We start from the raw sequence: 46,107 nt of genomic DNA on the forward strand, positions 1-46,107 counted from the left end.
ATGGTGAGGCGAGGCTGGGGCCGCATCATCAGCATATCCTCCATCATCGGCTCCAAAGGCGGCTTCGGCCAAACCAACTACGCTGCAGCCAAAGCCGGAATGCATGGCTTTACGAAGTCATTGGCACTCGAAGTTGCGAAGAGCGGTGTGACGGTCAACACCGTTTCGCCTGGCTTCATTGGCACCAAGATGGTGACCGCCGTGCCACAGGAGATTCTCGATACCAAAATCATCCCGCAAATTCCTGTCGGCCGTCTTGGGAAGCCGGAAGAGGTGGCGGCATTGATTGTGTACCTATGCTCGGAGGACGCCGCTTTCGTGACGGGGGCGAATATTGCCATCAACGGTGGGCAGCACATGCAGTGAGGTCTGATGAACTGTCCAGCGCCCCACACAGGCCGGAGCGCTGAACATAGTATGCTTTGACCGGAAGGAAACAGTGCGGCCTTACTGCAGACAGCCAGGCGTGGTGGGTATCCCTGTCCTGTGTCGAGCCAATGACGGAGGCGTCTGAGCAACACAATAGTTAACCCTGATATTAGGGTTATCTAATTCGCCTTTAAATTGAGCGCTGTAGGATCCCACTACCACCCGCGCTACCATCCTCGGTAACGCGGGTTCTTTTTTTGTAGGCGGTCGGCCCTGTTCAACCCTCGCGCGCCGGCGATCTTCGCTCGCTCTTCGAAGAGTTGGCTTGTTTCATAAATGAAGCGCTTTTCAGGGTTACCACTGGCTCCTTGTCTTTAGATCCACGTCCAGCGCCGGCGTGGCATAGGGCGGCACGACCCTGGCGTTGCACACATATTCGGCTCGAATCTGAAGCCAACCCTGGAGCGAGAACGCCTTTGGCCCCGCTATCAGACGTCGTACCGTCCGAGACCGCCGCCGGTTCGACAGATCCCATAGCGATACACCTGTTGGAAGCTTGGGCCGAGCGCTGGCAGGTAGTGCATGAGTGAAAGGAACTGAGAATTAAAAAGCTCCTGCGCCAGCGCGAGTCCATCATCCATCCCACGGAATTGTGCGGTGGCAAACAATGCGCGTCAGGCCACTCGGAATTGTGGGTGATGCGGTGCTTATACTCTTTAAGCATAAGTTAAGACGTGCGGTCCGGCGATTCTGCTGTGGCTACCCACGCCTCAATCTCGAACTCATAGAACTAGATCCTGTCACAGGCAACCATGTGGCTTTGGCCAGGGGCTGCTTGCGCTTTCAGGAGTTGAAATCATCATGCCTGTTAGCACCGTTGCACTCGTCAACGTACAACCACATGTAACACTTGAGCGCTGGAGAGTCCGCGAAACAAGGCTGGGCCAACGTCATTTCGTGGGGTATTGCGTAGAGAACCACGAGGGTCGTGTGAGCAGCGCTATCCAGTCCTTCGATACTGTCACGGGGGTCGGAGTAACTTCCAGCGGCCGGCGGTACTTGTTATCAGGCTGGCCCTGTTTTGATGGTGACGCTGAGCGTATCTGGGAGCGTCTGGCCGAACGGTATGACATCAGCGAGACCAAGGACGTCAGCATTGAATTTATGGCGCCACAAAAACCTTGAGCGGCTTCCTTCGACGTAGGCGGCTCGCGTTCCTCATCCATGGACAACGCGCAGGTCAATATGTACCTATATTGCGCCGCATTTTCAGGCAGACCAGGGTTCAAGCATTCAACGACTGGGAAATGTCGCCTTTAATCCGGCTCATCTTAGCTGCCACCCTGGCGTTGGGCCTAACGGGCTGCGACCTCGACCCCACTCACAAGATTTACTTCGCCCCGGTCGTCGCCGGTGCAGTTGACGTGCAGGGAGGCGAGGGGCATTGGTGCACCGTGCCTTTGACCCTGGAGCAGGCCCTGCTGTTATCGCGCTGGCTGGAAGCTCATCGCGATGGGTGGCACGGCTTGATGCAAACGCCCCCCTTTCCCTCTTTCAGTTTTGGCTTTGAATCCGCTGACGGCCGAAGGTACTCGCTAGAGGTGACTGTTGATCCTAACGGCAATGGGGGCGCTGTTGTCAACTTTCGCGGGCCGAAGCGAGCCCCTCTCTCGAGGCACTTGTCGTTGGAGGAAGTACGTACCTTGCGCGCGGCAGTTGGAATGGATGTGCCGAAGCGGCCAGCAACATGCCAATCCGCAAACAGCAAGAACGAGCAGTTTGGGGGCGGCGCTCGCATACATCAAACCGACTCTCGCTACCCATTCCGCAAGGGTGCTTGTAGCGCACACCGGCGGGTGTTGTTCCGTGCGTAGATTGGACGCCGCTTTATCCGTTGGAGCTGAGTTTTCGGTAGGCGAGAGCGGTGGTTAGGGAAATTTGGAAACCGCCTTCGCTCTTCAGTGAGAACCTGCCACGTGCAGCGCAACCGAAAATGTTGTCGAGATGTCTGCGCGAAATATAAAGAATGACGCGAACTTTACGCATTGGCAGTTCCTCAATTTGGCAATTGGCTTCGGATTCATCGTTGACGTCGTCTGCCGTCAGTCCAGGTTTGCCGACAATTGCTTTGGTCACAATATTATTCCTCCTCATCATGCGCCGCCGAGGGTACTTCAATACAAACTGTTAGCGGTTATGACTCGGCATGTGTCGGTCTTCTCTCTGAACGGCTCAGCGGTGTTGTAGCGGGATAGCTCACTGTGCTGCGTAGCTAGAGCTCAGCCGTCAATAGGGGCGTTTCATTGATACTGATGCTAGCGAATTCACCTGAAGCCAGCAATTCCGGAGGGATGGTAGCAGGGTCAATGGGCGTGAAGCCAAGGCGGGAGAAATAGTCAGCTGCCGCTCTAGTTCCGACGACCAGGGTATCGACGCCACGCAGGCGGGCATCAGCGACCATAATTTTCTCCTTTTTCTCTTGCAGAGACTCTAGGTCAGCATTGTTCGACGGTGTATTAGCGGATTCGCACAGCGGTGACTTTCTGTAACGCCACGTCGAGGCGCTAGCTGTCCAGCTGGACTTTGGGGTCTGCAACACAACCGAGCGGCTTCTGCGTGGACAGGGGTCGGAGTACTTCCGAATGGACAAAGACTCGTGCGGGGGGAGGCGCATCCAGCTGTATTCGCGACTTGAGCTTGCCTGTTTCAGAACTTACGGATTGTCACGAGTTATGAGTCAACTCGGCTCGGGACAGTGCCGTTCTTGGCGGTAAGGCCGAGGCGCAGCCCGAAGGCGCGAAGGCCGCAGCCAGCGTGGACAAGACGAAGAAGCAATAAGCTGCTCCCATTGGGCGAACCGAGGGGGCGTTGCCGGGGCCAAGGCCGCTGCAACGTAGCCTGAGTGCAGGAGCTTTGCGGAGGGTCCAGGTTGGCTGGAAAGCCAGCCTGTCCTCTCCGCGTTTGTTCAAGATAAGGGAAGCGCCATGAAAGCCTTTGCCGCATCTACGCTGCTCGGCGGTTGCGTCGTGGTGCCGTATGATGGCGGGTACTATGGTGGTGGATACTACGGTCCGTACGGGTATTAGGGCCCCCGGCACCACGGATACCATGGACATCATGGAGATGGCGACTAACGCGGAATTTGAATCTTTGGTTGCGACCGAAATTCTAGCCATTCAGTTTCGACATCCGGCAGAACGACATCGGACCGCGCGTGGCGCCAAGCCAAAGCTTCTGAATCGTAGGCGGCGCCGACCACTGTGATCAGTCGCGCTATGCGGTCGCGAGGGTCAGCGGCAAGGCGCACGGCGATTTCACCACTCATGCTGATGCCAACGACAGCGCGCGGCTCGGCTTCATCAAGGTACTGCAACGCTGCAAGTGCCTCGCGGTCACGCTTACTCAGGGAGTTGGCTGTTCGTGCCGAGCTCTCTCCGTGCCTGGAGAAATCCACGGCAACCGACCCAATCCCACGGCTCGACAGATTCTGGCGGAGCACAGACCAGTGGGACCGTTCGCTCGTGCTTGCGCCACCATGCAGCACGAGGCAACTGGCGCGGCCTGTGAACAGACCCTAGGCACATAGTTCTTGCAGCTGCCGGCGGCAACAAGCGCGTAGCACGATCATTCCTGCTACCCGCACCGCCTTACCGGCCGCCATTCAGTTCCACGCGTGGGCCTTTCCTTCCCGAGCGTGCCCAATCGCCGCCACCCGTCGCGCCGCCGGGAGACGCGACGGGTGGCGGCACACGCTTAGCGCGACGGGAAGTAACCTTGCACGCAAATCGAATAGAAGAGGCCAGTCGGCTCGAGCGGACGGAGGTCCGCCTGCTCCCGTTGAAATATGTTCTAAGGCGCCAGCTTTACCAGCTCACGGTGCGCATGGCTGAACTGTTCGCGTGCCGTCGGTGTGGGGCGGAAGCCGACCTCGAGCGGCGAGATGGTGATGTGCCCGGCAAGGAAGGCAGGCGTCTCGGCGATCCGCGCCAGCTCGGGCGGCTCGGTGTCCGGGGCGCCAACGCCGATCGCTACCGTGTGGTCGGGATTGCGCTTGTAGACGGTCGTGAATGAATCCACTGTGCCAGCGACCGTCAGACGTACGCCCGCTGGGGCTTTCCAGCCGGTGACGACGGGGTAGTTGATGCTCAACGGGTGGGCCGCCGGCAGTAGCGGCTGGCCGGGAACGCGCCTGGCTTCCAGGCTGGCGATCACGCGGGCCAGGAAGGCTCCGGCCCTGGGAATCGTTGCCAGGGTGCTCGCAAAGCCGGTGCGTGCCTCGGTAAAGTCCACGCCGACACTCAGCGCGATGGCGGGCACGCCACGGCGCGCGGCGAACAGCACGTTCATCACCGTGCCCGAGTGCGGGATGGAATCCGACAGGTTCTCGCCGAAATTGGCCCCGGAGACGACCAGGTCCGGCGCGAAGCCGTTCTCCGGTCCGATGATCCTGAGGCCCATCGCGGTGGCGTCCACCGGCGTGCCGCTGCCCAGGTAGTCCGGGTTGGTGGCATTGAGCACGCTGCCTGCAACGAAGCCCGGCCTGACCCGGTGCACGCAGAACGTTTCCGCGCTGCCGGCGAGTGGTTCGATCACCAGCCGGGTGCTGCCGTCGGGCACGGCATAGGCGCCGCCGGAGCCGCTCTGGTTGGTGGCGGGGCCTACCGTGATCACGCGGTGGCCGGCCTCCTGCAGGGCCTTGCGAACGGCAGTGATGCCGGGCGCGGCGCAGCCGTCGTCATTGGTCAGCAGCACATTGAGTGCGTGGGCGGGGCTGGCCGCGGCGGCTGTTGCCGCGGCGGCGATACCGAGGATGCCGGGCCGCAGGCGGGCGGAAAGGCGAAGCATCGGAACCTGTCTCCTTTGTCTGTGCGTGGGAATGCAGTGCCCGGCAGCGCGGAGGCGGCGCCGGACTTGTTCTGATCCGGCGCGGCCGGCCGCTACGACACCGGCAGCCCGCGCTCGCGCGCAAGCGTGATCGCCGTATCCTCGATCATGTCCTCCTGCCCGCCCACCAGCCGCTGCCGGCCGAGCTCGACCAGGATCTCGCGCGCGGGGATGCGGTACTTGGCCTCGGCGCGCTTGGCGAACAGCAGGAAGGACGAATACACGCCGGCGTAGCCGAGCGTGAGCGCGTCGCGGTCGATGCGGATCGGGTGGTCCATGATCGGGACCACGAGGTCTTCGGCCACGTCGGCAATGCGGAACACGTCGACGCCGGTCTCGATGCCCATGCGCTCGCACACGGCCACCAGCACTTCCATCGGCGTATTGCCGGCACCGGCGCCCAGTCCCGCGGCGGCGGCATCGATGCGGGTGGCACCGCAGGCAATCGCGGCGAGCGAGTTGGCCACGCCCATGGCCAGGTTGTGGTGGCCATGGAAGCCGAGCTCGGTCTCGGGGCGCAGCGCCTGCCGCACGGCGGTCAGCTTTTCGGTGACATCGTGGGGCAGCATATGGCCGGCCGAGTCGGTGATGTACAGGCAGTCGGCGCCGTAGCTTTCCATCATCAGGGCCTGCTCCACCAGCGTCTGCGCCGGTGCCATGTGCGCCATCATGAGGAAGCCGACGGTGTCCATGCCGAGCTTGCGCGCCATGCCGATATGCTGCTCGGAGACGTCGGCCTCGGTGCAATGGGTGGCGACGCGGATGGTATGCACGCCGATCTCGTGCGCCATGCGCAGGTGGTCCACGGTGCCGATGCCGGGCAGCAGCAGCGCGGAGACGCGCGCCTGCTTCAGCTCGCCCAGCACCGCGCGCAGGTATTCCTCGTCGCTGTGCGCCGGAAAGCCGTAGTTGACTGACGCGCCGCCGAGGCCGTCGCCGTGGGTGACTTCGATCAGCGGCACGCCGGCGGCGTCCAGCCCGCGTGCGATGCCTTTCATCTGTTCCAGCGAGATCTGGTGGCGCTTCGGGTGCATGCCGTCGCGCAGGGTCATGTCGTGCAGGGTGATGCGTTGGCCCATGGCTCGGCTCCTCAGGCGGTGGCGGTTTCAGGATTGCCGGCGCGCATGGCGGCGGCGATGCACTCGGCGGTGCGGGCGGCGGAGGCAGTCATGATGTCCAGGTTGCCGGCGTACTTCGGCAGGTAGTCGCCAAGGCCTTCCACCTCCAGGAAGATCGAGACGCGCTTGCCGTCGAACACTGGCCCGTTCTTCAGGGTGTAGCCGGGCACGTACTTGCGGACTTCGGCAATCATGTCGTGCACCGAGGCGGTAATCGCGGCAACGTCGGGCGCGTCGTCGGTCAGGCAGTGGATGGTGTCGCGCATGATCAGCGGCGGCTCGGCCGGGTTGATCACGATGATGGCCTTGCCCTGGCGGGCACCGCCCACGGCCTGGATCGCGCCCGCGGTGGTACGGGTGAACTCGTCGATATTGCGGCGCGTGCCTGGCCCGACCGAGCGCGACGACACCGTCGCCACGATCTCGCCATACGCCACCGGCTGCACGCGCGACACGGCGTACACCATCGGGATGGTTGCCTGGCCGCCGCACGTCACCATGTTGACGTTCATCTCGTTGCTGCCGATATGGGCCTCGAGGTTGACCGGTGGCACGCAGAACGGCCCTATCGCCGCCGGCGTGAGGTCGATCACGCGCACGCCGCGCGCGGTCAGTTTCGCCGAGTGTTCAGCGTGGACATAAGCAGAGGTGGCATCGAAGGCGATGCGGATATCGTCGGCTTCCAGGTGCGGCAGCAGGCCGTCGATGCCGTCGCTGGTGGTCTTCAGCCCGAGCTCGCGCGCACGGGCCAGGCCTTCGGAGCCTGGCTCCACGCCGACCATCCAGACCGGTTCCAGGATTTGGCTGCGGCGCAGCTTGTAGAGCAGGTCGGTGCCGATATTGCCGGGCCCGATCAGGGCACATCGGATCTTGTTCATGATGTCTCGCGTCGCAAAGTCAGGAAGTCAGGAAGTCAGGAGAACACGGCGGTGCAGCCGCCAATGCCGGTGATGTGCATGGACAGCCGGTCGCCGGCCTGCACGGGAATCAGCGCCGCCAGCGAGCCCGACAGGATGGTCTCGCCGGCAAGCAGGGGAATGCCGAAGCTGCCGAGCGTGTTCGCCAGCCACGCCACCGCGTCGGCGGGGTGGCCCAGCGCGGCGCTGCCGAGTCCGGTGGCCACGCACTCGCCGTTCTTCTTGAGCGTCATCGCGCACGCGCCCAGGTCCAGCGCATGCGGGCTGACGCGCGCTTCGCCCAGCACATAGACGCCGCAGGAGGCGTTGTCGGCGACGGTGTCTTCAATGCGGATGCGCCAGTCCCGGATGCGCGAATCCACGATCTCGAAGCAGGCCGCCACCGCTTCGGTGGCGTCGAGCACCTCGTCGCGCGTGACACCCGGTCCGCGCAGATCGCGCCGCAGGAAGAAGGCGATCTCGCCCTCGGCGCGCGGCTGGATCAGGGTGTCGGCGGGAATGGGCTGGCCGGCGGCGTATTGCATGCTTTGCAGCAGAATGCCGAAGTCCGGCTGATGCACATCCAGCATCTGCTGCACGGCCTCGCTGGTCACGCCGATCTTCTTGCCGGTGACGCGGTCGCCGGCCGCCAGCCGGTGGGCAATAAAGCCTTGCTGGATGCGATAGGCATCGCGCACGTCGAGCCCCAGTCCGCGGCCACTGAGTGGCGGCACCGGCGAGCGCGTAAGCAGCGCATGGTGGAGTTCGTTGCTGAGCGTTGTGATCAGGTCGGCGGTCATAACGGGAAGGTCGGAAATCACTGCCGCAGCGGCAGCGCGCCGCGGCAGTTCGGATCGGAACTGGCCTCAGAACGAGTACTTGGCGTTGAAGGCCACGTAGTCGCGGTCAGCCAGCGGGCGGTTGGTAATGCTCGGCCCGCCAAGGAACGCGGAATAGGTCAGGTTGAGCTCCAGGTTGTTCAGGTACTTGAAGGTCAGCCCCACGCTGGCGCGCTTGTCGCCATAGCCCATCAGCGTGCCGAAGGCGCCCGCCACGGCAGACCTGCCGCTGAACTGCTGCGCATAGGTGAGCGGCACCGTCAGGTCCCAGCCATCGAATACGTTGTTGTAGGTCAGCGACCAGCCCAGCTGGAATGCCGCCGAATTGCGAGTGTTGGTCAGCTCGCTGAAGCCCATCACCGAATCCACGCCCAGCACGTGCAGGTAGGCGATTTCGCCAACCAGCGACTGTGAGTTGGCCAGGAAGGTGGGACCCACCGAGTAGATGGCGGAGAGCTGCCCCTGCAGCGCCCTGCCGGGCGAGGCAGTCGGTGAGCCTGCCACGTTCACCAGCATCGGTATGCCGTCCTTGTAGCTGACTTCACCGGCGACGTTGGCGCCCAGCACTTGCGTGGAGAAGCTGGCGCCGGTCAGGTTGATGCCGCCGAAGAACTTCTGCTGGTACTGCAGCGTAGGGAAGAGCGAGGTGACGACGCTCGGGTTCTTGTCGTGGTAGCGCAGCTGGTAAAGCCCGATCTCGGTGCCTTCGAATACGCGGAAGCGCGTGCCGATGCCCCACTGTCCCCAGTCGGAGGGGCGGATGTCCGGGCCGCGCGGGATGCGGAAGCCCGGCCCGATGATGAACTCCGCGCCCGGTCCGACCAGGTCGCTGGTGCTGAAGTAGCTGCCGGGCGCGGAGAGCTGGTTCGGCTTGTAGGTGAACTGGTAGTAGCCCATCACACTGAATGCGGGCGTGACCTGCAGCTGCAGCGAAGCCTGCGGGACCGGCAGCAGGATGTCCTTGACCTCGGCGCCCGGCACGAATGCCTTGGTCGCGTCGGCAGGCCCTTGCGCGCCGGCGATATTGGCGAAGAACAGGCTCTCGCCCCATGCCACCACCTGGTTGCCGAGCTTGAAGCTCAGCTGCGTGCTGCCGACGGGGACCGCACCATAGACATAGGCATCCAGCAGCTGCGCGCGGGACTCGTGATAGTCGCGCGCCGATTCGGTGAACTGGTTGAACGGGCCGCTGTGGTTGACCGTGAAGGGCGCGTTGTTGGAGTTGGTGCCGCTGTAGGCCCAGTCATAGAACACGCTGCCGCGCACCAGTGCGCCGAAGGCGTCGTGCTGCACATGCGCTTCGCCAAGCAGGGAAGTGCGGTTGGCGATCATGTCGCCCTGCCTGAAGTTGCGGTTGCCGTCGTCGCCGTTGATATTGGCCGGGCTCAGCAGCGTATTGCTCTGGTGGCTGGTGCGCACCGCCGCCCCGTAGCTTGCGGTGATGCTGTAGTCGAGCGTCGTGTCGTGGCCGAGGTCAACGGTGTCGCCCGCGCGCGCGGGCGGCGCCAGCAGTGCGGCCAGTGCCGCCGCGGCGGCGATTGGCCTCAGCCGGTTGCGGCGTTTCAGTGGGCCGAGTGGTGGATTGTGCATGGTGGTCTCCCCTTGGTTTCGGTGGTGGTTCTCATTGCCTGGCACTTCGATTGGCGCTCGTCTGGCCGCAAGCGTAGAGAGGGGGAGCCATGCACAAATCGGCAGAACGGACTAGGCGGTTTCCCTACGGGCGCAGCCGGTCAGCCACGATTGAGCGAGGCCGCGTCGAGAAAGCCCGGGCGTTCGCCGCCACCGTCGATCACGAGATTGGCCCCCGATACGTAAGACGCCTGCGGCGATGCGAGGAACAGGCACGCGTCGGCGATGTCGCCCGGCTGTGCAAGGCGGCCCAGCGGCACCGTTGCGGCCATGGCGCGCAGTGCTTCAGGGTCGCCGTAGTGCTGCTGCTGCGAGGTATCGGTCAGCACCATGCCGGGGCTGACCGCGGCGACGCGTACCCTGGGCGCCCATTCCACCGCGAGCGTGCGCACGGCATTGAGGATGCCGGCTTTCGCGGCGCCGTAGGCGGCCGTGCCCGGCGAAGGACGCAGCGCGCTGACGCTGCCGACGAACAGCTGCGTGCCGCCGCCTGCCTGCTGCTGCATCCGCGCGTTGGCGCGCTGCGCGAGCTGCAGGGGCGCTACCAGATTGAGCCGGATGACCGATTCCAGCAGTCGTGGCGAAGCCTCCGCAACCAGCGCGAACGGTGACCCGCCGGCGTTGTGAACCACCACGTCGAGCGAGGCGCTGGCCTGCGCGATCCGGGCGAGCATGGCATCGAGCTGCTCGATGTCACGAATGTCCGCCGCGATGAAGCGGGCGGTGCGGCCATCCGCGTTCGGCAGTTCGCCGTCATGGGCGGGTGCGGTGCGGCCGCATACGAAGACCTGCGCGCCGGCACGCAGGAAGGCCTCGCTGATGGCACGGCCGATGCCGCGCATGCCGCCGGTCACCAGTACGGTCTGGCCGGTGTAGTCAAATCCTCTCATGGGTCCCCCCTGATGCATGGAGCGCCCATCGTAGGAGAAGTGGCCGTGCCGCTCGTAGTCCGAATGAACGATGCCCGGGGTGCCAGGGCTGCGCAAACTGCTCGGCAAAACCACGGGAGACGCCCTCATGTCCGTTACGTCACAGCACACGCCCTTGTCCCCGCACCCGAACCTGCCGGTCGGGCGCTTCATCACCACGTCCACGGGGCTGCGCCTGCACTGTCTGGACTCGGGCAGCGGCGAGCCGGTGGTCTTTATCCACGGCAGCGGGCCGGGCGCGAGCGGGCACAGCAACTTCCGCCACAACGTGCCGGCCTTTGCCGGGGCGGGCTTTCGCACCGTGGTGGTGGACCTGCCCGGGTATGGCCTGTCGGCCAAGCCGGACGATGTCGAATACACGCTGGACTTCTTCGTCGCCGCGCTGCGTGAGCAACTGCTGGCACTGGAGTTGCCGCGCTGCGTGCTGGTAGGCAATTCGCTTGGCGGGGCCATCGCGCTGCAGTACGCGCTGGACTTCCCGGAGCATGTCAGCCGCCTGGTGATGATGGCGCCCGGCGGCGTGGAAGAACGCGAGACCTATTTCCAGATGGAGGGCATCCAGCGCATGGTGTCGCTGTTCACCGGCGGGCACATGAACCCGGACACCATGCACCAGCTGCTGCAGCTGCTGGTGCACGACGCCAGCCTGGTGACCGACGCGCTGGTCGACGAGCGCATGGCGGTGTGCCGCGAGCAGCCGCGCGAGGTGCTGGCCACCATGAAGGTGCCCAACCTGACGGCGCGGCTGGGCGAGCTCCGGTGTCCGGTGCTTGGCTTCTGGGGCACGGAGGACCGGTTCAATCCCGCGTCGGGCGCCATGAAATTCCTGGACGGCTGCGCCGACGCGCGCTTTGTCATGATCAACCGTTGTGGCCACTGGGTGATGGTTGAGCACGCGGCCTATTTCAACCGCGAATGTCTCGGCTTCCTGGCCGACACGGCGCCGGGCGCCGCGGCATAATTGGCGCCCACATAACGAGACAGAGGAGACACCATGGAATACCCGTATAGCCTGTTCGACTTGCGCGGCAAGGTCGCCGCCATTACCGGTGCCGCGCGCGGCATCGGCGCGGAAACTGCTCGTGTGCTGGCAGCCGCGGGCGCGAAGGTCGCCGTGCTCGATGTGCTGGAAGCCGACGGCAAGGCCACGGCCGAGCGCATCTGCGCCGACGGCGGCGAGGCTGCATTCTGGAAGCTCGATGTCACCAGCGAAAGCGAGGTGTCGCGCGTGTTCGATGAGATCGCGGCCCGCTTCGGCGGCCTTGGCATCGTGGTGAACAACGCCGGCATCGAAGGGCCCAACGAACCGACCCACCAGGTGACGCTGGAGCAATGGCAACAGGTGATGGCGGTGAACGTGACGGGCACATTCCTGTGCACCAAGCACGCCATTGCGCACATGGAGCGCGCCGGCGGCGGTGCCATTGTCAATGTGTCGTCGATGTACGGCATCGCTGCGGGCCCGGACGTGCCGCCCTACCATGCGTCCAAGGCGGCGGTGCGGATGATGGCCAAGACCGATGCCATGCTCTACGCCGGCAAGGGGATCCGCGCCAATTCGATCCATCCCGGCTATATCCGCACGCCGATGCTCGAACACGTGGCCCAGGTCTCGGGGCAGGGCGAGGCGCTGTTCGACTATCTCGGCGGCCAGACTCCCATGGGCAAGGTGGGCCAGCCGCGTGACATCGCGGCGGGCATCCTTTACCTTGTGTCCGATGCCGGACGCTACGTCACCGGCGCAGAGCTGGTGATCGACGGTGGCTACACCGCACGCTGAATGACCCGACCAGGAGAACCCGATGCCCGATAGCGCCGTGATGAAAGCCACGCTGCTCGACTATGTCGAGCGCTTCAACGCAGGCGACGCCCAGGGCGTTGCCGAGCTCTATGCGGACGATGCCACGGTGGAGGACCCGGTCGGCGCGCAGCCGATCGCCGGCAAGCCGGCCATCCTCGCCTTCTACCAGCACACCACGGCGCTGGGCGCGCGCCTCGAGGTGGTGGCGCCACCACGCGGGTCGCACGGCGACGCCGCGGCGCTGACCTTCGCGGTGCACGCCCGCCTGGAAGGGCGGCCGGCCCGCATCGACGTGACCGACATCATGACGTTCGGCGCAGACGGCCGCATCCGGAGCATGCGTGCCCACTGGGGGCCGGACGACGTGCATTTCCTGTAGGACCATCGCGCCGATGGCCCGGCGTACCCGCGAGGATGCCGCTGTCACGCGAGCGCGCATCCTGGCCAGCGCGCAGCAACTGATCCGGGAGCGCGGGCTGCATTGCGTCACCCTTGACGATGTGGCCCGCGCCATCGGCATGACGCGCGGGGCGGTCTACGCACATTTCCGCTCCCGTGCAGAACTGCTGGGCGCGCTGCTGTCCTGCGCCGAAGCCGACTTCGCCGCACGGCTTGCGCCGCTGTCGCGGGGCGCTTGCGGCACCGGCCCGCGCGCGCTGCAGCAGGCACTGGCAGCCTTGCTCCATGGCGACGACATCGCGCGCCATGTCAGCCTGCTGGCGTTCCTGTTGCAACACAAGTGCGGCGACGCCTGCGAGCTCTGTCCGCTGCGCGCCCGCGTGCTGCAGAGCATCGAGGCGGCTCGCGAAACCCTGGCGGTGTTGCTGCCGGCGCCCGGCCTGGCCAGCCTGCTGGTCGCGCACCTGTGGGGCTTGCTGAGCGCGCAGGCGCTGCACTTCGCGCCGTCCGGCCATTCCGGATGCGCTGCTTCCCTGGCGCGGCTGTACCTGGGTCATGACGGGTTGCCCGATGGGCTTCCATCAGCGACCCAAGGCATTCTGGCCAATGCCATTTGCGACCCGGCGCTCGTCCGGGATACTCCTTAGTCTGCTCGGACGAAGAACTTCGGGTGTGCGCTGACTACGATGCTGTCAGAAGCCTTGAAACCCGGCACGGGTGCGTAGGAGACAGCCATGAATCGGCTCGGTGTTCGTTGGGCGGCAGGCCTGGTCGGGGCCGGGGCCGCAGTGGGAGCAGCCTGGGCGATTGCCATGGGCGGCGACATTGCCGCGGCGCATGGCAGCCAGGACGAGATGCCTGCAGTCAGCATGATTGCCGCCGATGCGATGCAGGACAACTGCGACGACGCCTGCGTGCGCGGCCGCGGCGCCGCGGCGCTGGTGGTGCTGAGCCAGCGGCCACCGCAATGACCGGACCACCGGCCTGCATGTCCAGGCCGGTCTGGTATCAATCCGGAGGCCTGTCAGGTAGCCTGCCGTTGCGCGTTGAGCGCTTCCGCACGCGCCTTCACGTCGCGGGCCACCTGGTCAAAGCCCCGTTTCACCCAGGCACCGTGCTCGCGCATGATGACATCCGCGTTCAGGCCGAGGAACAGGTCGGTGGTGACGTAGCGCGTGCGCCCGGGCCCGATCGCTTCGACGTACTGGTCGCGCCGGGCAGCATCCTTGTTGTCGTCGGCAGGACGTTGCTCCCACGAGAGCAGGCGTTCGGGCTCCCAGGCCACCAGGGTCTCGTTGACCGGAATGACCTGGCCGGTGCCCGGGATGCGTACCTGCATGTACACCATGTCGCCGAGCCGCCCGGTGGTCTCCAGGCCCGGGCAAAACGTATTCCATTCCGCGTAGCGCGCGAAGTCGGTCAGCACTTCCCATACCAGCGACGCTGGCGCTTCGATCTCCACCTCGATCGACGTCACGAGATTCTCGGCCTTGGCCATCGGTTCCTCCTACATTCATGTCATGGGGAATGAGAACACTAGAGCCGCGTGCCATGCATGCGCATACTCCGAACGGACGAGTCCACGCGGACGAAGCCGGTGCTGGCGGGAAGGTTCAGATTGGCGTAATGCAGCTAGAGTCTCCATCTGCTGTGAGCTTGGTGCTGGCCATCGGGGATGGCTGGCATTTTTTTGTTCTTCGCTGATATGTGGGGGGATTTGGAGGGGGGTGTTGCTGACGGGCCTGAGGCTAGTGGCTGCGGTTGGGCGTTGTCGAAGGTCGACGGCCGCAGGTTTCGCCCTGAAGGGCGAGTCACTTTCTGTCCGAGCGACAGAAAGTAACCAAAGAACGCGTTAACTGTCCTCGGCGGACGGCCAGTCTTATCGTAGTGTTCGACGGTTCTTGTACGGGTATTGGCTTCAGGGCATAGCTACGATGCCTGCCGCGTTGTGACGAGACGGCGCGAGGCATTGACAGGCCGTCCTCCCGACCTCGTGAGAGCGGAGTGGCACGCAGCTTGACGCTCGTCGGTATGCGCAGCCGAATCGCGCACCACCGTCATGGTCCAAAAACTCTTGCCGTAGGCATGTCGCTCGATCACCGTGCCACTCCGCTCTCACGAGGTCGGGAGGACAGCGCCGTTCCCGGCGTTGCCCCTGGCGATCTGCGCGGCAGGCAGTCCAGCTATGCCCTGAAGCGAATACCCGTACAAAAACGCCGGCAGACTACGGTAAGACTCCCGCCCGGCGGGCAAGAAGGCGCTTTTTGCTTCCTTTTTGGCGCAGTCAAAAAGGGAGTCGCCGGCTACGCCGGCGAAACAGCCACGCCAGCCAAGAACCAATCTCGCAATCCAGCGAAGAACCCATTTCTTCAGGCTGTGCCGGAGAGACCGCGAGGCGTCCCGACCGAGCCATATCGGCCCCTTGGGAACCTGAGCGCCCGGGATTGTGTGTACCGGGCCCGCCGTTGCAGCGTACCCGGCATGCTGGCGCTTTACTCGACCGCGATGCCTCTGTCGCGGATCACCTTGCCCCACTTGGCATAGTCTTGCCGGATGCGCTGGCTCATCTGCGCCGGCGCCTGGAAGTTGGCGATGGCACCGGCCTTCAGCAGCTGGTCCTGGACATCCTTGTCGGCCAGGATCTTGCCGACCTCGCCGGCGACGCGATCCACCACCTCCTTGGGCGTGCCCGGCGGCGCCAGCAGGCCGCCCCAGGACACGGCGTCGTAGCCCTTGAAGCCTTGCTCGGCAATGGTCTTGACGTCGGGCAGCATGCTGACGCGCTGCGGCGAGCCGACCGCGATGGCGCGCAGCTTGCCTGCCTGGATGTGCGGCAGCGCGGCGACGAGGTCGGCGTACATGATCGGGACCTGGCCGCCGAGGGTGTCGCTGATCGCGGGCACGCCGCCCTTGTAGGGCACGTGCTGCATCTCGAAGCCGCCCATCTGCTTGAGCAGTTCCATGCTCAGGTGGCCGAAGCTGCCGGCGCCGGAGCTGGTGTAGTTGAGTTTGCCCGGCTGTGCCTTGGCCTGTGCGATCAGCTTGGGCAGGTCGGTCACGTTGGGCAGCAGCGTGGGGTTGACCACCACCACGATCGGCAGGTCATAGACGGTGGCAACGGGCGTGAAGTCCTTGGTGGTGTCGTAGCCCGCCTTCTTGTACAGGTGCGGCGCCAGCAGCGTGGGCGTGGCCAGCATCATCAGCGTGTAGCCGTCGGGCGCGCTCTTGGCCACCTGGGCGGCAGCGATGGAGCCGGATGCGCCGGCGCGGTTCTCCACCACCACCGGCTGCCCGAGGCGCGCGCCCAGCTTCTGGCCGACGATGCGCGACGCCGTATCCGTGGGGCCGCCCGGCGGGAACGGCACCACGAGCCTGATCGGCTTGCTCGGCCAGGATTGCGCGAAAGCGCTGCCGACGAGCAGCGGCGCTGCGGCCAGTGCCAGGATGGCACGGCGCCAGGAGTGGACCATATGGGTGAAATTTCGAGTGCGCACGTTTGTTGTTCCAGGTTGAGTCATTGCAGGGCGCGAATGCTTACGCGGGCTTCGGTGCCTCGGGCAGCGTCAGCACGCCGCGGGCCTGCAGTTCCTGCAGCTGGTCATCGCTCATCCGCAGCAGGTTCTGCAGTACCGCACGCGTGCCCTCGCCCAGCGTAGGCGGCGCGTTGCGGATCGGCAGGCGCTGGCCATCCAGTCGGTAAGGGGGCGCGAACACGTGCGTACTGCCAGCAACGGGATGCGGCATCTCGCGCAGCAGTCCACCCTCGCGGGTCCGCTCGCTGGTCAATGCCTCGTGCAGTCCCGCCACCTTGCCGCAGGGAATGCCGCAGGCCGTCATGCGCTCAAGCAGCAGTTCGCGCGCAAAGCCGCGAATCAGGCCGGTAATCAGCGGGGTCAACGTCTCGCGGTTCTTGGCGCGCTCCACATTGGTGGCATAGCGCGGGTCCTCGACGATGTCCGGGCGCTCGATGACCTGGCGGCAGAACTTGTCGAACTGGCTGTTGTTGCCGACGGCGATGATCAGCGGGCCATCGGCGGCCTCGAACATGCCATAGGGCACGATGGACGGATGGGCATTGCCATAGCGCGCGGGGTCGCGCCCGAGCAGCATGGCGTCCAGGCCGTAATAGCCGGTGACCATCAGGCCGCAGTCGTACAGCGCCATCTCGATCAGTTGGCCCTTGCCCTTGCGCTCACGGCGGAACAGGGCCGCCAGCACCGCCTGCGCGGCGTACATGCCGGTCATCAGGTCCACCACCGCCACGCCGAACTTCAGCGGCGGCGTGTTCGCTTCCCCGTTCAGCGCCATGAGCCCGGCCTCGCCCTGGATCACCAGATCGTAGCCGGGGCGCTTGGCCTCGGGGCCGCTGGTGTTGTAGCCGGAAACCGCGCAGTAGATCAGGTCGGGCCTGATCGCCTTGAGCTGTTCGTAGCCGAGGCCAAGCTTTTCGGCCCCGCCGGTCTTGAAATTGTGGATGACCACGTCGAACTGCGGCAGCAGGTCGTAGACAATCTGCACGCCTTCCTTGCTCTGCAGATCCAGCGTGATGGACCGCTTGTTGCGGTTCATGCTGTTGTAGTAAGTCGTCTCGGTCTTGCCGATGCGCATGCCCCAGTCGCGCGTGTCGTCGCCGCGGGCGGGGTGTTCCACCTTGACCACCTCTGCGCCGAAATCGGCCAGCACCTGGCCGCACAACGGTCCCGCAAACACACGCGACAGGTCAAGTACGCGCACGCCCTCAAGCGGGAAGTCGATGCCCTGGGATTGGTCAGGCGTCTGCATTATTTGTCTCCTTGGACTGTATCGAGGCATGACCCGTCTCTGGAACATCGCAGCAAATGTCGGGTCGACGCCATGCGAAAGATTCCTTGGGCGCTGCCCGGTCCCTTCGCGTTTAACCTGCCATTCTTGCTTGGATAAATGGGCAATACAATACTCACCCACGTTGACAGAATGTTCAACAAAATTTGACGATGCCATCGCTGCATGAGCGCGCTTGCGCTTATGAGGACCGCATGCGATATCAATGGCTTGCTGGTGAACGTGCGATCTGCCGTTTCACCAGAGAGGAAAGCGGACTGACCACGTCATCGAGGCGGCCCTCGGCTTCACCCTTGCGCACGCATCCCAGCGGGGCGGGGATGCCGATGCCGGTGGTCGCCAGCAGGCTGCCGCCGGCCTGCTCCAGCACAATGATGCGATCCAGGTGAAAAGCGCGCTCATGTATTGCTTCTCAAAGCGGACCGCGGCCTATGTCGAAGGCGTCTGGCAGCACGCTTCCGGTGACGGCCCGGCAACAGGGGCATGGATCAATGGACTGTCCGGGCCTGCTGCGGCTTCAAGCGGGCGTACGCAGGTGCTTGGGCGCATTGTGGTGACGACTGCGTTTTAGCGATCCGCCTGGTCAGGCCTTCGGCCTATGCTCCGGGCAAGCGACCTACGTTCGCCCGTCACCCGATCGTCGCATCCCGACCTACCTTAGGGCCTCGGGTTCGTGGCAAACCACTTCGATGTTGTGTCCGTCCGGACCAATGACGAACGCTGCATAGTAGTTCGCGTGGTAGTGCGGGCGCAGACCAGGCGCACCATTGTCTTTGCCACCCGCCTCCAGAGCCGCGCGATAGAAAGCTTCGACCTGCTGGCGATTCTCGGCCGTGAACGCCAAGTGAAGATGCGACGGCTTCTCCTCGGTGTGGTACAGGCACAATGAGGCCTTACCCTTTGGGCTAAGCTCGACACCATACGCAGGCGGCCCCTCCGAGGCAACAGCTACGCCGAGCGGTTCCAGTGCCTTGAGGAAGAACGCTTTGCTCGCTGCATAGTCGCTGACTCCGAATTTGACGTGGTCAAACATGAGTTCTCCTGAAGTGTGTGGGCCTGCGCGAGGATCCTAACCCTTCCATCAAGGGGACGTCCATAAGCGGGCTTCGCCCACTAGCGGCCGCCCCTCGTGTCAAACGTTGGGCGTCCGGTCTTGAAATTGGGCAATGGCAGCTCCTGGCCCCATGGCAGCTCGCCAGGCTATTCCAAACCAGGCGTCTCAGGCAGGCGGGCATCACGCCGGGGCAGGCGCCGTCGGCAATGAAAACGGGCAGCCCGAAGGCTGCCCGTTTCGCTTTGTAAATCGCCCGTGCCTAGCGCAGCCCGGCTTCCGCGCTGAGGTAGGTCTTCAGCAGTGCCGCCCCGCGCTCGCCCACGCGCGATTGCCAGATCGCCACCGCGCTCAGGCCCGCGTCGCGCAGCGCCTGCTGCACGGCAGGCGCCGGATTGTCCTGGATCGTTACCCCGTTGGCGCGCATGCGGGCAGTGTTCTCGGCCAGCCGCGTATTCAGCCGCGCCCACTGCTTGTCTTCCGTCGCGCTGGCCGCCGCGGTCACGGCATCTCGCTGGGCCGGCGTCAGGGCCTGCCATGTGGTGGCGTTGACGGTCGTGAACGACAACGGCATGGCATAGCCGATGGCCGTGAAGTTGGGCAGGTAGTCCCACAGCTTGCGGCCGGCTCCGCCATCGCCCGATGACAGCACGGCGTTCACCGAGCCGTCCTTCAGGCGCGGCATGGCGTCGGCAAACGACAGGTTCTGCGCCTTCGCCCCCGCCGCGCGCATGACCTCGGCGGAGGTCTCGTCATAGGCGCGCACCGACAGCGCGCGCAGATCGTCGAGCGTGCCCACGGGATGGCGCGACCACAGGCCTGTGGGCGGCCAGGGCGTGACGTAGAGCAGATGCTGGCCCTGCTTCTCGAAGGCGCGCGCGTAGTCCGCGCGGGTCAGGTCGGCCAGCCGGCGCGCCTTGTCGACCGACGTCGCCACAAACGGCAGCGACGACAGCAGGAAAATCGGATCGACCTCGCCCAGCGCACCGCCGAATGCGTCGCCGGCCTGCAGCCTGCCGTCGCGGATCGCGGCCGGCATCTGCGCGGACTTGAAGCCCGCGCTGGCATCGAAGGTCGGCTGCGGGGCCATCGCGCCCTGCGTGCGGGCTGAAACCTCTTGCGCAAACGTGGTCAGTCCCTCGCCCGGCATCGACGTCGCCGGGTATTCGGTGCCCATCTGCCAGACCACCGGCGCGGGTTGCGCATGGGCGACGGGCGCGAGCAGGGCAGCGGTGGCGACGGCAAGGCCCGCGGTCATCGCGAACGATAGCGTGGCGTGGGCAAGGCGAGGGCGAAGAAGGCGCATGGAAGGGTGGATGGAAGAGTGGGGGAGGTTTCGGCGGGCCGGGCTCCGCCATCGCGGGCGGTGCCGGCCGGTGTGCATTATAGGCATCCCCTGCCGGAATGACTGGGCGCTAGCTGGACATTCTTCCTTCTGGCTGTTCCAGGGGGCGCGGCCCGGTCATTCCAGTTGAACGTTGGCGTGCTTGATGACCTCGTTCCAACGCCTGTTGTCGTCGGCCAGCAACCTGGCCATTTCCGACCCGGAGCCATAGAACGGCTGCGCGCCCTGGGCCGTCAGCCGCCTGACCATTTCGGGTTCGACGATGATGGACCTGACAGTGTCCTGGAGCTTTCTTATCACCTGCGGGCTGGTTCCTGCGGGCGCCATCAGTGCTGACCAGGACTCCGTTTCCGCATTTTTGATGCCAAGCTCTTCGAAGGTCGGAACATCGGGGATCGCGGCATTGCGCTGCCTGCTGGCCACGCCGAGCAAGCGGACCCGGCCCGACTTGACGTAGGGTTGCACGGTGGGAAGGTTCACGAAAAGAACCTGTATCTGACCGCTCAGTAGATCGGCTGCTGCAGGACCGGCGCCCTTGTACGGGACGTGCGTGAACTTGACTCCGGACCGGAGCATGAAGAGCTCGCCGATCATGTGGTTGACGGACCCCTGTCCCGCGGAGCCCATATTGAGCTTCCCGGGATTAGCCCTCGCGTACTGGAGCAGCTCCGCCATGCTCCTCGCCGGCGTACTGGCCGAGACGGCCAGCACGTTCGGGACCGTAGCAAAGAGCGCAATCGGCGCAAAGTCCTTCGACGGCGAGAACGGCAGGTTCCTGGACAACAGCGGTTGTATGACCTGACTGCCCATCGTCGCGTACAACAGCGTATACCCATCGGCGCGCGCCCTGGCGACGAATGCCGCGCCGATGGCTCCGCCAGCGCCGGGCTTGTTGTCCACGATGACCGGTTGGCCCAGCACCTGGGACATGCGGGTTGCCAGCAGCCGCGCGGTAAGGTTTACGGTCCCGCCTGGTGCGAACGGCACGACAAGATCGACCGGCTTGTCGGGATACGCTTGCGCGCTGACGACGGAGCAGAACCCCATGGCAGCAACAAGCACCGTAGTGAACTTGAACATGGTCGTCTCCTTCGGAATGTCAGCGGGCATGCGCCGAAACCGGCGGCTGGTGGTCGGACGAAACGAGCGCCCGGGTGCGCCGCTCCAGCAACGCCGATGCATCGCGAATCCGCCTGTCGGTCGCCTCGAGGGCATCAGCCCGCTTCCCGAGCGCGAGTCTCTGTTCATCGATCCGTGCGATCACGCCTTGCGGAGCTGGCGCACCGTATGACCGGCGCCCATCCACATTGAAGATCGGGTCCAGGCATTTCGCAACGTCCTCGCCGGAGAGCGCCACCGCTCGTCCGACCTGCTGTTCTGCTGCGGCATCGATCATCTCCGGCGTGATCGCGGTAGCCGGAAGGCCCTCATCGAGCGCACGCCGCACGACAGCGCCGATGATGTGATGGGCGTCGCGGAACGAGAGGTCTGCCTTCCGGACAAGCAGGTCGGCCAGATCGGTTACGGCGGAGAAATCCCCTGCGGCCCGCGATGCCATGCGTTCACGATCCGGTTGAACGTCCTGTACCAGCAACTTCATCAGTTCAAGGCACTTCAGCGCTTCTTCACAGCTCTCCCAGCAGGTTCGCGTGCTTTCGCGGCTGCTGTCGCCAGAATGCGTGAAGTGCGTGGACTTCACCGTCGTGAGCGCGCCCGACGTGAGGCCGATAAGATGCGCGGTCTTGCCACGCAGGTACTCCAGCACAACCGGATTCTTCTTTTGCGGCATGATGCTGGACGTCCCGGCGATGCTGTCCGGAAAGCTCAGAAATCCGAACTCGGGCGTCGACCAGATATAGAAGTCCTGCACCATCCGACTGCACGTGATCATCATGATCGAGAGCGTCGCGCTCAACTCCAGCGCAAAGTCTCGCGATGCCACGCTGTCCAGCGCGTTCCCGAGTGGCCGGCTGAAGCCCAGCAAGCTGCTGGTCAGGACGCGATCGATGGGGAATGACGTTCCGGCCAGTGCGCACGCCCCGAGCGGGCAGCCATCGATGGTTTCAAGTACATGCAGAAGCCGGTCGATGTCTCGGGACCACGCCTCGACCAATGCCGAGAAGTAGTACCCATAAGTGATCGGCTGCGCGGCCTGCATGTGGGTATAGCCGGGCATGACATGGGTGGCGTATTCGCCCGCCTGGGTCAGCGCCGCATCGCACAGACCCACAAGGGCTGCACAGATCCGCAGGACAAAGCTGCGCGCACGAATCCGGTCATTGGTCGCGCCAATATCATTTCGGCTCCGTGCCGTGTGCAACCGGCCACCGAGATTCTGACCAACCAGCTTGATCAGGTGGGCTTCGTAGTTGAAATAAGCATCTTCTCGCGCTGCATCCAGTTCGACCGCCTCGGGGCCATCCTCCCGCATTTTCAGAATCGCATTGGCGAGGGTCAAAGTCGTGTTCTGGTCAAGTATGCCTTGCTGATCAAGCATAATCAGATGGGCGAGGTTAATCTGAGTCAGAACCTCAAAATTCTTTGTAAAGAATTCACGTGTGGTTCGGGGCTGGAAAATGTACTGGATAACTTCCCTTGCAGGAGGCTGTTTGAGCCGGCGGCTAACTTTGGATTCCATTATCAAAACCTGTCGAAGAAGAACATGAATTGAGTTTGGGTTCGCCGCCATCTATACGTCAAATCAGCATTTCGCAGCTTCCTATACAATTCTGATATGCCTCACTAGGCTACGTGTCGCGCACGGCACGGCGTGCCACAATCCGTTCCTTTTGGAGCCGTACGATGAACTTCAAGCAGATCGAAGCGTTTCGTGCCGTGATGATGTCGCGCTCCATGACGACGGCCGCGGGCCTTCTGCACACCTCGCAACCCAATATCAGTCGCTGGATCGCGCTACTGGAGCGCACGGTTGGCTTTCAGTTGTTCCAGCGTAGTGGAACCAAACTCATCCCGACGGCGGAGGCGGAAGCGTTCTATGCCGACGTCGAGCGGGCTTTCATTGGGCTGGAGTCGCTCGACGAAAGCGCGAATTCAATCCGGCGCAGGGGCACCGGCTTACTCCGGATCGGCGCAGTCGGATCCATTGCCGAGAGCGTATTGCCCGATGCAATCCGGGTTTTCAGACAGGCCTTTCCCGATATTCCGGTACTCGTCAACATGGGAAGGTCAGACGTCGTTGCCAAATGGACGGCGACAGGATTTTGCGATATTGGATTCTGCTCGGTCCGTACTGAATTACCCAGTCTGCATTATCAAGAGATAAACCTGGCGCGCGGGATCTGCATCGTCTCCCGTTCCCATCGGCTCGCGACAAGGACTGTACTGGAGCCGGCTGATTTTGAGAGCGAGCATTTTATTTCCTTGCCTGTGGAAAGCTCGAACAGGCGCGAGATCGACCGCCACTTCCCGCTGGAATCCAGAGTGCTTGCCATCGAAACGCCGTACGCCACAACCATCTGCAAAATGGTGAGCAAGGGACTCGGTGTGTCGATCGTAAGCCCGATAGTGAGCCGTGCTCTCGGTCTCGCCGACGTGTGTGAGATACCCTTCTCTGGCGACGTCCTGTTCCGAAGCTACGCCGTTACGTCCGACCATTTCCCCCTGAACGTCCTGGCAAGCCGAATGGCGGAATGCGTGCGCAATACCTTTGATGCATTCAATTCACAAGCCAGTGTGCAGGGGGGCGCCTGAAGTGCGCGGAAACGCAGCGGTGCCCTGCCATACCGACGCAGGAACCGGACTTTCTTGCCGCCCCCCCACTCTTGACTGAAGCCAACATTATTTCTGTTCTCGCATCGATGGGGTAAAGGTGATCCCTACCAATAACCCTTCCGGTCCGATGAAACGACTGACGGTCTGGCCCCACGGCTCCTTCTTGTTCCTGACCAGCATTCGATACCCTCGTGATTCAAGCTCCGCCGTAGCCTTTTCGACGTTGTCAACGTCAAACTCAATCCAGGCTTGCGGGACAGGAACGTCATCGGGCCAAGAATCCCTGCCGTAGCAGGACCGGGCTGCCTCGGAGAGCGGCCACAGGGCGAAGCTGTTTGCCCCTTTCAGCGCCTCCGTATGAAGGTAGCCGCCTTTCTCCTCATTGAAGGGGATACCGAAGGTCTGGCGGTACAGCCTGCGGCTTGCCTCCGCTTCGCGAACAATCGGGCCAAAGCCCGCGATGAACAAGACTGTGATGTTTGCGATCTCTTCCATGGCTTCTCCTTGGCCCCCGGAATGAGCGGTTTGGCTCGGCAGCAACGGTCACGAGTACCGGCTGCGATCGGGTGGGCGACCGCGATGGCCGACTGCCTGACGAGCATGACAGTCCACGCCGATCGAGTTTTGGCGTGGCGTAGAGGCCGGCTTATGGGTTGGACCGGTCGTGGATAAGTGTAGGCTTGCTTCGGTTGGCTTGTAGCGGCCTGTTGCAACTCGGCATGTAGTGCAGCGCCGTGCCGATCCGGCCGCCATTGTCTTCATGCATCGCAACATAAGGCATCCCTGCTGCGAAGACTCCGTCCATGGAGACAACACCAATGCTGATAGCAAGCTCAACGTCTATGCTCACAATGTTGGGATGTTGAGTTGCAGGGCCGCCACTCAGGCCGCCCTGCGTGGCCAGAGCCCGATTGGCGCTGGAGGCTTCAATGATCTCGAGGACCAGCCGTGGATTCCTATGTGAATAACCATGAGACGGCAGGCGACTCGCACCTGCGGCAATCCCGCGCAGCCCTCACGCTGGCTGCGTTGGGCGTCGTCTACGGTGATATCGGCACGAGTCCCCTTTACGCGGTCAAGGAGACCTTCAATCCGGCCCACGGGATCCCCCTCGTCACCGAGAACATACTTGGCGGTATCTCCGCGATCCTCTGGGCGCTGATGGTGGTCGTTTCGCTCAAGTATGTGATCCTCATCATGCGGGCGAACAACAGGGGGGAGGGCGGCATCATGGCACTGCTCGCACTTGCCTTGTCGTCCGTGAAAAAGGTGGGTCGCTCCCCGGCGCCGATCCTGCTCGTGGGCCTGTTCGGCGCGTCGCTCTTCTATGGCGATGCCGTGCTGACACCTGCCATATCCGTACTCTCGGCGCTCGAGGGCATAGAGGTGGGCACTACCGTGCTGAAGCCTTATATCCTGCCGGCATCCGTCGGTGTGCTGATCGCGCTGTTCTTGTTCCAGCGGCATGGCACCGCAGCCATCGGTGCGCTGTTCGGGCCCATCACCATAGTGTGGTTCCTTGCCCTGGCCGCGGCGGGCATCGACGGCATTGTCCGGTATCCCGCGGTCCTGGGCGCGCTTAACCCGCTGCACGCGCTCGGTTTCGTTACGCAGCACGGGTTCGCCTCGTTCGCCGTGCTGGGGGCGGTGCTGCTCGCATTCACCGGCGCCGAAGCACTCTACGCCGACATGGGACATTTTGGCAGTGCCCCGATTCGCCTGGCCTGGTTCGGGTTGGTATTTCCGGCCCTTGCGCTCAACTACCTGGGGCAGGGTGCGCTGATCATCGTCAATGCAAAGGCAATCGAGAACCCCTTCTACCTGCTCTATCCGTCGTGGGCCCTGTATCCGATGGTCGCACTCGCGACAGCGGCAACGGTGATCGCGTCGCAGGCGACGATTTCGGGGGCTTACTCGCTGACGAAGCAGGGAATCCAGTTGGGCTATCTGCCACGCATGAACGTGGTGCAGACATCGGAACGGGCGATCGGCCAGATCTACATACCGACCCTGAACGGGATGTTGCTTGTTGCGGTTCTGGCTGCCGTGCTCGGCTTCGGGTCTTCGTCCAATCTCGCTTCGGCATACGGTGTCGCAGTCACCGGCACGATGTTGGCTACGACGCTTCTCACCTTCTTTGTGATCCACTACGGTTGGGGCTACAACCTGTTGCTAAGCCTCTTCGCAACCGGCTTCTTTATCGCGGTGGACATGGCTTTCGTTTCCTCCAGCCTGTTGAAGGTCGCCGAAGGCGGCTGGTTTCCGCTCGTCGTCGGGGCCGGGATGTTCGTTGTGATGCTGACATGGCTTCGCGGCCGGAAAGCCCTGTTGGATCGCCTTCAAAGCACAGACGTGCCGCTTAAGTCGTTCCTGGAATCACTATTTCTTTCACCACCACCGCGTGTGCCCGGCGTCGGGGTATTCCTCTCCCCGACACCCGACGTGGTGCCACACGCGTTGATGCATAACCTCAACCACAACAGGGTGCTGCACGAGCGCGTGGTGTTTCTTACCGTGAAGATGAAGGATGTGCCAACGGTGCCGGCGGCCGAGCGCGCCACCGTTGAACCGCTCGGACACGACTGCTACCGGATAACGCTGCGCTTCGGCTTTATGAACCGGCCCGACATTGCGCAGGCGCTCTATGCGCTGCCTCCCGGGTCTGGCCTCGCGTTCGACATCATGGACACCTCGTTCTTCCTGAGCCGCGAAACCATTATTCCGACGGCTGGTGTTCCCAGTGGGATGGCGTTATGGCGTGAACGCCTGTTTGCCACGATGAGCAGGAACGCCGGCAATGCTGCCGACTACTTCAACCTGCCGGCAAATCGCGTGATCGAGATTGGTACGCAGATCCAGATCTAGATCTTCTCGTGCCCCGCAGCGCTTGTCGGGCGAGGCCATCTGGCGGGCATGACGGTCACCGATAAAAGGGGAGAGTTTCTCATCATGGATTCAATGATGCCCTACCCGTCAGCTCTCGGGGTCATACCCAAACTCGCGGAGTTCCTGCGAGCAGCGGCAAGCTTTGGCAATCTTTGCCGCCCACAGGATGGCGGCTTCGCGCGACGGGAGCTGCAGGACACAGAAGCCGCCGTCGAACTCCTTCGTCTGGGGATAGGTTTCGTTTGTGACCGTGCCGTCTGAGGCGACCATGAGTGGTGCGACATCCTCGTTGATACCACCACCGAACACGTACACGCCTGCAGCCTTCGCCTCGCGCATGACCTCGTGCGCAGCTTCGCCCACGGCGGCAAAATCCTCGGCGGGGACTTCCATCGCTCTTCCAGGAAAGGAGATAAGGTATTTCGTCATCGTTCGGTCCTTCGGTTGAGGTCGGTGCTATTTGTGAGGCCATAATGTGTTATGGGGCGATGTGTAACGCGCCCTAATACGGATGATGCGCTCTAACACGTGCAGATTCCGACCATTTCCTAGCCTTAGTTGCGTTGCAAATGCCCTGATTCTCCCCAGGGGTCCGGGCTATAGAGGACGTCATAATCCTGCTTGAATAGATCCCGAAAGGGCGGCGGATACTGGAACACGAGCATCGGGCCCACGAAATGTTTCGGGTGTCTCTGGAAGACCTCCAGCAGCCGGCGATTCCGTTTGGTGTCCCAGCCTGTCACATAGAACGGACGGTGGGTCAGCCGCCAGCGAACCGGCCGCTTCCACGGAAGCAGAGCGCCATCGCTACAAGCCCATTGCCCTCGTCAAAAACGCTTTTACATCAGCCTCAGATTTTCTGCCTTGATCGAGACTGGACCCGGCTGAGACGCCTCGAGCAATGCAGCGCCTGTATTCAGCGTCCATAGCCTGGAAGCTGGCGTATTTCTCGCCGCTCAGCAGCCGGTAATACGCATCGTGCCGAACGTCGAGGATAGCCTGGGGGCAATCGCGGAGCGTCGTGGCACCGGGAAAGTACTTGAAGTAGACGTGCGTATTGTCGAAATCGTGATAAGCCCCGGCGTACACGTGCACCTCCACCGACTGTCCATCTCGCTTCATGGTGTCCGCGACATTGAGGCACGGCTGCGCTGGTGTGTAGTCATCCTTCTCGCCCACGGCCAGCATCAATGGTGCCCCTGTCAACGGAGGTGGCGGGGCCTCCCACCAGAGTTGAGTGCATCCGGGGTAGAAACCAATCAGCGCAACGAACCGTGTATCGTCGTCGATGACACCTTTTCGGAACGATTCGAGCACCAGATCCATCGCAACGTGCCCACCCCGTGAAAATCCGATCTGCCCGATTCTTTGCGGATCGATACGCGGATCCGTACTCAGCAGTTTCAAGGAAAATAGCGCATCGGCGTCGTTGGCGGCAGCGCTCAATTGCGACTGGTCATCCATGGTGCCAGTAATCCCGCGCCCGCCAAACGAGTCGACCACAAACGCTGCGATTCCCATCTGGTTGAACGCACGTACCCAGCGGTCGATGTCCTTTTCCTGTACGCCCGCCGACCCGTGGGAGATCACCATGGCGGGGACTCTGCCCTGGACGCTCTTGGGCATGTACAGCATGCCCCAAACGGTCGTTGGTTTCCTGTCGTACTTACGATGGACCAGCTCCCATTTGCTCTTCGGGGTGACGCTGTTGAAATAGATTCTTCCGGACGGCCTGGAGGCGAGGTCGTTGTAGATTTCCTGGGCCAGTACGGGCAATGCAACCGCTGCGGCAAGGCTGATTGCGAACAACTGACGCAACAGGCTGATTTTTAACAGGCACCTCATGAGCTTTTAGCGTGGTCGTATCGGAACACCGATTGTCGATCACAAAGCAGCTCTTGTCGAATGACTCCTTCTGCCGGTCGTCGGATGACCGCTGCGAAACTGCGAGCGTCTCAGGCCGTCTCAGTCATTCGATCCGGCGTCGCCTCAACGTCAACTTTCAGCGTGCTACGGCCGCACAGTGATCTACCTTGCGTGCCGGATGTTCGGCGCTGGAGGGCATCGCAGTCTTACCTTAGCTTGCTAACGGCGAGATACGGATGGCACACGCGTGGCCAGCAAGTGGTTGACCATTCCACGGGATCCCATACATCGGGACGACCCAAGCCTACGGCGCATTGCCTGGCTTGGGACAATGCCTCAAGCTGCCGCTTCAGCCGTCACGTGAAACCTGGGCGCGTGCTCGGGATCCAGATGGGCGGCCAGGAGCTTGAGCGCCCGCGCGGAATCGTAGGCTGACAGGGCGGCCAAGAGTTCCACATGTTCATCGACGACCGCCCGCACCAGTTGCGGATCGGGCGGGGTTGCCAGCATGGCGAGCAAATAGCGGAAGCGCAGCATGTCGAAGAGTTCCACCATCAAGTCGTTGCCGGCCAGGGCGACGATGGACCGGTGGAACTGTCGGTCGAGTTCTGCTGCCTCGAAGAACTTCTGTTCCATCACAAGTCGGCTGATCTCGCCAATCAGGTGGGCAAGTCCAGCCGGGATCGCCGGCTTGCGCGTGCAGATCGTCCGGATGCAGTGGCTCTCTATGGCAAACCGCGCCTCCAGGAACTGGCGTAGTTCCTGAGGCGTGACGCCGCGAACCCGCGCGCCCCGGCGCGGGATCAGTTCGATGAACCTCTCCGCGGCGAGGCGCCTGAGCGCTTCGCGTATGGGCGTGCGCGAGACGCCGATGACTGCAGAAACCGGCTCCTCTTCAATGAAGTCCCCACTGGTGTACTCACCGCGGAGGATCCTGTCGAGGATGTGTTCGTAGGCACGCTCTGCAGCAGAAGGGAGCGATCCGGTCGACGTGGGTTCTCCTGACTTGCTTGGTTTCATTCGTGAATTCGGGGTGTACGCCGTGTATTCAAACGGCGTCGTTAGCTTTTCCAATTCGCTCCCGTCAGCCTTGCAGTTTGGCATGCAAGGGAGCGCCGCTTCTCGAATGTTAGCCGATTGGGCGCTGAGTCAGTGTATCGAGACACTCGAAGATCGGGGTAAACGCCAGTTGTTGGGGTGGCGCATGGCTTTTATATTTCAGCACACCGTGTATACACGAAGTATTCATAAATCTAGCCGGCATCGCGGCGATGGCGGCGGGGACCTTCCATTTCGCTCACATCCGCGCATCAGGACATGGCACACACACTTTCTTCCGAACATCTCGGCCTGTGGTTCTCGGGCCCAAGCATTGCGACCGCCGAAATTGGCAAGGTCATCGGCTATCGCGTCGCGATTCTCGATATCGAGCACGGCACGTTCGACCTCGACGCGCTGGACCGCTTCATCCCCTTTCTCAAGGCGCTCGGTTATGAGGTCTTCGCCAAAGTGCTGGGCCCGACGCGCGAAGCCGTCCAGCAGGCGCTGGACTTCGGGGCGGACGCAGTCGTCATTCCCCATATTTCCGGCGTAGAGGAGGCTAGGAGGGTCTGCGGATATGCGAAGCTCCCGCCATTGGGCGACCGCAGCCTTGCCGGGGGGCGAACCACCAACTTCGCCTATCCGGCCGACGAATGGATTGCACAGCAGGATCGCGGGACCCGGTGCTATCCGATGATCGAGGACGAGCAAGCGTTGAAGGAAGTTGCGCAGATCCTTGCATTGCCCTGCGTCGACGGCGTATTCATTGGGCCGACCGATCTGTCAATCCGCCGAGGACGCGGGATCTACAAGCGGCAGCCGGGTGACTGGGCCGACATCCGCGCAATCGTGGACGCGGCGAAGGATGCGGGCAAGTCGTGGGTGTTCCCCGCGTGGAGTCCTGAAGAGCAGGCGTTTGCCATTGAGCACGGCGCAGATCGCATCTTCGTTGCCATGGAGCAATTTGCCCTCTACCGTGGACTCAGCCAGATCTGGGGCGCCGCAAACGAGGCGTTGCAGGCCAGCCAGCAGCACCGGTGATCCCCTCCCATGAGGCAAGGCATAAAGCAAAAACCGAATCCCGGAAGACACATGAACCACCTTTCCGACCAAACCGTGAGCGGCAAGGCCAGACGCTGGGCCTGGCTGCTGACGATCGTGCTGGCCATCGCAATGGTCATCTCGGTCGTCGACCGCTTTGCCCTGTCGCTGCTGATCGAGCCTATCAAGAAGGACTACGGCATCGACGACGTCCAGATCGGACTGTTGCAGGGCCTCGCCTTCGGCCTCTTCTATGCTGTGCTTGGCCTGCCGTGCGGATGGCTTGCCGACAAGTGGTCGCGCAAGGGCACCATCATCGTCGGGCTGCTCATCTGGAGCGTGGCGACCGCTTCTTGCGGGTTGACGAGCGGGTTCGTCGGCCTGCTTGTCTCGCGGATGCTGGTCGGGGCCGGGGAAGCCGCACTGGCGCCGGCTGCCTACGCCATCATCCACGACCAGTTCCCACGCACAATGATCAATCGCGCCCTGAGCGTGTTCCAGGTCGGCGCCGTGATCGGCGCGGGCACGGCTTTCTACATCGTCGGTGCGCTGTACGACCACCTGAAGGGCATTGGGCCGGCCGTCTACCCGGGCTTCGGCACCCTGACTCCCTGGCAGTCAACCTTCGTCGCCGTCGCGGTGCCGGGACTGCTGCTGACGCCGATTCTCGGGTGGATGCTCCATCGCACGGAAAAAGGCGGCCAGGCGCAGCACCCGGAGCGCGACCGCCAGCAGCCGACGACCGCCCATGCCAGCGCTGCGGCCTACATGTGGTCCAACCGCTCCTTCATTGTCGCCCTGTTCGTGGGTATGGCCGGCTTGCTGACCATGAACTACGCGCTCCTGTCCTGGCTGCCCTCCATCTTTTCCCGCGAGTTTGGCTGGACGCCCGGCGAGATTGGCCGTCCCTACGGCCTGGTTGTTCTGGTCGCCAGCGTGGCCGGTATGCTGGTCGGAGGCTGGAGCGCCGACCGCATCCAGCGCACGCAACACGAACTGGCCGTGTTGCGGGTACCGGTGACGGCGGCACTCCTCGGCCTCCCGTTCGCCGTGATGCTGATGCTGGCTCACGGCCCGATCCTGACGCTTTGCTGCGCCGCGGTGCTTCATGCCCTCTGTACCTGTGCCATCGGCGTGGCACCTGCACTGCTCCAGCTACGCACCCCTGCGCCGATCCGCAGCCGTGTCTCCGCAGTCTATGTAATGGCCGTCAATATCTGCGGACTGGCCGTAGGACCGCTCCTCGTCGGCCAGATGACCGGCCTCATCACCCCGGGCCCGGGCGCATTGCGAGCGGCAGTGTCCATCGTCGGGGCTGTCGCGCTGCTGATCTCGACCGGTGTGCTGGCGAGCTACACGATCAGCGCGAGAGCCCGGGCCGCGAGCACGGTGTCCTGACGACACGGGGGCGACGCCCCTGACGCCTCTACGGTGCGCCGTTCCGGCGCGCCGGTGATTTCCCGGCTGTTCCCCGTCCTTTTCTCGGGACTCTTCCCCGAGAGGGGAGCGCTTTGCCCGAATTCCTGGTTTTACCCATCCGATCCACCACCATACGCACGTACCGCCATGAAAATCACCGTCATCCAACTGAACGCAAGCAACGACAAGCGAAACAATCTTGACAAGGCGCTGACCCTGCTGGACCGCGCGGTCAAGGCAGATACCCCGGATCTCGTCGTGCTGCCGGAGATGGTCGCCTGCATCAGCGCTTCGCCCGCCGACATGCGGGCTTCCGCCGAAACGCTGGCGGAGGGCGAGGCCTACCGCGCCTTCAGCGAGGCGGCCCGCCTGCATAACGTGAATCTCCACATCGGCAGCATGATGGAGCGCGACGGGGACCAGATCTTCAACTGCTCCCTGGTCCTCGGCCGAGACGGCATGCTGCTGGCGAAGTACCGCAAGATCCACCGCTTCGACGTGGTCTTTGCCGATGGCACCGAACTGAAGGAGTCGAAGCTCGTGGGCCGGGGCGAAGAGGTCGTATGCGTCGACATCGAAGGCGTCAGGGTCGGCCTTTCCATCTGCTACGACCTGCGCTTTCCGGAGCTGTACCGGGCACTGGCAGACAAGGACGCCGATGTCATCGTGGCCCCCTCGGCTTTTACGTTCGAGACCGGATCCGCGCACTGGGAAGTTCTGCTGCGCGCCCGCGCCATCGAGACCCAGACTTACGTCGTTGCACCCGGACAAATCGGCACCTTTGGCGAAGGCAAGTACCGCAACTTCGGTCACTCGATGATCGTCGACCCGTGGGGTCAGGTGGTGGCCCAGGTGTCCAACGTGGAGGGGCACGCCACGGCAGCCTTTGACAAGGGTTACCTGCAGCAGGTGCGCGCGCGCATGCCGCTGCGTGAGCACCGTGTGCTGTGACCCGGAACCGGAGCGACACCATGTTTGACATTCGTAAGATGCCGGCGCCGTTGCCGCAGGAACTCCACGGCCTCGCAATCCAGGCAGAGCCCGCCACGATCGGTCATTTCCGCCTGCTGGGCTTTCCCGACAGCGGCATCCGCCCGCTCTTTGACGCCCCCCGTATCGCGGGGCCGGCGGTCACGCTGGCGCTGCCGGCGGCCGACTCGACGCTGCTGCACCACGTGGTCGGCATGCTGCGTCCGGGCGATGTGCTGGTGATCGACCGGCTGGGCGACAACCGCCATGCCTGCCTCGGTGGCGGCGTTGCACATGCCATCGCCAAGGCCGGCGTGGCCGCCGTCATCGTCGACGGCCCCTGCGCCGATCCGGCGGAAATCCGGGAACTCGGGCTGCCTGTCTGGGCGCGCGGGTTCAGCAGTATCACCACGCGTCTGCAAGGCACCGGCGGGGCCATGAATGTGCCGGTGAGCTGCGGCGGCGCCGTGGTCGTGCCGGGCGACCTGGTCATTGCCGATGAAGGCGGCATCGTCTTCATGCCGCGGGCCGAGGCAGCCGCGCAGTGCGAACAGGCGCTGACGCTCCAACGCATGGAACAGCAGGGGCTGCCGCTTCTCTCTGCCCAACGTCCCCTTGGCGAACTGACCGGAGCCAGCGACCTGGTGCGCGCAAAGCTCGCCACGCCGGAGCGTTGATGAGCCGGATCCATGGGCCCGATTTGCGGACCGGGCCAACCAAGAACCAGAACACAGAGCAATTCCAATTCACCATGAAGGCAACTCTCGGGACAAAGCATTCCCTCAATCGCTGCGCCCTTGCCGGCGCCGTGGCGCTGGCCCTATCGGCTCCCGCCATGGCGCAGACCAGCGTGACGCTCTATGGTGTCGTCGACGTTCCTGTCGAGTACGTCAGCAAGATGGCCAGCAGCCCGCCGACGCTCACCAACGGTCAGGTCACCTACCAGCCCGGCGGCAGCCGCTTTGCGATGGGCTCGATCGGCGGCCTGGCCGGCCCGCGCTGGGGTCTGCGCGGTGCTGAAGACCTGGGCGGCGGCAAGCAGGCCATTTTCGTACTGGAAAGCGGCTTTGGCGTGGACAATGGTGTTTCCGCCAATGGTGGCAGGCTCTTCGGACGGCAGGCGTTCGTCGGGCTGCAAGCAGACGCGGGAAAGTTCATGCTGGGCCGCCAGTACACACCGCTGTTTGAGACGCTGGCAAACTTCGCACCGCTCCGGTATGCAAGCCTGTACGAGCCAGTGGGCGCGTTGACCGGGCTGAACAACCGATCGGACAACACAGTGAAGTACTCTGGGACGTTTGGTGCGGTGACGGCCATGGCGCACTATTCCTTCGGGACCGGGGTCGGCCTGACCGGCATGACGCCGCTGGCGGGTGCTGGCGCGGGCGAAGTGCCCGGCCATTCGCGCGACGACTCGGGCTTCGGCGCCGGGGTGTCCTATCTGTCGAATGGCTTCGGCGCGGCGCTGGCCTATGACGAATGGCATCCGGCGATCGTTGCCGGGCAGAGCGGCGTGCAGCGCAAGGCAGCAGTCGCTCTCCGGTATAACCGGGGGCCGGCCAGCGTGATGGGGGGCTATCGCTGGGGCTCCACGGAGTTTGCCAGCGGCGCGACGCTGTCGCGCGACGATTTCTGGTGGGTGGGCGGCAGCTACCAGGCCACCGCCGCGCTGAACTTCCAGCTCGGCTACTACTACTGGAACATCAAGTCCCTGCGGCTCGCCCCGGCCAGCGCCGAAGGCAATCCAGCCAATCCGTGGGAAGTGGCGCTGGTGGCGGACTACGCATTCTCGAAGCGTACCGACGTCTATCTGACGACCGCATACGCACGCAATGCCGGCGTGAACTTCGACTCGGCAAATACCGGCTTTGCGACTGGCTACTTCCCGACGCCGGGACAACGGGGGATGACCGCAGTTGCCGTGGGTGTGCGCCACATTTTCTGACGGGCGCAGCGGTGATCCGGGACAGGGCAGAAGCCTGCCCTTGTCCCATCGGTCGCCAGCCTCCGAGAATCGCCTCCAGTTCAATCCACTCAGGGAGATGGTCATGCGTAATTTTTCCAAGCGTCGCGTGCCAGGCATCATGATTTCCCTGCTCTGTGGCGCAATCGTTCACCTGCCGGGCGCGCTGGCGGAAAGCGTCGAGCCTTCCGATGCGAGCAAGATCGGCCGCTACGCGGACCTGATGACGCTGCCCTTCGACATGCAGGCCCCGACTTACCGGCACATGGATCAACTCTATGCCCGCCGCGAAACTGCGGCCGTCTCTAACCGATTCGGTCAGTCAAATCCTTACAAACCGGCCATTCGTTCGTCGTGGCGTGCAATAAGGCTACTGTCCCGGCGAGAACGAACCGAAGCGGCAAATGGCAACTCCTACGTCAATCGCAGATCCCACAACACATCAAGTACGTGTTGCGTGGAACGCTCAACGTACCCCGCACGATGTGCAATGCCGAGCCGACGCCACAACGCCGGGCGCAGCGGACGCATGACAATGCGCCTGTCGAGTAATGGCGTAGTGGCCTCATGGGGCAACAGCGCTGCGCCGTAACCTGCCGCTACCAGGCTCTTGATCGCGTCGTTGTAGTTGAGCTGAATGCGCGGCGCAGGATGCTGCCCCCCAGCCGCGAACCACTCCGCAGTCAGACGCGAGAGACGCGTGGTCGCGTCATTGAGAATGAGAGGTTGGGCGGCGAGCCATTCAGGCGTGACGCGGGCCGGACATCGCCAATGCGCCGGCACAAAGGCCATCACGGGGTCGCGGCGCCAAGGCTTTATCACGAGTCCAGCCACCGGGGGCTGAGGCAGTGCGACCAGCCCAACATCCAGCGTTCCATCCGCCAGTCGGGACAGCGTTTCATGCGAAGTGAGTACTGCAATCTGAATGTCGATAGCGGGATGGTGCTGGCGCAGCACCTCAAGCGCTTGCGGCAAGAGGTGCGCGATCACGCCAGTCGACGCACCGAGCCGCGCGCGCCCTTCGAGCCCCTGCACCTGGCGTTGAATATCGTCTAACGCCTGCTCCGCATTGGCCAGCAGTCGACGCGCGCGCTCCACCAGCACCTCTCCGATCGCCGACGGCCTTACATGTCCGCGCTTCCGTGACAGGAGTGGGGCCCCAATGCGGTCTTCGAGTTCGGCGATGTGGAGGCTGACCGTTGGCGGCGCCAGGTGCAATGCACGCGCCGCATCGGCAAATGAGCCACGGTCGGTAATGGCGACCAGAGTGCGCAAGCGGTCCAGGCTGATCTCTCGCATGTCGATGTCCAGATTCAGAAAAAATGAATGTTAACGTTATGAAATTCAACTTTCTCTATTCTAGCGATCTATGGAACATATGGGCTCGTTCTACTTGTTACAGCCCAAAGTCACTGGAGTATTCCACGTATGAGCTCTCCCGTTGTTTTCATCGACGGCGACCAAGGCACCACCGGGTTGCAAATCCACGAACGGCTGCGCAACCGGACCGACCTTAGACTGTTCACGCTTGCCGCTGCGGAACGCAAAGATCCGCGGCGTCGCGCAGAAGCCATCAACGCCTGCGACATCGCCATCCTCTGTTTGCCTGATGCCGCCGCGCGCGAGGCAGTGGGCGCCATTGTTAATCCTGCCGTCAGAGTAATCGACGCAAGTTCCGCCCACCGCACACAGCAGGACTGGACATACGGCTTTCCGGAAATGACGCTGGGACAGGCTGAGCGCATTGCGAACGCACGTCGGGTCACCAATCCCGGTTGCTATCCGACCGGTGCAATTGGCTTGCTGCGTCCCCTGTTGCAGGCTGGGCTCATACCAGGCAACTACCCTATCAGCATTCACGCGGTGTCCGGCTACTCCGGACGCGGGCGTGCCGGCGTGGAGGAACATGAGGGGCAGGGTGCCATCAACGCGCCTTCATACCAGGTATATGGTCTGGAACTCGCGCACAAGCACACCCCGGAGATCCAGCAGCACGCCGGGCTCGCGCAGCGTCCCATCTTTGTTCCTGCGATTGGTGCGTTCCGCCAGGGCATCGTGCTGACGGTCCCCTTGGAGTTGCGGCTGCTGGCACCCAACGTGGATGGCGCCACGTTACACGCATGCCTCGCACGCCACTATGCCGAGGCGGCCCACGTATGTGTCTTGCCGCTGCACGAATCGTGTGTCTTGAAGCACCTGGATCCGCAGGTGATGAACGGTACGAACGACATGCGCTTAAGCGTATTTCCTAACATGGAACACGGGCACGTCCTGCTGTCCGCGGTTTTCGATAATCTTGGCAAAGGCGCATCCGGCGCTGCGGTGCAGAACCTGAACCTGATGCTCACGCAGCAATAATGACCGATGGCTCGAGCTAACGTTCGGCCGCACCCATATGCCAACGATTGTTGCCAATCTGGTCGTGGCCGTCGAATGTCTCAAACTGGGAAGTGACGGTGGCCGGAGGCCAGGTCGCCGTCCGCCCTAACCCTTTTCGCGATTCAAGTCCTCGCCTCGTCGACGTCGGCTATCCAGGGATTCTGTTGAAAAACCCGGTTTTGGCCTCGGCCAGGATAGGAGTGCGCGTGCCGAGGGGCTCTCGTTGATCCGCAGCGCTCGAGCTTCCAGGGTCTTGCGACCCGGTGCGTCGTTGCTACGCCGCTATTGCATTCGGATCTTCACCGAACGGCATCAACCGCTTTGCCATTCGTCGCAGGTTTTGCGCTGTTGCTGCTAATAGAAACTCGTCCTGCGCTCCGGTTACCCTCGTAGCCGCAAGCGATCCAGCTTCAAGATTCGTTTCCGATGGGCAAATAGCTCCACCTTCTTTCGCTCCCGGCGCGACTGCTTGAACTCGGGCGTCACCGCTAGCTTCCGTGCAACGTCACGCGCGTTCTCATGGACGCTGCGCGCGATCTTGCGGAATGGCATGTTCGGGCAGCATTGATTCTTCATCGCGCATCCGCCGCAGTCGTGCTGGCTGGATCGATAGATGATGGTGTCGGCCTTCGTGACGTGAGTGCGGGGGGGGCGTATATGCACGCCAATCGCTGCGCAGAGCGTTCCCACCGGGGCAGCGGTACTCATTGACTTCCTCGTCCCAACGCAAGTCCTCTCGCGGGAACGTGCCGTCATCGCGGCGGGTTTTGTCCAAAACTGGAACATGAGGCGCTATCGCCTTCTCTTCGACCATCCACCCGAGCAATGGCGCCGGTCCCATAGGCGGTATCACCGGCAAGGCGCTCAGCTTCAAGTGCAAAGCGTTCTTCGACTCGATCGCGAGCCTCCTCAACGAGGAGCTCGGCGACGATGTCTGCTAGCGATCCGTGGAGACTCTCGATATCAACACGGGCTGAGGCGGACGTTTCCCTGCAAGCCATGGCGGAAGCCGGAAAAAGGACGGGTACGAACTTGAACCGGGCGACTTCCGGCCAGCGTGCAATGGAGACTATTCCGATCCCCTAACCATTCGACTCTGCAGGTCTCGCCCAACGACTACGAATCCTTCTGTTGCGGAGACGCGTTGTTGGCGCCTTCGCGCGTCACAAGGACGGTTGCGCGAATGTTGCACCATAAAAATCGCTGCGATTGGTGCCGATGCGACAACAGAGTGGGTACCGTGAGAGCACTACCGCGTGGTCTGTCGAAGCGTATTATTCCGTCCAAGCCGACCCCAAGGCAAATAAAGCCGCGCAGCCTCGGTGAGCTCAACTTTTAGTCAACTGCCAGCGGAGAATCATGATGCAACGCCTTAACTACTTCCAGCAGTCCTCCGAACTGACCAAGAAGCTCATAGAGTTCGGCGCGCTCTTCCAGAAGACCACGATCGAAGAGCCCATTCGCGAGCTCGTCGAGATTCGCGCATCGCAGCTCAATGGCTGCGCGTTCTGCGTCGACATGCATATCAAGATGGCAAAGATCCACGGCGAGCGCGAACTGCGCCTGCATCATGTGGCGATCTGGCGCGAGTCGACGCTGTTCTCGCCGCGCGAACGCGCCGCGCTGGCCTGGACCGAGGTGCTGACCAGGCTTCCCGCCGACGGCGTGCCCGACGATATCTATGAGCGCGTGCGCACCCAGTACAGCGAGAAGGAACTGTCGGACCTCACCTTCCTGGTGGGGGCGATCAATACCTGGAATCGCCTGAACGTGGCGTTCCGCATGGTGCCTGGTTCGTCGGACAAGGCGTTCGGGCTCGACAAGGCCAATCTCGCGTGACGTCAAGAAGGTGATCGCCTCGTTTGCCGCATGCGGCTAGCGATGCTTCGCCCCTCCGTTCCGACGCGCCTCCTATACGCAAGTCTTGCCATGGCACGCCCGGTGCACGACTGCGTTTCGAGGACTGGACCGATGCGCTTGCACGCAAGGCAGGCCACCACATCCATCCGCCATGGACATCTCCGCCCAACACAAGTCGTCCGCCGATGTATCCGGCGCTGTGCCGGATGCGGTCCCGGCCGTCGTAGTCTTGCACCAGCGGCAGATGTATCCGCACTTATCCGCCGCCGATATCGCGCGCATCGCGCCCTATGGCCGGGAACAGACCTGGCAGGCCGGCGAGTACGTGGTACGTACCGGGGATCCGGCCAATGGCATGATCCTCGTCATCGAGGGGCGTGTGCGCATCGTGCAGCGCGATGGGATCGGTGACAGCGCTCTGGCCTCCGAGCAGGGGCCCGGCAATTTTCTGGCCGAAATCGGCCAGCTTTCTGGCACGCCCGAACTCGTCGACGGCATCGCCATCGAGGATGTGCGCGCCATCGTCGTGCGCCCGGCGTGCTTGCGCGCGCTGATGGTGGCCGAGGCCGCGCTCGGCGAGGTGATCATGCAGGCGATGATGCTGCGCCGCACGGCCCTGATCCAGCGTGGACGCGGGCCGACGCTGATCGGCCGTGGGAGCGATCCGGCCATGTTCGACCTGCAGGCGCTCCTGCGGCGTAACAACTATCCGTACTCGGTGGTTGACATCGACGCCGATGCTGAAGCGGCGGAAATGCCCAGCAAGTTCGATGCCACCGACGACGATCTGCCGCTCGTCATCGACCCTAATGGCACGGTGCTGCGCCGTCCCGATACCACGCAGGTGCTGTCGTGCCTGGGCTTGCTGCCGCATATCGATGGCAGCCGGATCTATGATGTGGCGATCGTCGGCGCGGGCCCGGCCGGGCTGGCGGCGGCGGTCTATGCGGCGTCGGAAGGGTTGCCCGTGATCGTGCTCGATGCGTTGTCGCCGGGCGGTCAGGCCGGTGCCAGCGCGCGCATCGAGAACTACCTGGGATTTCCCGCCGGCATTTCGGGCCATGCGCTTACCACCAATGCTTATGCGCAGGCGCAGAAGTTCGGCGCGCATATCGCCTTTCCCACGGAAATCGAACGGCTCGATTGCGGCGCCATACACCAGTTGCGTACGCGGGCCGGCGATACAATCCAGGCGCGTACCGTCATCATCGCCAGCGGCGCCGCGTACCGTCGGCCGCCGATTCCGCACCGGGCCGAGTTCGAAGGGAGTGGCGTCTACTACTGGGCGTCGCCGGTGGAAGCCAAGCTCTGCGCCAAGCGGGAAGTCATGCTGGTGGGTGGCGGCAATTCCGCCGGCCAGGCCGCCGTATTCCTGGGCGCCCATGTCGCGCACGTCCACGTTGTGATTCGCGGCGACAGCCTCGACACCAGCATGTCGCGCTACCTGATCGACCGCATCGCCGCGCAGCGCAACATCACGGTCCATGCCCGCACCGAAGTGGTGGACCTCGAAGGCAATACGCGGCTGACAGGCGTAACCCTGCGTGATTGCAATATGGGCACGCAGATGACGATGCGGGTGCAGCACGTGTTCCTGTTTACTGGCGCGCAGCCGAACACATCGTGGCTGGACGGCTGCGATGTGGGGGTAGATGCCAAGGGGTTCGTGCTGACCGGCATAGACGCCGGGCTGCAGTCCAATACGCTGGAAACCTGCGTGTCGGGCGTCTTCGCCATCGGCGATGTCCGCTCCGGCTCGACCAAGCGCGTGGCCACCGCGGTGGGCGAGGGCGCAGCGGTTGTGTCGCAGATCCACGCCTATCTGGCTGTCGCTCGGGAAGCGGCCTGAGGCCATCGGGGCAGGCTCTCTGGGCGCCCGTGTTGTCTCGCTACTGGTGATTGGTACACGTCCCTGGATATGCGCGAGGTGGGCCATGGCGTCGAAGGCTGTTCGCTGCAGGGCACACTCCGCTGTGCGGTACAGGCGATCAAGCGAAGCGATCCGGACTCCTGCGTCGGACGTTTGTGAAGGCTTACTGAATGTCTTCCGAATGCCCGTACCTTCAAAAGTATCCGTCGACAGGCCGCGCCACTGGACTAATTCGGAACCAACGCGTACCAGAGGTATACGCTCGTCCCATCGTTGAACACGAACATCTGTCGGCGACGATAACCGCGCATAGCCGCGCCGACGCTTACTGAGCGGTTCGGAGGTTTTTGAGCCCGGGACTGCACCGCTTCTACCCACAACTGGAGGGGGTGTAGCGTGAGCCGGTCATCGTTATCACCGGCGCTTCGCAAGGCATGGGAGCAAAGCATTTCGCTGCCGGGGGCACCACGTTGCCGCAACGGCCCGCTCCATCAAAGCGACTGACGACGCCGACCTGTTGGCCGTGGCAGGCGATATCGGCGAACCCGCTACCGCGCGCCGTGTGATCGACGATCAAAACGACCCAGGCGCGATAATCCCGCGGCACGCGGCGTGGGTGAGGCGGGCGGTGGCGAGAGTCTCAAAATGGCCGGATTCCGACGTAGGCCCACCCGCGCGCATGGGTGCGCGCGCGCCAGAGGCAACTACCGACGGCCGTAGGTCGAGCCGGTTGCCGATGACCGCTCTCAATCCTATAGCAGACCTTTGTGTTCTGCGGTCAATGCGGCGCTCCGAGCAAAGCAACTTGGGGTCAAGAGCTCTGCAAAGTAGGCACAATTCTCGTGGGCTGTGGGCCGGAGTGTTGTGCCGCAGTGACACCCCACTTCGAGCGTCGTGGGTGCGCGAATTTCCTTGCTAGATTGTCCGTTACCACCAAATCGGTTCAAATTGTGGGGCAATCATGGGCGGTTCGATGACCAATGCGCTTGGTTCGCTCCTTGCGCATAGTTTTCGGAGTTTCCCTTCTGGCCTTATTCATTCTTCCTGTTTCCGGTTGCGGCGATACAACCATGAAGTGGAAGGAGCAGGTCGATCTCCAAAATAACGAGACAATCATTGCAATTGCTGATATCAGACTGAAAAACAGTCGACGGGCTCCAAGTCAGCGCTTCCGCACCAAGGCTATTGTCAGGCGAGCCCAAGATCACCGAAGATTGGTGATTCGCCCGTTCTTCCTGGGGACGACATGCATCCACTCTCGGATTCCGCCAACCAATCGCACCGCGATGACGTCTTTGCACTCTGGGACCGGCTCGCCGAGTTCTCCGCAGGCGAAGCCGATGCCGCGCTGACCCATTTACTAACCACGCTCTGTGCGATGGTCACGGCACAGAATGCACTTTGGGCTGTAGTTGTGCGATTACCTTCGCTCGCGCGAAAGGATCCCCTGTTCGGCTGGCGTCCACGCCTGGTTCGGCTCCTGCATCCTGTACCCGCGATGGTCGCTTCCGTGCAGGAGCAGTTCGACACGCTATGGTCCGGCAACGTCGATTCGTCACATGTCGTGGCCGCGTCGGGGAACGAGCCGTTCCGCGCCAACCTGCTCTTCGAGGCGATGCCCGCCGAATGGTTTGAAGGTGCCCACTATCGCCGCCACTACCTCGAAGTCGGTCACGCCGACAGCATCCAGGTGCGTTGTTCGCTCAACGATGATGTGCGAATTCATCTTTTCGTGTTTCGCGATCTGCAAGCCCCCCGCTTCTCTGCGCCGGATCTCGAGCTTCTGGGCTTCGTGATGCATGGGCTGAGATGGTACTACCGGCAGCAACTGCTCAGCCACGGCCTGCTCATCGCCGATGCTTCGCTGACGTCGGCCGAGCGAAGGGTGCTGCTGGGGCTGCTCGACGGACTGACGGAAAAGCAGATCGCGCAGAAACTCGAGCAAAGTCCGAACACGACTCATGTCCATATCAAGTCGATCTACACAAAATTCAACGTCCGGAATCGCTCGACGCTCACCGCGCTGTGGCTCGGCAAGTTGCGATAGCGAATTGCAGACGCGGCGGCGTTGGGGGCAATTGAGCGTAGTAGCCTGGCATTGAGTTCGCCCTGTCACAAGCGGTCTGCGCAAGAATCTCAGCGCGGATCGTACGGAGGATTGGAGCGGCTCGGCTAAGGTGCGAACAGATCCAACCCCGCCAGGGCCGGCGCGCCGCTCAGCGCAATTGCGGCCGTAGAATCTACGAGAATCAGGATTGCAGCCGACAGCCAGCAGGTGAAGGTGAAACCAATTGCTGCTTTCATCGTGGCACCTGACTCGTAGATGGGCTGCGGCGAGCCAAGCCGGCCCGCAAACTGAATGACTGCCTCAACGAAAGCGCAGAATGCATCTTCCCCAAGGAGGCATCACTAACATCGAGCCTTGACGCTATGCCTGGCACCAACCGACGCTGCCAGCCAGATGGCCGAGCAGGACGGCAACGAAACTGACAACAAGGCGCGTACTCACCGGTTCCTGCAGGAACAGAACGCCGCCGAGCGCCGCAACGGGCGGCACCAGTAGTTGGATGGCGGCCGCGGACATTGCCGGCAGTTTTCGGATTACCGACCCCCACACGACAAAGCCGATAGCAGATGTCACGGCGCCTGACGCCACAGCGAGGGCAACTCCGGCTACGCTCGCATGGGCATCGCCGTTAAGCATCCAACCGAGGACGATGCAGATCGGGGTCGCGCGCAGGAAGTTTCCTGCCGTTGCCGAGAGTGGACTTGCGGCTCGCCTGCCTCGCAATGTATAGATCCCCCATGCCACGCCTGCCCCAACCATCATAAGCAAGCCGGAGACTCGCGGAACGCCGACGCCGGGTGTGGTCAGGTATAACAGTCCGGCAATAGCCAGGAGATAGCCAATCAGCGCCACGCGGTGGAAGCGTTCGCCTTTGAGGAGACAGGCAACAAATATCGTCAGTTGTACCGTCCCGAACAACACGAGCGCACCGGAACTGACGCCGAGGGATAGATACGACAATGAGAACAGGATCACGAAAATCCCCAGCGCCGTAGCCGAGATCCAGTCAGGGTCAGGACTGGGCTGCCGAGCATACTCCGGTCTCAGCTTCGTCAGGACCAGTAACGTCGCGCCTCCGGCCAGCAGCCGGATATCGGAGAACGTCGCTGCGTCGATGCAGTAGTTGAACAGTGCGACGCGGCACAGTAGTGCGTTCGAGGCAAATGCAGCGATCGCAATCGCGCCCTGCAGGGCACAAGTCGGCGTGATTGCACTCGCGTCTGCGGGAGCCAGATAGGCATTCATCGCCCTTCCTTTCTTTAGCGTCGCAAGCCTTTGGCGGGCGCACTGCGCCGCGCCCCTTGCGTCTGCTGGAGAGTAGGTGGCTCGATGACGCCCGAAAATAACCTGAATAGGTGACCGCGTGGTGGCGCCTGCGAAAGGATCAGGACGACATCCCGCCATCCGGCACTTCACGCTGGACTGACGCAACGTCCGATCGTCGCTGTAGAGGTTGATACGCGTTGAACCGGCGACCTACCAGTTGCTTGTCTTCGGCTCGGTGTTATCTGAAATTAACCCGTGCATGTCCGCTCATGGCTGGTCTCGGCTTTCGATCTACCTGGGAAGGCGCTTGCCGGTGCCAGCGGCGACCGCGTGCAGATTTCCCTTGTTGGAAAAGCCATCACGCACGCGACCGTGCGCGAAGCTTCGTGATGCCGGTCCTTATCTCGGATTGCCCGCCTGTTGTCAGGCCATTTCACTGGCAGCTTCGCCAGCCAGCGCGACTTCCGTTTCGTCGGTCACCGTGCTTTCCGCTATCGCGTTGTTGTCTTCGGAAACCATGTCGCCCAGACCGATGACGACCGTGATATTCGGCGTCCAGTTCTTGCGGTCGGTGCTGACCTCGGCAAACGTGGTCACCGTTGCGGTGTAGCCCTGCGTTCTGAGGTCGTCGGCTAGCCGTTGCGCGCGCGGTTCCAGCGCTGCTTGCGGATTGTCTTCGTTGATGTCGAGTACCAGTCTGGTCTCGAATTCTTCCTTGCCCCTCTGGATTGCCGTTTGCATTGCCTTGAGTTGCTTGTTCGCGAGCGCGACGAGCTTGCTGTACCTGGACTCTTCCTGGCTGGCGCGCAGTGCCTTGGCGGCGTTGATGATTTCGTTGCGGTCCACGAACATGATTGCCTTTCGAGGTGGGGGGAGAGAAAGCGCAGGCGCCGCACGGGCTTGACTTCAGGAGCCAGCTTTTCCGGGATGCGACGACAACTGTATAAATATACAGTGTTCGCCGGCTAACCGGCAAGGAGTACAGGGTGAAATTCCCTGACAGCAGAAGATCTGGCGAATCGCGCTACGGTTGCCGCGTCTTGACTAAAAGCGGCGCTGCTCCGAAGTGATTGAGTCCCGCACATGGTGGGAGCGCACGATACCTCTCCTGGCTCCGGCTGAGGCTGGGTAGCCCGATGCAGGCCGTTGTGCAAGGTCCGCCGCGAGCAACCGGCTGCTCAAGTCCAAACGTCACGAAGATTAAGTTGAGAGGAGCCGACAGGCGCCTTACGACCCCTATGCTCAGGTCACAACTATGCGCAGATGGTCATCGTGGTCGCAGCCAGCCCCTTGAGTGGTGCGATCGGGGCTGGCGAAGCCTACGCATAGTTACAGCGTCCGCAAGAATCGAATCAACGAGTCCGGGGCCTGATACCGGCGAATCCTGGCGTCAGGCGCTTCCAGTCGACCGAGGGCTTTCTCCTTCATCGCGAGGTCAGCTTCGACGTAGCGGTGTGTCGTGATCGGACTTTCGTGACCGAGCCACAAGGCGATCACGTTGAACGGAACGCCCGCCTGCAACAGGTGCATTGCGGTCGTATGCCTCCTATATCGTTCACGATATAGGAGGCACTATATGCCCTTCCCGACTATGTCTGGTAATCGAACGATAGCCCTATTTCGCGGGCAAACAGATGGCCGCAGATAGAGATAGTCTTGATTCCTT

Annotated in this window: 41 protein-coding genes and 3 pseudogenes; 18 read left to right on the top strand and 26 right to left on the bottom strand. The window is 62.9% G+C overall.

The genetic code is table 11. The annotated features are described in order from the left end of the window. The coding region (locus RM96_RS13130; protein ID WP_039011070.1) for an SDR family oxidoreductase at nt 1-366 on the top strand (366 nt) is incomplete at its 5' end. A gap of 1,890 nt (nt 367-2,256) precedes the next feature. Here RM96_RS13130 and RM96_RS38605 read toward each other — a convergent pair. The 8 genes from RM96_RS38605 to RM96_RS13165 form a co-directional block, all read right to left on the bottom strand. Next, on the bottom strand, nt 2,257-2,505 hold the full coding sequence (locus RM96_RS38605; RefSeq protein WP_152624105.1) for a hypothetical protein: 249 nt from the start codon (nt 2,503-2,505) through the stop codon (nt 2,257-2,259). Nucleotides 2,506-3,499: 994 nt separating this feature from the next. After that, nucleotides 3,500-3,940: an alpha/beta fold hydrolase gene (locus RM96_RS37065; protein WP_082016535.1), complete on the bottom strand. Its 441-nt coding sequence runs from the start codon at nt 3,938-3,940 to the stop codon at nt 3,500-3,502. 278 nt (nt 3,941-4,218) lie between these two features. Next, on the bottom strand, nt 4,219-5,214 hold the full coding sequence (gene surE / locus RM96_RS13140; protein ID WP_039011073.1) for a 5'/3'-nucleotidase SurE: 996 nt from the start codon (nt 5,212-5,214) through the stop codon (nt 4,219-4,221). A 92-nt stretch (nt 5,215-5,306) separates the two neighbouring features. After that, a complete protein-coding gene (gene dmpG / locus RM96_RS13145; RefSeq protein WP_039011074.1) occupies nt 5,307-6,332 on the bottom strand; it encodes a 4-hydroxy-2-oxovalerate aldolase in 1,026 nt (341 codons plus the stop codon). 11 nt (nt 6,333-6,343) lie between these two features. Then, nucleotides 6,344-7,249 (bottom strand): acetaldehyde dehydrogenase (acetylating), encoded by a 906-nt coding sequence (locus tag RM96_RS13150; RefSeq protein WP_039011075.1) that lies wholly within the window; start codon nt 7,247-7,249, stop codon nt 6,344-6,346. A gap of 35 nt (nt 7,250-7,284) precedes the next feature. Then, a complete protein-coding gene (gene dmpE, locus RM96_RS13155; protein ID WP_039011077.1) occupies nt 7,285-8,067 on the bottom strand; it encodes a 2-oxopent-4-enoate hydratase in 783 nt (260 codons plus the stop codon). A 66-nt stretch (nt 8,068-8,133) separates the two neighbouring features. Beyond that, complete coding sequence (locus RM96_RS13160; RefSeq protein WP_039011078.1) at nt 8,134-9,696, bottom strand: DUF1302 domain-containing protein; 1,563 nt, start codon at nt 9,694-9,696, stop codon at nt 8,134-8,136. 140 nt (nt 9,697-9,836) lie between these two features. Further along, complete coding sequence (locus RM96_RS13165) at nt 9,837-10,625, bottom strand: SDR family oxidoreductase (RefSeq protein ID WP_039011080.1); 789 nt, start codon at nt 10,623-10,625, stop codon at nt 9,837-9,839. A gap of 127 nt (nt 10,626-10,752) precedes the next feature. On the opposite strand from RM96_RS13165, the gene RM96_RS13170 reads away from it, so the two are divergent. From RM96_RS13170 to RM96_RS13190, 5 genes are all read left to right on the top strand, one after another. Beyond that, a complete protein-coding gene (locus RM96_RS13170; protein ID WP_039011113.1) occupies nt 10,753-11,625 on the top strand; it encodes an alpha/beta fold hydrolase in 873 nt (290 codons plus the stop codon). A gap of 33 nt (nt 11,626-11,658) precedes the next feature. Beyond that, on the top strand, nt 11,659-12,444 hold the full coding sequence (locus RM96_RS13175) for an SDR family NAD(P)-dependent oxidoreductase (RefSeq protein WP_039011081.1): 786 nt from the start codon (nt 11,659-11,661) through the stop codon (nt 12,442-12,444). Nucleotides 12,445-12,466: 22 nt separating this feature from the next. Beyond that, nucleotides 12,467-12,844, top strand: coding sequence for a nuclear transport factor 2 family protein (locus RM96_RS13180; RefSeq protein ID WP_039011082.1), 378 nt, complete (start codon nt 12,467-12,469; stop codon nt 12,842-12,844). Nucleotides 12,845-12,857: 13 nt separating this feature from the next. Then, complete coding sequence (locus tag RM96_RS13185) at nt 12,858-13,511, top strand: TetR/AcrR family transcriptional regulator (RefSeq protein ID WP_039011083.1); 654 nt, start codon at nt 12,858-12,860, stop codon at nt 13,509-13,511. An 87-nt stretch (nt 13,512-13,598) separates the two neighbouring features. Further along, nucleotides 13,599-13,835 carry a hypothetical protein gene (locus tag RM96_RS13190; protein ID WP_039011085.1) on the top strand — a complete coding sequence of 79 codons (237 nt, stop codon included), beginning with the start codon at nt 13,599-13,601 and terminating at the stop codon, nt 13,833-13,835. A gap of 53 nt (nt 13,836-13,888) precedes the next feature. On the opposite strand, the gene RM96_RS13195 is transcribed toward RM96_RS13190, so the two are convergent. The 8 genes from RM96_RS13195 to argH form a co-directional block, all read right to left on the bottom strand. Then, nucleotides 13,889-14,362 (bottom strand): SRPBCC domain-containing protein, encoded by a 474-nt coding sequence (locus tag RM96_RS13195; protein WP_039011087.1) that lies wholly within the window; start codon nt 14,360-14,362, stop codon nt 13,889-13,891. 994 nt (nt 14,363-15,356) lie between these two features. Then, a complete protein-coding gene (locus RM96_RS13200; protein WP_039011089.1) occupies nt 15,357-16,334 on the bottom strand; it encodes a Bug family tripartite tricarboxylate transporter substrate binding protein in 978 nt (325 codons plus the stop codon). 64 nt (nt 16,335-16,398) lie between these two features. Continuing rightward, complete coding sequence (locus tag RM96_RS13205; protein WP_039011090.1) at nt 16,399-17,646, bottom strand: CaiB/BaiF CoA transferase family protein; 1,248 nt, start codon at nt 17,644-17,646, stop codon at nt 16,399-16,401. Nucleotides 17,647-17,887: 241 nt separating this feature from the next. Further along, on the bottom strand, nt 17,888-18,055 hold the full coding sequence (locus RM96_RS39345; protein WP_193752450.1) for a hypothetical protein: 168 nt from the start codon (nt 18,053-18,055) through the stop codon (nt 17,888-17,890). A gap of 282 nt (nt 18,056-18,337) precedes the next feature. After that, nucleotides 18,338-18,718, bottom strand: a complete 381-nt coding sequence (locus tag RM96_RS13210) for a VOC family protein (protein ID WP_039011091.1) — start codon at nt 18,716-18,718, stop codon at nt 18,338-18,340. Nucleotides 18,719-18,998: 280 nt separating this feature from the next. Then, complete coding sequence (locus RM96_RS13215) at nt 18,999-20,042, bottom strand: TRAP transporter substrate-binding protein (RefSeq protein WP_039011093.1); 1,044 nt, start codon at nt 20,040-20,042, stop codon at nt 18,999-19,001. Between the two features lie 156 nt (nt 20,043-20,198). After that, nucleotides 20,199-21,161 carry a Bug family tripartite tricarboxylate transporter substrate binding protein gene (locus RM96_RS13220; protein WP_039011094.1) on the bottom strand — a complete coding sequence of 321 codons (963 nt, stop codon included), beginning with the start codon at nt 21,159-21,161 and terminating at the stop codon, nt 20,199-20,201. 19 nt (nt 21,162-21,180) lie between these two features. After that, complete coding sequence (gene argH / locus RM96_RS13225) at nt 21,181-22,719, bottom strand: argininosuccinate lyase (RefSeq protein WP_039011114.1); 1,539 nt, start codon at nt 22,717-22,719, stop codon at nt 21,181-21,183. Nucleotides 22,720-22,883: 164 nt separating this feature from the next. Here argH and RM96_RS13230 point away from each other — a divergent pair, with 164 nt between their 5' ends. Next, nucleotides 22,884-23,792: a LysR substrate-binding domain-containing protein gene (locus RM96_RS13230; protein WP_039011095.1), complete on the top strand. Its 909-nt coding sequence runs from the start codon at nt 22,884-22,886 to the stop codon at nt 23,790-23,792. 87 nt (nt 23,793-23,879) lie between these two features. Here RM96_RS13230 and RM96_RS13235 read toward each other — a convergent pair whose 3' ends face one another. Next, nucleotides 23,880-24,308: a VOC family protein gene (locus tag RM96_RS13235; RefSeq protein WP_039011097.1), complete on the bottom strand. Its 429-nt coding sequence runs from the start codon at nt 24,306-24,308 to the stop codon at nt 23,880-23,882. A gap of 453 nt (nt 24,309-24,761) precedes the next feature. Here RM96_RS13235 and RM96_RS13240 point away from each other — a divergent pair, with 453 nt between their 5' ends. Next, entirely contained in the window at nt 24,762-26,678 is a 1,917-nt protein-coding gene (locus RM96_RS13240; RefSeq protein WP_052279489.1) for a potassium transporter Kup, read from the top strand. 108 nt (nt 26,679-26,786) lie between these two features. On the opposite strand, the gene RM96_RS13245 is transcribed toward RM96_RS13240, so the two are convergent. From RM96_RS13245 to RM96_RS13255, 3 genes are all read right to left on the bottom strand, one after another. Next, the gene (locus RM96_RS13245; protein WP_039011098.1) at nt 26,787-27,128 is read right to left on the bottom strand and encodes a YciI family protein; all 342 of its coding nucleotides are present in this window, start codon (nt 27,126-27,128) and stop codon (nt 26,787-26,789) included. A gap of 378 nt (nt 27,129-27,506) precedes the next feature. Then, entirely contained in the window at nt 27,507-28,544 is a 1,038-nt protein-coding gene (locus RM96_RS13250) for a dienelactone hydrolase family protein (protein ID WP_039011099.1), read from the bottom strand. Nucleotides 28,545-28,901: 357 nt separating this feature from the next. Continuing rightward, a complete protein-coding gene (locus RM96_RS13255) occupies nt 28,902-29,585 on the bottom strand; it encodes a GntR family transcriptional regulator (RefSeq protein ID WP_052279490.1) in 684 nt (227 codons plus the stop codon). A 297-nt stretch (nt 29,586-29,882) separates the two neighbouring features. Between RM96_RS13255 and RM96_RS13260 the strand changes: the two genes are divergently transcribed. The 5 genes from RM96_RS13260 (at nt 29,883) to RM96_RS13280 (ending at nt 34,980) form a co-directional block, all read left to right on the top strand. After that, entirely contained in the window at nt 29,883-30,647 is a 765-nt protein-coding gene (locus tag RM96_RS13260; RefSeq protein WP_039011100.1) for an HpcH/HpaI aldolase family protein, read from the top strand. Nucleotides 30,648-30,698: 51 nt separating this feature from the next. After that, entirely contained in the window at nt 30,699-32,045 is a 1,347-nt protein-coding gene (locus RM96_RS13265) for an MFS transporter (protein ID WP_039011101.1), read from the top strand. A 168-nt stretch (nt 32,046-32,213) separates the two neighbouring features. Then, a complete protein-coding gene (locus RM96_RS13270) occupies nt 32,214-33,017 on the top strand; it encodes a carbon-nitrogen hydrolase family protein (RefSeq protein ID WP_039011102.1) in 804 nt (267 codons plus the stop codon). Nucleotides 33,018-33,037: 20 nt separating this feature from the next. After that, complete coding sequence (locus tag RM96_RS13275) at nt 33,038-33,712, top strand: RraA family protein (RefSeq protein WP_039011103.1); 675 nt, start codon at nt 33,038-33,040, stop codon at nt 33,710-33,712. A 74-nt stretch (nt 33,713-33,786) separates the two neighbouring features. Then, the gene (locus RM96_RS13280) at nt 33,787-34,980 is read left to right on the top strand and encodes a porin (protein ID WP_039011118.1); all 1,194 of its coding nucleotides are present in this window, start codon (nt 33,787-33,789) and stop codon (nt 34,978-34,980) included. 432 nt (nt 34,981-35,412) lie between these two features. Here the strand turns inward: RM96_RS13280 and RM96_RS13285 are convergent, their stop codons facing one another. After that, nucleotides 35,413-36,297 (bottom strand): LysR family transcriptional regulator, encoded by an 885-nt coding sequence (locus tag RM96_RS13285; protein ID WP_039011104.1) that lies wholly within the window; start codon nt 36,295-36,297, stop codon nt 35,413-35,415. Between the two features lie 129 nt (nt 36,298-36,426). On the opposite strand from RM96_RS13285, the gene argC reads away from it, so the two are divergent. Further along, nucleotides 36,427-37,356, top strand: coding sequence for an N-acetyl-gamma-glutamyl-phosphate reductase (gene argC / locus RM96_RS13290; protein ID WP_039011105.1), 930 nt, complete (start codon nt 36,427-36,429; stop codon nt 37,354-37,356). A gap of 295 nt (nt 37,357-37,651) precedes the next feature. Here argC and RM96_RS37070 read toward each other — a convergent pair. Continuing rightward, nucleotides 37,652-38,339, bottom strand: a pseudogene (locus RM96_RS37070) (transposase); the annotation flags it as partial. Between the two features lie 397 nt (nt 38,340-38,736). On the opposite strand from RM96_RS37070, the gene RM96_RS13300 reads away from it, so the two are divergent. The 4 genes and pseudogenes from RM96_RS13300 (at nt 38,737) to RM96_RS13310 (ending at nt 43,154) form a co-directional block, all read left to right on the top strand. Then, on the top strand, nt 38,737-39,216 hold the full coding sequence (locus tag RM96_RS13300; protein WP_039011106.1) for a carboxymuconolactone decarboxylase family protein: 480 nt from the start codon (nt 38,737-38,739) through the stop codon (nt 39,214-39,216). Between the two features lie 172 nt (nt 39,217-39,388). Continuing rightward, nucleotides 39,389-41,086 (top strand): FAD-dependent oxidoreductase, encoded by a 1,698-nt coding sequence (locus tag RM96_RS13305; protein ID WP_039011108.1) that lies wholly within the window; start codon nt 39,389-39,391, stop codon nt 41,084-41,086. 455 nt (nt 41,087-41,541) lie between these two features. After that, nucleotides 41,542-41,678: pseudogene (locus tag RM96_RS39960) on the top strand (3-oxoacyl-ACP reductase); the annotation flags it as partial. Between the two features lie 675 nt (nt 41,679-42,353). Beyond that, on the top strand, nt 42,354-43,154 hold the full coding sequence (locus tag RM96_RS13310) for a helix-turn-helix transcriptional regulator (RefSeq protein ID WP_035867197.1): 801 nt from the start codon (nt 42,354-42,356) through the stop codon (nt 43,152-43,154). Between the two features lie 125 nt (nt 43,155-43,279). On the opposite strand, the gene RM96_RS40515 is transcribed toward RM96_RS13310, so the two are convergent. The 4 genes and pseudogenes from RM96_RS40515 to RM96_RS13325 all read right to left on the bottom strand — a co-directional run. Next, nucleotides 43,280-43,411 carry a hypothetical protein gene (locus RM96_RS40515; RefSeq protein WP_274520184.1) on the bottom strand — a complete coding sequence of 44 codons (132 nt, stop codon included), beginning with the start codon at nt 43,409-43,411 and terminating at the stop codon, nt 43,280-43,282. A gap of 124 nt (nt 43,412-43,535) precedes the next feature. Continuing rightward, a complete protein-coding gene (locus RM96_RS13315; protein WP_052279492.1) occupies nt 43,536-44,420 on the bottom strand; it encodes a DMT family transporter in 885 nt (294 codons plus the stop codon). Nucleotides 44,421-44,864: 444 nt separating this feature from the next. Continuing rightward, entirely contained in the window at nt 44,865-45,293 is a 429-nt protein-coding gene (locus RM96_RS13320) for a hypothetical protein (RefSeq protein WP_039011109.1), read from the bottom strand. Nucleotides 45,294-45,770: 477 nt separating this feature from the next. Further along, nucleotides 45,771-45,986, bottom strand: a pseudogene (locus RM96_RS13325) (tyrosine-type recombinase/integrase); the annotation flags it as partial. Nucleotides 45,987-46,107: the final 121 nt, after the last annotated feature.

Origin of the sequence: Cupriavidus sp. IDO, assembly GCF_000812465.1 — a bacterium.
Lineage (GTDB): Bacteria > Pseudomonadota > Gammaproteobacteria > Burkholderiales > Burkholderiaceae > Cupriavidus.

What these genes read in the sequence shown, in the direction of transcription:
- surE (WP_039011073.1), bottom strand. Translation starts at nt 5,214, where the DNA reads ATGCTTCGCCTTTCCGCCCGCCTGCGGCCCGGCATCCTCGGTATCGCC.
- dmpG (WP_039011074.1), bottom strand. Translation starts at nt 6,332, where the DNA reads ATGGGCCAACGCATCACCCTGCACGACATGACCCTGCGCGACGGCATG.
- RM96_RS13150 (WP_039011075.1), bottom strand. Translation starts at nt 7,249, where the DNA reads ATGAACAAGATCCGATGTGCCCTGATCGGGCCCGGCAATATCGGCACC.
- dmpE (WP_039011077.1), bottom strand. Translation starts at nt 8,067, where the DNA reads ATGACCGCCGACCTGATCACAACGCTCAGCAACGAACTCCACCATGCG.
- RM96_RS13160 (WP_039011078.1), bottom strand. Translation starts at nt 9,696, where the DNA reads ATGCACAATCCACCACTCGGCCCACTGAAACGCCGCAACCGGCTGAGG.
- RM96_RS13165 (WP_039011080.1), bottom strand. Translation starts at nt 10,625, where the DNA reads ATGAGAGGATTTGACTACACCGGCCAGACCGTACTGGTGACCGGCGGC.
- RM96_RS13170 (WP_039011113.1), top strand. Translation starts at nt 10,753, where the DNA reads ATGTCCGTTACGTCACAGCACACGCCCTTGTCCCCGCACCCGAACCTG.
- RM96_RS13175 (WP_039011081.1), top strand. Translation starts at nt 11,659, where the DNA reads ATGGAATACCCGTATAGCCTGTTCGACTTGCGCGGCAAGGTCGCCGCC.
- RM96_RS13180 (WP_039011082.1), top strand. Translation starts at nt 12,467, where the DNA reads ATGCCCGATAGCGCCGTGATGAAAGCCACGCTGCTCGACTATGTCGAG.
- RM96_RS13185 (WP_039011083.1), top strand. Translation starts at nt 12,858, where the DNA reads ATGGCCCGGCGTACCCGCGAGGATGCCGCTGTCACGCGAGCGCGCATC.
- RM96_RS13190 (WP_039011085.1), top strand. Translation starts at nt 13,599, where the DNA reads ATGAATCGGCTCGGTGTTCGTTGGGCGGCAGGCCTGGTCGGGGCCGGG.
- RM96_RS13195 (WP_039011087.1), bottom strand. Translation starts at nt 14,362, where the DNA reads ATGGCCAAGGCCGAGAATCTCGTGACGTCGATCGAGGTGGAGATCGAA.
- RM96_RS13200 (WP_039011089.1), bottom strand. Translation starts at nt 16,334, where the DNA reads ATGGTCCACTCCTGGCGCCGTGCCATCCTGGCACTGGCCGCAGCGCCG.
- RM96_RS13205 (WP_039011090.1), bottom strand. Translation starts at nt 17,646, where the DNA reads ATGCAGACGCCTGACCAATCCCAGGGCATCGACTTCCCGCTTGAGGGC.
- RM96_RS13210 (WP_039011091.1), bottom strand. Translation starts at nt 18,718, where the DNA reads ATGTTTGACCACGTCAAATTCGGAGTCAGCGACTATGCAGCGAGCAAA.
- RM96_RS13215 (WP_039011093.1), bottom strand. Translation starts at nt 20,042, where the DNA reads ATGCGCCTTCTTCGCCCTCGCCTTGCCCACGCCACGCTATCGTTCGCG.
- RM96_RS13220 (WP_039011094.1), bottom strand. Translation starts at nt 21,161, where the DNA reads ATGTTCAAGTTCACTACGGTGCTTGTTGCTGCCATGGGGTTCTGCTCC.
- argH (WP_039011114.1), bottom strand. Translation starts at nt 22,719, where the DNA reads ATGGAATCCAAAGTTAGCCGCCGGCTCAAACAGCCTCCTGCAAGGGAA.
- RM96_RS13230 (WP_039011095.1), top strand. Translation starts at nt 22,884, where the DNA reads ATGAACTTCAAGCAGATCGAAGCGTTTCGTGCCGTGATGATGTCGCGC.
- RM96_RS13235 (WP_039011097.1), bottom strand. Translation starts at nt 24,308, where the DNA reads ATGGAAGAGATCGCAAACATCACAGTCTTGTTCATCGCGGGCTTTGGC.
- RM96_RS13245 (WP_039011098.1), bottom strand. Translation starts at nt 27,128, where the DNA reads ATGACGAAATACCTTATCTCCTTTCCTGGAAGAGCGATGGAAGTCCCC.
- RM96_RS13250 (WP_039011099.1), bottom strand. Translation starts at nt 28,544, where the DNA reads ATGAGGTGCCTGTTAAAAATCAGCCTGTTGCGTCAGTTGTTCGCAATC.
- RM96_RS13255 (WP_052279490.1), bottom strand. Translation starts at nt 29,585, where the DNA reads ATGAAACCAAGCAAGTCAGGAGAACCCACGTCGACCGGATCGCTCCCT.
- RM96_RS13260 (WP_039011100.1), top strand. Translation starts at nt 29,883, where the DNA reads ATGGCACACACACTTTCTTCCGAACATCTCGGCCTGTGGTTCTCGGGC.
- RM96_RS13265 (WP_039011101.1), top strand. Translation starts at nt 30,699, where the DNA reads ATGAACCACCTTTCCGACCAAACCGTGAGCGGCAAGGCCAGACGCTGG.
- RM96_RS13270 (WP_039011102.1), top strand. Translation starts at nt 32,214, where the DNA reads ATGAAAATCACCGTCATCCAACTGAACGCAAGCAACGACAAGCGAAAC.
- RM96_RS13275 (WP_039011103.1), top strand. Translation starts at nt 33,038, where the DNA reads ATGTTTGACATTCGTAAGATGCCGGCGCCGTTGCCGCAGGAACTCCAC.
- RM96_RS13280 (WP_039011118.1), top strand. Translation starts at nt 33,787, where the DNA reads ATGAAGGCAACTCTCGGGACAAAGCATTCCCTCAATCGCTGCGCCCTT.
- RM96_RS13285 (WP_039011104.1), bottom strand. Translation starts at nt 36,297, where the DNA reads ATGCGAGAGATCAGCCTGGACCGCTTGCGCACTCTGGTCGCCATTACC.
- argC (WP_039011105.1), top strand. Translation starts at nt 36,427, where the DNA reads ATGAGCTCTCCCGTTGTTTTCATCGACGGCGACCAAGGCACCACCGGG.
- RM96_RS13300 (WP_039011106.1), top strand. Translation starts at nt 38,737, where the DNA reads ATGATGCAACGCCTTAACTACTTCCAGCAGTCCTCCGAACTGACCAAG.
- RM96_RS13305 (WP_039011108.1), top strand. Translation starts at nt 39,389, where the DNA reads ATGGACATCTCCGCCCAACACAAGTCGTCCGCCGATGTATCCGGCGCT.
- RM96_RS13310 (WP_035867197.1), top strand. Translation starts at nt 42,354, where the DNA reads ATGCATCCACTCTCGGATTCCGCCAACCAATCGCACCGCGATGACGTC.
- RM96_RS40515 (WP_274520184.1), bottom strand. Translation starts at nt 43,411, where the DNA reads ATGAAAGCAGCAATTGGTTTCACCTTCACCTGCTGGCTGTCGGCTGCA.
- RM96_RS13315 (WP_052279492.1), bottom strand. Translation starts at nt 44,420, where the DNA reads ATGAATGCCTATCTGGCTCCCGCAGACGCGAGTGCAATCACGCCGACT.
- RM96_RS13320 (WP_039011109.1), bottom strand. Translation starts at nt 45,293, where the DNA reads ATGTTCGTGGACCGCAACGAAATCATCAACGCCGCCAAGGCACTGCGC.